Genomic DNA, 53,490 nt, shown 5'->3' with positions numbered 1-53,490 from the left:
CAGTTTTTGTTGACCGCTACATTGGTAAGTATGTCAAGATTCATGAAGTCATATCGTCTCTCTCTAACAATCTTTTGCCTGTACACTCAATCGGCATCGTATTGTGCTCTGGATGCACGAAAATAGCCGGCGGATGTGATAATCCATGACCATAAAGGTAGCATCCGCAGAAGCATTTCTTTTCCCATATCTGTAATTGCATAAACCACCCGGGGCAACTTTTCCTCATAATCATAGCGGGATATAAGCCCGTCCCGCTCCAGATGTCGCAGTGTTCGCGTCAGCATTCTTTGAGTGACACTCGTAAGGTAGCGGCGTAACTCTCCGTAGCGAAGAGGTCCGTTAGTACCAAGAATATGCAGCACGCCCAGCGACCAGCGATTACCTGCATGGGCCAGGATCTCACGTTTTAGGCCCTCATCATCGTTGCTTAATTCCTCACAAAATTCCTTGGAAAATTGCAACAGTGCTTCCCGCTCAGACTCCATATCACCTCCGGTATCATGCGTGTGCCTAATTGAACCAGGCCATGTCAGCTGTCAGGATGACGTTTTAATACAACAGGAAGCAACAATGAATACTGAAAAAAAACCTAAAGATACTGTTCTAGTACTCGGTGCAGGCGAGCTTGGTATTCAGGTATTGAGAGCGATGAGCAATAAAGTGCAGGAACATACCGCTGTAAAAATTAGTGTGTTACTCAGAAGCGAAGCCGCTTATGCCGTTTCTGGCTCGCGCAAGGCACGGCTGGATGAACTTACGAAGCTTGGAATCGCTGTAGTAGAGGGCGATCTGCAGGAAAACAGTGTTGATGAACTGAGTGAACTATTTGCTGCTTTCGACGCCGTCATCAACTGCAGTGGTTTTGTCGGCGGGCCGGGAACACAGATAAAAATTACGCAGGCGGTATTCAAAGCGGCTGTAGCCCTCTACTTCCCATGGCAGTTTGGCGTAGATTATGACGTAGTGGGTAAAGGCAGCGGGCAACAAGTGTGGGATGAACAGCTCGAAGTTCGCCACCTTTTACGTCAGCAAAACGCAACAGCGTGGGTCATTGTATCTACAGGCATTTTTACCAGCTATCTGTTTGAGCCCGGTTTTGGTGTGATTGACGCGCAAAGTAAAACCGTCTGTGCCCTGGGAGACTGGAAGCACGCGGTAACGCTAACCACACCAGAAGATATTGGCAAGCTGACTGCGGACATTTTCTTCCGTCAGCCCACTTTCAAAAACGAGATTGTCTATATTGCAGGTGATACGCTGACTTATAGCGAGCTTGCGGATTTAATGAGTGCTCACTGGGGCACCGAAGTAAACAGAAAATTACTGGACGGGCAAAAGCTTCAGGATGATGCGCAGCACAATCCGCAAGATGTTGGTGCAAATTACCGGCTTGCTTTCGCACGGCCAGACGGCGTAGCCTGGAGTAAGCGAAATTCTTACAATTACCGTCAGGGAATTTCAACTACGACGGCCAGTCAATGGCTGGCAAAACAACACGGTATTTAGCATTCAGGTAGTGTTAAGCACTATTTTAAGCGGTGCAGAGCAAATTCAGATGCCGACGTGCTCTTGTCTTCAGAGCAAAAAAGCCACTGCAATTTTGCTGGAATTGCGGTTTACCCACCTATACATAGATCCTGAGCTTAAAATGATAGGTCGAATATATTAAGGGCCCGCCTTCGCCCTAAATCAATATTTGGATGTCCGCTTCACGAACCCGCCGGAGTTGTGCCCACCGCTGGAGTAGCGATGGGCAAAAATACATATCCTCCAACTCCATTTGCAATCGACGCCGGGTCTGCAGTCCAGAGTTATGAATGACATTATTTGCAGGAGCGCTGCCGCACTCCATCTTACTGCTTTATCGCAATGCAATATCAGCAGTTGCCATATTCAGCGCAGCGTCAAAAGGCGCTTTTCCCGCTCCCGTAAGCCATTCTTTCAATGTCAACATCGGACCGAACTCTCGCTCTAAGGCTGGGATATCTGCAATACCTGCAACCACGCCGTTGTCCACTAGTTCCGTCAGCTTTTTCAGGAACACGTTACTCTCCAGCAACGCTTCTGAAAACCGCTGATAGCGAATAGGTCGAGCGGCTGCAAGCGAGAAAGCATGCTCCAAATCTTCGCCAGTGAGACTCTGCCCCGAAAGCTCCAACGCCTGTCACGCGTAACGTTCCGGGTGGCATAGGATCTCGGCATTAATTCGGCCAAGGTCGTCAAGCGCTATCATTTGCATAGGCTGGTTCCGATGCATGAAGAAGGTGAACACGCCCGTATTCAAGCCCATACCTGGCAGCAGCATCATCTCCATAAAACTGGCCGGACGCGTTATCGTAGCGGCGATCGGCAGGCTGCGAATGTGCTCCTCTATCTCAGACTTGCTGTCGAAATGTCCCATGCCGGTCAGGCCTTTTCCCGCCGCTCCGCCCGAAGAATACACAATGAATTCAACGTTTGCTGCAACCGCACTATCGGCAATTGCCTTGCCCTGCATCACCTCCTGTTCATCTGACACCAGGCCGGATGGCGAGCTGGTCTGCACGCTGAACACACGGTTGACGCCCTGCATCGCCCGATCAATCGAGGCACGGTCAAACAGATCGCCAACAACCAGTTTGATGCCCTGCTTAGCAAGCGCTCTTGCTTTATCGCTCTGGGCATCCCTGACGAAGGCACGTACCGTTTCTCCCCTGGCTTTCAACGCTCTTGCCACAGCACCGCCCTGTTGCCCTGTAGCACCAAAAACCAAAAACTCCAAAGACTGTTGCATATCAGTAACCTATAGTAACTATCGAAGGTTCTTATTTTGAACTATCATGATTTTTCCGCAAGACGGCACTTTTTTGATACTAAGTTACAGAGAGATAACTAATGAAGAGCATTCCTAAAGATGCACAGACCCTGATACCCGATGAGATCAATGGTCGACCTGTTCTGCATACGCCCAGAGGCCCGGTACTAACGCCTTGTGCACCCGGGAGTGTATTAGCCCGACTGGGAGACAAGTGGACAATTTTGGTTATTTCGTTCTTATCTCTTTATCCTGATACACCGATGCGTTTTGGGGTGCTTCGACGGGGTATCCCGGACATCTCGCAACGCATGCTGACGTTGACCTTACGCAACCTTGAACGCGATGGTCTGGTCACGCGCTACTACTACCCTGAACTGCCGCCTCGCGTTGAATATGAGTTGACTGAAAGAGGGAAATCCATGCTAGAACCGCTGGCGGGCTTTACCCGCTGGATTCGTGACACATGGCAGGATATAGAAGCTTCACGACGCGCTTACGATGAGGCTGAAGACAGGTCTACTGAAATTGGGGAGAAAACATCCAGGGAGTAATATATTGAAGGTTAAAAAATACTTTAATGATGCGTATATCCACGTTAATCCATTTTTTATGTCCGTATCGTTGGCCGTATTACTTTTAGCGAAACCCGCGATAATGATTTCGTCTTAATTAGTCGCAATCGCAAGTGATTTAAATATTGAACGGCGTCACTACAATTACCCGAGACGATGCCGTTTCCTCTTCTGCTTCTGGCAAAAAACCATGAAAACGCAGGATGGCGCCAAATGCCGATCGCGCATCTTCGTGCAAATCATGGTCAATCACTGCATCCATCTCTTCAGCAGTCAGTAGCTTGCGATTCTCTTCATCAAGGTCGTGTCCGATAAAGACTTTTATGTTTCGTTGCATCGCTGTAAAAGCCTGCAAAACGGCACTATTACCTCCGCCCACGCTATAAACAGAATGAATCGAATGATCCTGTTCCAGCGCGGTACACATCTGCTTAAAAGTCAGTGTATCGATACCGTAACCTTCACTAACAGCTTTAACCTGCAGATATGGGGCTCGTTGATTCAACGCCTGAATGAATCCCTCCATTCGCTGCTCTTCTCCACGAAAACCCGTGCTGCTGATCACTACGGCGACCGTCTGCACTTCAGCTGGTAACCACCGCGACATCAGCCAGGCCGCAGTTCGACCGGCACCTTCATTATCCATCCCGACATAGCGGATGCGCTTGCTGCGTGGCAAGTCAGTCACCAGCGTCACCACCGGCACGTTGAGCGCTGCCAGCTCCGCAATCGTGCTCTCCAGCAAAGGATGATCACTGGCTTTGAGCAGGACACCGTAGCTGTCATTGCCACAGCGGCGCAGCTCACGTTGCAGCTCTTCAGGCGAGATTTCTTCAAAAATGTGGCAGCGCAGCGTGAGTCGGAACGGCGCGAAGCTTTGAATTTGACTGAGTAACGCCGCCACCGTCAGCGAACTGAATCGTTCTGGTGCATGCATCACCAGATCGATCGGTAGCGTGCGACCGCTTGCCAGGCTGGCGCGCTGCTGTAATTCCAGATCGCGGATCGCCTGAGCAATGCGTCGGGCAGTGCGCGGGCTAACGCTACCGCGCTGATGCAATGCTCTGTCGACCGTGGCTTTGCTGACGCCAGACTGAGCCGCGATTTGCTTAATGGAGAATGACCTTGCCATGAGTTGAGGTCTTTTTGAGGTTATGTCGCCGTATTGTTAATCGAATGTAATTGCTAAGGTCATTGTGAGCAAGCAGACAGACCTTACCTCACCCAAAATAACAAAGGACAACGAATGAGCCTGAGTGAAAGCAGCAGATTTAAAAACAAAGTGTTCGTCGTGACCGGCGGAACACAGGGATTAGGCGCAGCCGTAGCCAGTCTTCTGGCAATTCGCGGAGCCCGGGGCATTGTGATTTGCGGACGCAACGTTAAAGCAGGACACGAACAGGTGGATATCCTCAGCCAAACCGGTTGTGAAGTGATATTTGTTGAAGCGGATATCAGCTCGCCAGAAGCCTGCGAAAACGTGGTGGCGACCGCAGAAACGGCGTTTGGAACCCTGCATGGGCTGGTGAATTGCGCAGGCATGTCCGATCGCGGCACCATCCTCAACACTTCTCCGGAATTATTTGACGCGATTATGGCCGTCAACGTTCGCGCGCCTTTTTTCCTGATGCAGGCAGCGATCAAACTGATGATTGCCAAAGGCATTGAAGGCAGCATCGTCAACATCATCACCATGACTTCCCACGGCGGCCAGAGCTTCTTAACGGCATATGCCGCATCAAAAGGAGCGCTGGTCACGCTGACCAAAAATGTGGCCTTCAGCGCCATGCGCAATCGCATCCGGGTAAATGGTCTGAATATTGGCTGGATGGATACGCCACACGAGCACGACATCCAGCGGCAATATCATGACGCTGATGAAAACTGGCTTAGCAAAGCTGAGCAGGCGCAGCCTTTTGGTCGCCTGCTGAAACCAGCCGAAGTCGCGCGTGGCGTAGCATTTCTCCTTTCTGAGGAATCAGGAATGATGACGGGTGCGGTGATCGATTTCGATCAAAGTGTGGTTGGTTGTGGTGATAACGGTGGCTTCCAGCCATCACATGCTCTGACTCTGTGAGGCAAAAAAATGAAGAATATCTACATTAATGACAGCCACATTTCTCTCGATGATTTCGCCACGATTTGCGCGCAAACGCTGCGTAAAGATGATTTCCCGCTGGCACGTTCGGCCGATAAAAATGTGCTGATTTATCATCGTGACGACCTGCTGGCGGCCGCAACTGCAGACCGTCAAAACATGCTGGGTGAACTGCATCGTGCATTGTCCAGCGGGCCCGGTGTCCTGGTGGTTCAGGGCTTATATGGCGATGTATCCGCCGTTGATCGCAGCAGTAAAGTCTTTGAGGATATCCTGGCCAGTGAAGCGGCAAATGGCGGCGGTGGCGACCACTTTGCCAAAGCGGGCAGCAATGGCCGCATCTGGAATGCGCTGCAAAAAGTGGCGGAGCGGGATGCGGATGCCTTTATCGATTACTACAGCAATCCTTTGCTGGCGCTGATTTGTGAAGCCTGGGTTGGGCCCGGATATGAAATTACGGCTCAGGTGAATCAGGTGCGTCCGGGCGGCAAAGCGCAGCAGCCGCATCGGGATTATCATCTCGGTTTCCAGGTAAATGATGTGGTCGCTCGCTTCCCGCTGCCGTTGCAGATTCTGTCGCAATATCTGACGCTTCAGGGCGCGGTGGCTCACAGTGATATGCCGATTGAATCTGGTCCGACGCAACTTTTGCCCTGGTCGCAGCAGTATGCTGAGGGATATCTGGCGTGGCGCGATCCGCGCTTTATTGAATTCTTCCAGCAGCATGCCATTCAGTTGCCGCTGAAAAAAGGTGATGGGCTGTTCTTCAATCCTGCTCTGTTCCATGCCGCCGGCAATAACGTTACGCAGGATCATGTACGTACGGCCAATTTGCTGCAGGTCTCATCCGCTTTTGGCAAAACCATGGAGAAAGTGAATCACGTTAAAGTGATGGAAGCGATTTATCCAACCCTGCTGAGTAAGCATCTGAGCGATGAACAGTTACAGGCAATTGTGGCGGCGAGTGGTGAAGGCTACTCCTTCCCGACCAATCTGGATACCGATCCACCGCTGGGTGGCCTGGTACCCAAAACGCAACAGCAGCTGTTACTGGAGGCGTTGCAGCAACGTTGTTCAGCGGAAGAGTTTATTCAGCAACTCGCACATCACGAGATTAAGAGAAAAGCTTAGCTGTACCTACGAGACAAGCATGACGTAACGCCAGGACATGGGGCGTTACGTCATGTCGATGGAATTAGAATTCGCTTCAGGAACGCTATCACTGGATTTTTACCTGGATCCGTTGGCTACTTCAAATCGTTCAGATTTCCTTTAAGTTAACGCTACTTTCGGAAAATCCAATAAATTAAAACCACCGAAAACCCAGCATAATCAATTCTGCTACAGTTATTATTCAAACGCGAAAAATCAATAAAATCACATACACTTCCCTCTACAAGCTGAGTACAAAATCATGGTTTTTCGTGATTAAATTTTAATTTCAATAAGGAAAGTGCATACAACACTATTTTGAGCGTGTCATATGCACTACTGCATAGAATCATTTATCAAAATTGATATGTTAACCCAACGCCAAACGTATCGTCTGTTGAAATGCCAAACGGTGTCGTATCGCTAAGTCGGTTTATTCTATAGTCCGCATAGGTAAACATGTTTTTATTGAGGAAGTAAGAAATATTGACATCAATATATTTCACTAAATAAACGTCACCATATCCTTCAATGTCTTTACCCTGAGACTGGAACCAACCAATACCTGGAACGAACCCATTTAGCGCAACATATCTTAGATACATCTCCATATTTTCAGTTTTATTTGCATAACCATAACCACGGATCGGGGTGATATTACTTCCCTGAGAATATTTGACCGCCGCATAGAACTGATTCGGATTGTACTTGAAACCAACGGCCCACATTTCAGCACGATCACCGTCACCGTAAGCAAGCGCCTGCTGGGCCTGGGTGCGTTTTGAATTACTGTAAGCGGCCAGCATGGTGCCGCCCCAATCGAACGCATAGCTTACAGAAGCACCCGCGCCATCTCCGTTTGAAGCGTAGACTGTTCGGCTGCTGTTATTACTATCCTCACCATTTTTACCCTGATATTGCAGAGCAAACTTCAGATTGTCATCAAGCCCGAATAAGTTATTGTTGCGGTAGGTAAGAAGACCACTCGAGCGACCTGTCATAAAGCCATCAGTATAGATATCGGTCATGATGTCAAAGATAGGTGCATAGTCCGTGATACTTCCAACATCAAACATGATTCCGTTGTTGCGGCCATAATCCAGTGAACCCAAAGCACTGTGCTTTATTCCCGCAAATCCATAGCGGGTTTTACTGCCCAGTGTTCCATCAGCTTCAGAATTATTAGCCTGAATATTATATTCCCACTGACCATACCCGGTCAGTTTATCATTGATTTGAGTTTGGCCTTTGAAACCTAACCGGACATAAGTTGCATCACCGTCTACAGTTGTATCATCACTAAAATAATGACGCGCACGTACACTACCAAATAAATCCAATTTATTGCTGTCTTTATTATATATTTCAGCGGCACTCGCAAACTCCGCCAATAGCAATGCCGCCATCAGAATGGATAAATTTAATACTTTCATCATCAATCTCTTTAATTAGCAGGTGTTGATTAATTACTGAGTGGAGAGAGCCTCCACTCAGTGTCTTTATATTAGCGATTTAATGGGCGAGGCTGTGCTTCTTCAGGCAGAAGAGAAATATACGTTTCTCCTTCCAGCTGAGTAATATGCTCTTCTTTGGCCGCAGAAATTAATGCAGGATTGGTCAATGCGCGAACAGCAGAAGCCGCGATGACACTCCCGGCCAGCAGCATGCCTTTATGAGCATATGATGATTTTCCCTGGGTAACCATCTGCCAGGAATGAGGAGCAGTACCCCAGGCGCAGGTTGCGATATAGACCTGTCCTACCGGAACCAGCCAGCTTACGTCGCCCACATCTGTAGAGCCATTGAGAAAATCAGGTTCTTTGCGGAAGGCCGTTAAATCTTCTGAAAGAATTTTCCCACTTTTCTCAACCCGGCGCTTCTCTTCATCCGAGAAGGTTGCCTGAATGGACTGTGCAAAGGCTTTTTCTTCATCGGTAAAGGTAACAGGCCCAAACTTACTGAGTTCCTCATCCATCATGCTGGCCAGCGTCACGTTAGGAATAAGGTCAGCGGAGGCCGCATCAAATTCCATTGTGACCTGAGTGCCGGTCATGAGTGCCGCGCCGCGAGCGATATCTTTGACTCTTTCAGTAATTTCACGCACCTGATGCATTTTGGGCGAGCGCACCTTGTAAAGTACGTGCGCGTCAGATTGCACGACGTTTGGCGCATTTCCGCCGGCATTGGTAATTGCATAATGGAGACGGGCTTCAGGAATAATATGCTCACGAAGGAAGTTCGCACCCACGTTCATCAACTCAACACCATCCAGCGCACTTCGGCCCATGTGAGGACTGAAGGCTGCATGAGTGCTCTTACCTTTAAAGAGGTACTTGATCTGGTTTGTTGCCAGCATACGGGCATTGTATGCGAGGTTCTCATCCCAGGGATGCCAGGTGAACGCGACATCAACATCTTCAAACAGCCCAGCGCGCGCCATAAAGGCCTTTCCGCCGCCGCCTTCTTCAGCAGGGCAACCGTAGTATTTTATTGTCCCACTCAGGCCCAGTTTCTCTATGCATGCTTTGGTGGCCAATGCAGCAGCCAGCGCTCCTGTTCCAAGAAGGTTGTGACCGCAGCCATGGCCATTGCCCGCATTTTCTACAGGGGCATAACAGTTGGTATTCGCTTCCTGACTCAGAGCGGGCAAAGCGTCATATTCGCCCAGAAATGCAACAACAGGTTCTCCCGTTCCGAAGGTCGCAACAAACGCGGTTTCAATGCCTCCGGCATTTCTTACAACCTCAAACCCGCAATCTTCAAGCGTCTGTGCCATCAGCGCTGCTGATTGCTTTTCTTCATAGCGCACCTCAGCGAAATCCCAGATTTTGTCACTGACAGAAATAAGTCGTGTCGCTTCTTCACTCAGGGTTTGTTTAATAATTTCTAAATAGTCCATATATAACTCTCATTAATGCGTAGGGGTTGGATGAGGCTCCGCATTTGCAGAAGCACTGGAATGTCTGATTGTCAGCGCGATGAGGCAGGTAATAACTGCACAGGCCACGATCATCATGAAGGCACTTGAATAGTTCTGATTTGTTGCTTTAAGCATGTAACCAATGACGATGGGTGAAAGCAGTGAGCCAATCTGTGCGAAAGAATTTATTAAGCCTGTTGCGGTGCCAACCGAATCTTTAGGGAACTGTTTGATGATGGTGACGAACACGCTGATGCTGATCGCATTAAGGAAAATGTTCGAAAGTGATAGCCATGCAAAAGCAACAGGAATGGATGTCGCATTGAACATCAGCCAGATAAACACTGCTGATACGGCTGCGCCGATGGCAATAAGATACTTTTCGCGGCCGTTAAAGAAGCGGTCCAAAAGCCAGCCGCAGGTTAAGAAGGAGATAAACCCAAGGGTAGGAGGTAGCATTGACCATGCTCCCATGGAGATCATGCTCATTCCTTTCACTTTGACCCAATAGGAAGGAAGCCATGACTGCAATCCCCAAAATACGATATTGGTGAAGAAGTAACATGTCGCAATTTGCCAGGTAAGACGTCGTGCGATGATGTTTTTTAGCCGCTGCTTCTCATAGCCCTTGGGACGCTGAATTTTCGTTGTCTCAGACGTATCTTGCGGATTATTGGCTGTTTTTAATACTTTCCACAGTGCTAAAGCAAGCAACAGTCCTGTTACACCCAAAACAATAAACATGATGCGCCAGCTTAAAAACGCAATCAGTGTTGAGACAACTAAAGCACCCAGTGCAAATCCAACAGAAGCACCCGACTGTAAAAATGATTTTGCCCGGCCCATTTTGGATTTATCAAACTGCTGAGCAATAACCACTGAACTCCCTGAAGGGAATACAGCTTCCCCCATGCCGGTAAAAAAGCGTGCGATCACGAGGCTAACAATACCTCCGGCCATCCCCGTGCAGGCGGTTGCAAGCGACCAGAAACCGACTGCGCCAGTAAGTATCACCTTGCTACCAAATCGGTCGACCAGATAACCACCTACAAGCTGAGTCAGCGAGTAAGCCAGAAAAAAACCGCTGATAATCAGACCGGTTTCTTCACTCCCCAGATTGAAATCCGCGCTGATAGGAATAATTGCAATATTTATTGCTGTTTTATCGATGAATCCCACAACCCAACATAAAAACAAGATGAAGATAATCAGCTTATTTCTGGTACCCGCTTTCAAGCTGCCCATAGCACTTTCTCCGGAAGGAATGATGATGTGTCGCGTAACTGTCTTGCTAACCTTGCAAAAAAAATGCTACATATCTATGTGTGAATACACATGAATAAAGTTTATTTTGTGGATTAAAACACATAGGAATATATGAGCGAACATTTTGAGGCACTAAAAAACATTCTGGCGAAAAAAAACCCTCACTTAACGTTAAGTATTTTTGACTCACCAATACGTTACGATGATCTTATCCGTGATGCTTCCAATAGATTAAAATTCTATAATGATTATTTTATTATCAACCTTCGCAGCACTGATAGCCCTGTAATATTGGATGCAATCTGTTTATATATTCCGTCTTTGACAATAAAAATTGAATCACCCGAAGAACTCATTGAACCGATACTAATAGAATCGATTACTTCCGATGTTAAAAATTACCTTTATGCAAAAATCCTCCAGCAGCAAACCTGGCTTTTTCAACGTATCAGCGAAAATACATGGCATCTGGCTTCAGGACTTTCTCATGAGCGTATCACTCAACATGTTGTGGATGGCGCATTAAAAACCATCCCTTTCAGCGACGCTGTTATTTTCAGAATATATGACGAAGGCCAGAATAAACTCTGCCCTGTAGCCGTATCCGGATTCAAAGATAACTATTATGAATACTCCGTCTCACCTCAGGAATCGATATCTGGTAAAGTATTTGAGAGTAGGAAGCCAATTATATTAAATTCAAGAGATGATATTCTCGCCTCATTTGAGAGTTACTCAGCAATCCGAGCATCTGTTATGGAAAATAACCCAATAGCAAATGCACTAATATGTGTTCCGGTATTGGATCAGCAATATTGCTATGGAACGTTAACCATTCTTTCACTTGGGCGCCGTTCTGTTTTTAATTCTCTGGCAGTTTCATTGCTGGAGACATTTGCTTCACAGGTTGCACTGGCGTGGCGAAACGCAAAACAATATGACGAAAAGGTTGAAAGTTTCAATCAAGTAAACTCTCTCAGGCAGCAGCTAGAACAACAGAACGAAATGCTAAGAAGTAGCCTGAACTTCCATAATGAAATGATAAAATTATCCATAAAAAACAATGATATATCATCATTCATAAAGGCGATGTCTGATAAGATGAATTTGGAGATAGGTTATGTTGATATATCAGGAGCGATTCACGGTAAGTTGCGGGATATTGATAAACTTTGGGTCACATTGACTACTAATAAAAGTAATGAGGAAATTGAAGAAGCAGGTTTTATCAGAAATGAACTCTATATCCAGCCTATGATGCAAAATCAACAGGCTGTAGGATTCGTCATCGTTAATAAAGCCGACGCCAGTGATTACATCCGTGTGACGCTATCCCGATTGAGCGATTTTTTGATTATGGACATCATGAAAAAGGTCAATAACTTGCTCATTGAGAATAAAAGAAAATCATCAGTAATGGATAAGGTACTACTTGAGGGGATTAATGAAGATACTACTACCACACTGTCTGAAAATGGCTTTCTTATCCAGGAATGGATTGGATGCATAGTTTTATCTTTAGCGAACACCACCAATAGAAGCGAAGATGTCAAATTGCTAGACATGCACAACAAACTAAAATATTTGTTAGCGCGAAGCAACGCATTCATCTACTCTGACGAAATTAACTTTATGATTTACTTATCGGATAATTCGCCAGAAAGAATAAACTCATCCTTTATAAAACTAGAAAAAGAAGTTGTTAATATTGGGTTTTATCAGGCAGGGGTAAGTAATGTTACTTCTGCCATCAGGATAAAACAATCTCTGGATCAGGCATTAACGACTCTGGCTGTCATTAAGAAAAGAAACAAGCAGGGGGTTTTGCGTTTTAATCAGACTGGTATAGAGAGGCTATTTGTTAATCATGAAAAAGAAGAAATAAAACAGTTTATTAATGACGTGCTTTCGCCAATACTGGATGACAGTGAAAAAAGTCAGGTTCTGCTGAAAACATTAAATGAATATATTGGCAATAGTTGCTCCGTGAATAACACAGCAAGATCGTTAGACATACACACAAATACGCTTTACCAGAGAATTAAAAAAATCGAACTCCTCACGAAAATGGACTTATCAAGTTCAGACGATTTTCTTATTATCAGCGTGGCGTGTCATATGCTGAGCTTATCAAGAGGTGTTACGTAATATCAGTTTATTGGTCTCAAATACGGCCCCTCATTGTATGGCAAAAAATGCGCTCCAGGATAAGGGAATGATAGTGCTCTACGAAGAACAGGCCTCCTTGAGGAGAGCGGATTGACGTAATTTACTGAATAATTATGTCAATCCGTGCGCGTTAAGCCCCTCAATTGTTCATTTGGTTACTTTCATGACTCCGGATTCAACTACGTGCTGATGTCTGGCTTACGCTTTTTCCAGTTGTGCTGGTCTTGGCTTTACTGCTGGAATAAATGAAAAAGAGCGCGATTCCCAGGCAAATAACAGCACCAAGCCGTGTTGGAGAGAAGTGAATTGCTTCATTTCCCAACCAACCGAAGTTATCGATCAGCATGCTCATTGCCAGTTGCCCAAAGATCACTGCAACAGTGGCAACAGCAGCCCCAATACGCTGCACTGCCAGTACCATAATGACGATGTAAGGAACACCACACAGAGCGCCAAGCAACTGCCATTTAGGCACATCCAGCAGGGTTAATGCATGTTTAGGTTCGAAGAAGAAAATAAGCAGCGCGGTCACCAAAGCGCCAACTGAGAAAGTCAGAAATGCACTGCGGAAAACGCCTACGTTACTCCCTAACTTTCCTCCAATCGCAGCCTGCATACTCAAAAACGCGCCACCCACTACAGCCAGCATAATCATCAAAATATTCACAAATTCACCTCAGCCTTTTGCCACGAGAAACAAGGCAGCAATAATAAAAATCAGAGCAATAATACGTTTGCTGTCAATTTTACGGTGGTCAGTGCCGAACAGACCGTAGTGGTCAATCACCAGGCTTTTAAACACCTGCCCTGCCAGGATGCCTATCATCGTCATCGCGATCCCAATACTGGGAACGGCAACGGTCAGAATGACAACATACACCGGCCCCAGGATGCCTCCCAGCAGAGTCCATGATGGCTGAGTAAAGAATGATGGACTATTACGCGGACTGAAGAAAAGCATCAGCATGAATGTCAGCGCTGCGCCGACCCCAAAAATACTGAAGGTGGCCCATAAGTCACCCACCTCACTTCCCAATGGCCCTAATAATCCGGCTTCAACGGATAATCCCATCCCGCCTGCAACGACGAGCAATATAAATAAAAGCTGCATAAAACAGTCTCCGACTTGGTTTAGGAGGCTGATGATAAAGACGCTCAAAGTAATGAAAAACAGTATAATCCGTGAAACACCTTTGCAGGAATCGAGACAATGTATGATGCCAGTTCAATAAACTTCCGTAGTCTATTGTTTTTTATTGGAGTTTTTGACTCGCAAAGTTTTTCAGCGGTTGCCAGGCGAGAAGGTGTTTCAGCGTCGATGGTGTCGCGAGTGATTCTGCAGCTGGAAGATACTCTCGGACAACAGCTGTTCTATCGTAATACCCGCGCTGTCATTCCAACCGAAGCTGGACGATTGTTCGTAGAATATGCCCGAATAATGAGTGAGCAGCTCAGCGAGGCAAGAAAGGAACTACAGGACAGATCACTTGAGCCTTCAGGGTTAATAAGAATTAATGCGCCGGTTTTTTTTGGTCAGCGGCACATTGCGCCCTGGCTGACTGGCCTATGCGAGCGCTACCCTAAGCTGTTGATTGAGTTGGCGCAGACAGATGACTACATCGATCCCCACCGCGATGCTTCAGACATTATTTTTCGCATTGGGACACTTACCGACTCATCATTTCATGCTCGCGTATTCTGCACCCAGCGCTACCACCTTGTTGCGTCTCCTAAATACGTTCAAAAGTGGGGAATGCCAGATATGCCTTCAGATTTAGCGCAGCATAAATGTCTGGTGTATGCGGGCTCATCCGGCCCTAATCGATGGCTATTCAGAGAAAAGAATGACAACTGGGTTCACTACCCGGTATCTGCATTGCTGATTTCAAATAATGCGGAGACGCTTCTTACCGCCGCGTTAGGTGGAATGGGGATGGTGCTCTTCCCAGACTGGCTGATTGGAGACAGCATTCATAAAGGGAAACTGGTCAGAATTATGTCCAATCTTGAAGCTGCCATAAAAACAGAGCCGCAACATATTGCCGCTATTTATCCGAATACCCGTCATCCACCTCTGAATGTCAGAGCGGTTATTGATTACTTTCTGGAGGTTTATGGCCCCAAACCTTACTGGCAATTCGACTGACGAATGTCACCGATGACATTGAATGGGGCCAAGCTGTATTATCAGGGACTGCGAGAAAAAGGAAAATCTCATCAGTCTGCAATCCGTGCTCTTGCCTTCAAATGGATAAGAATCATTTACCGCTGCTGGAAGACCAGAACCCAGTACGATGAAGCGAAGTATTTGCTGGCTCTCGAAGCGCGACACTCGCCCTTACTGAAGCCATAAAAGCTTGTCGAATGTCTCAGGGCGTGAAGCGGAAGTTTTTTTTTGGCAACTAAAAATTTTCATACCATCAAATCTAACACCTTCGTTATGGACCGACCTTTGAGTCTCGCCTCATGAGCGCTGTTGCTCCTGCCATTCTTTAATAATTACTGACTATATGGTGTCACCCGTTTTAAAGAGCATGGCTGTCAGTTAATTCTCCCAGCAGAGCTAGTCTCTCTACTGAGTTGAAAATTTAAGGAAAGCCTTTTGTTCTGATAACTGCTGATATAAAAATAGCTGTTGAAACATTCTAATTCAGGGGCTTAGCATCATGGTCAAAAAGACCACTCAGGAGCAGCGTCGCGAGCTGGGTGCATTTCTTCTCAGCCGCCGGGCGAGACTGGATCCAGAAGAGTTCGGCATGCCAAAGGGCACCCGCCGCACGCCGGGATTACGCCGTGAGGAAGTAGCAATGCTGGCTGGTGTGAGCGTCAGCTGGTACACCTGGCTGGAACAGGGTCGTGAAATCAAGCCTTCCTCTGAAGCGTTGCAGCGCATTGCAAAGGTGCTCAGACTAAACCGCGTTGAGTCATCTCATCTTTTTGCCCTTTCACCACGTGAGGAGCCGGAACCGCGTCAGGTGGATATGGGCGTCAGCGATGGGCTCGACATGCTGGTTCGCGCCATCAATCCAATCCCTGCATACGTGCGCAATGCGCGTCTGGATATTCTCGCGTGGAATGACGCCATCGCTGACCTTTTCATTGATTACAGTTCACTGCAACCGCACGAACGAAATACACTCCGCCTGCTGTTTCTCTACCAGCCTTACCGTACGCTGATTCTGGATTGGGAGCAGATGGCGCGCGGAATGATTTCCGTATTCCGTGCATCGCGGGCGCGGGCGCATGATAAAGCGCTATTCGACGCGCTGATCGATGAACTCAGCGGGCAGTCACCTGAATTTCGGGAGTGGTGGCAGGATACTGACGTGCTGGGCATGAGTGAGGGAAATAAAAGGCTGGCACATCCCACCTCAGGACACATTGAGTTCACCTATGTCGCCCTGACGCCAGAGGGCCGACCCGATCTTTCACTGGTAACCTACATCCCCAGACATGTTGCCAGTGACCATCAGTAATAGGATAACAACACGCCTTCCTGAGATTTTTGGGCACGCTTAAGATGGATTCAAGGCAGCACAATCATGCTGCATCAATCACTCAGGAGGCTTCAAAATGACAACTCACTCTGCTAATCCAGCTTCATCTGACATCACCTTTGCGGTATCACGCAATCCGGCGTCCGATGAACTCATTGCTAATTATGCCTACCAGACCACAGAAGAAGTGGAAGCGCTGCTGGAACAGAATGCGGCCGCGTTTCGCCTCTGGCGCGCCACCCCTTTACGCGAACGCGTTACGGCTTACCGCCGTCTGTCGCAGATTCTGCGCGAACGCGCTGATTTACTGGCAGGGCTGATCACCTCTGAGATGGGCAAAACCTTCTCAGCAGCCCGTGCGGAAGTCGAGAAATGCGCGGCCACTTTAGACTGGATTGCAGACAACGGCCCGTCAGTGCTGGCTGACGAACCGGTGTCCGTCGATAACGGCGACCAGGTGTATGTCTCCTATTTGCCGGTGGGATCAATCCTGGCGGTGATGCCTTGGAACTTCCCACTATGGCAGGTTATCCGCGCATCCGGCCCCATCATGCTCTCCGGCAACGGCTTTATTCTCAAGCATGCTCCTAATGTCATGGGATCGGCCTATGCCCTGCAGGATGCTTATGAAAGCGCAGGTTTTCCTGCAGGCCTGTTTGCCAACCTGGTGACGGACAATGATACGGTGGCCCGCGTCATTGAAGATGACCGTGTCGCCGCAGTAACCCTGACGGGAAGCATGCGAGCAGGATCTGCCGTAGCGGCTATTGCGGGCAGAGCGCTGAAAAAGAGTCTGCTTGAGCTGGGCGGTTCAGATGCTTTTATTGTTCTTGCTGATGCGGATATCGATCAGGCAGTGCGTGCCGCCGTTGAAGCCCGCTTCCAGAACGCAGGTCAGGTCTGCCTGGCGGCAAAACGGTTTATCCTGGAAGCGCCCATCGCGGAGGCGTTTACGCAAAAATTTATCGCTGCAGTCAGCCAACTGAAAGTCGGTGATCCGATGGATCCCCAAACCCGAGTTGGCCCAATGGCCAGAAAGGACCTGCGCGATGAGCTTCATCATCAGGTTGAGCGTACGCTTGAAGCCGGGGCAACGCTCCTGCTGGGCGGACACAAACTGGAAGGAAGCGGTAATTTTTACGCGCCTACGGTGCTGGGTAACGTGGTACCGGGTATGGCCGCTTTTGACGAGGAAACCTTTGGTCCCGTTGCGGCTATCACGGTGGCGGATAATGCTGAGCACGCCATAGAACTTGCAAACAACAGCGATTATGGTCTGGGTGGTAACCTCTGGACGGCGGATATCCAGCGTGGACAGCGGATGGCCCGGCGTCTTGAAACGGGCGGCGTGTTCATTAACGGTTTTTCTGCCACTAATGCCCGCATTCCTGTCGGCGGCGTGAAAAAAAGTGGTTATGGCCGTGAGCTGTCCCACTTCGGGCTGCGCGAATTCACGAATGCGCAGGCTGTCTGGGCAAAAGAGCTGGACTAAATACGCGACAATGAGGTTTCGTCTGTAGAACGCAGCTTGCGTAATGTTCTGATGCAAATATGAAAATACCTAAGCCGTTCTGCGTCAGAATTGTATTAAAAAGAAATTTGAACATAACATACAACCACTGTAGACGACCGGTCTAATTGATGTTAGTTTGGTTTCACAGCAACTGTCAGGTCTGACGGGATGTTTAAAATCGGGGCAGTTGCATAGCCGTCAGGTTTAAGCAAAGCAACCGTCAACACCAAGACAGGCAGTGCAACAAGTTCATAGACGACTGGTCTAATTTAATTTCACATATCGACATACCGGAGAATGACAATGAAAGTTTTAATGGTACTGACCTCACACGACACGCTGGGCAACACCGGCCGTAAAACCGGCTTCTGGCTCGAAGAGCTGGCCGCTCCTTACTACGCCTTTAAGGACGCCGGTGCAGAAATCGTGCTGGCCTCACCAAAGGGTGGTAACCCACCGCTGGATCCTAAAAGCAACGAGCCGGACTTCCAGACCGAGCTTACGCACCGCTTTGAAGCCGATACTGACGCCATGGCGCAGCTGGCAACCACCGTCCGCCTCGACAGTGTGTCTCAGGCCGATTTTGACACCGTGTTTTATCCTGGCGGCCACGGTCCGCTGTGGGACCTGGCGGAAGATAAGGACTCCATCGCGCTGATTGAATCTTTCTTTGCCGCCTCTAAAAACGTGGCGTTCGTCTGCCATGCCCCTGGCGTACTGCGTCACGTGAAAACGCCGGAAGGCAGACCGCTGGTCGAAGGACGCAAGGTCACCGGCTTCACTAACACTGAAGAAGAGGCGGTAGGCCTGACCCACGTGGTGCCGTTCCTGGTCGAGGATGAACTGATTGCGAAAGGCGGTATTTATTCCAAAGGCGCGGACTGGAGCTCTTATGTGGTTACGGATGGTCTTTTGATCACCGGTCAGAACCCGACCTCATCAGCAGCAACCGCAGCGCAGCTGATCAAACAGCTGGCACAGTGATATGACTCCGGACGGCTGAGGGAGGTTGCCCGGCAACTCTCTCAGCTACCGGTACAGCAAACTAAACCTGTTTAAGAAAGTGAGATAAAAAATGTTCAAGAAAACTGTCGCTTCTGCAGCTTTAAGCCTGATTCTCTCTGTCTATGCTCAGTCATCGCTGGCCGAGCCGGTAAAAAATATCGTTCTGGTACACGGGGCTTTCGTTGATGGCTCTGGCTGGAACCCGATCGCCCGCATCCTGCATAAAAAGGGCTACAAGGTGTCGATTGTTCAGGAGCCGCAGACCTCCCTGGCAGATGACGTGGCCGCGACAAAACGCGTACTGAAAATGCAGAGCGGCAAAACGCTGCTGGTCGGACACAGTTACGGCGGCATGATTATCAGCGATGCGGGTAATGACCCGTCGGTGGCAGGGCTTGTCTACATCGCGGCGATGCAGCCGGAAAAAGGGGACTCGCTGCTGAGCCTTGCAAAAAAATACCCGCCCGCCGCGCATTCGATTGCTGAAACGGACGATCATTTTCTCTACCTGAAACCTGAGTCGTTCCACGCCGATTTTGCCGCCGATCTGCCGGAAAAAGAGACCGCGCTGCTGGCACAGTCTCAGGTCATGCCAGCGGTGGCGGCCTTCAGTGCGACGGCTGGCGAACCGGCGTGGAAGCATAAACCGAGCTGGGCTGTGGTAGCGACCGAAGACCGCGCCATCAACCCGCAGCTGGAACGTTTTATGGCCGAGCGTGCCGGCAGCAAGATGACCGAACTGAAAGGTAACCACGCAATTTATGCCTCACAGCCCGGTAAGATTGCGGCCGTGATTGAAGAGGCAGCACAGAGTTTGTCGCACTAAATGTTCGTAACTGAACGCCGGAGCCTATAAGAGGTCCCGGCCAAAAAAATCTCTCTACTACGCAAATTTATTTAACTGACTGAAAGGAAAATAGCATGAAAAACATGACTAAAGCTGTTGCACTGTTCGCCCTCTCTGCCGCTGCATTACCTGCATTTGCCGCTAATCAGGTTCAGGATCAGCCGGCTGGCGAGCAACGTATCGGCGTCATCTCAGCCTCGGCTGCCGGAAGCAATCTGAGTGAACTGATAAACCGACTTGATGCTAAAGCGACAGCCGAAGGTGCCGGATCCTATCGCGTGGTTTCTGCCGGTGGTCGCAATTATCTTTACGGCACGGCAGAAATTTACAAGTAAGCATGAGGTATCAGTGCCGGAATCGAGCGAGTGGGCGATATCACCTGAGCTGGAAAGTGTCATCGGGACTCACCCGTATGAAGGGTTCGGAAAGGCATGCCCGGAATAACTCCCCGGAATTACCCTGCGGGCTGGCTGAAAATCTCCATCACGGGAAAATTACCGGATGTTTAATAGTCGACTGGTTAAATTGCTGATCGATTGAAGAGATGAAAATAGCCGATCGCCTATGTTTACGTCTTCAATAGCCGACCGGTCTAATATAATTTCGACAGAGATACTGGAGAATAGAAATGCAATACGAAGCGCTGTTTCATCCGATAAACCTGGGTCCATATACCCTGAAAAACCGGATTGTTTTCCCTCCACTGACCCGCCAGCGCAGCGCCCAGCCTGGCGATCTGCCAACCGGCCTGATGGCTGAATATTATCAGCAACGCGCCGGCGCGGGATTTATGGTCAGCGAAGGGACCCAGATTGAACCGCGCGGTCAGGGTTATGCCTGGACACCGGGCATTTACAGCGAAGCGCAGATTCAGGGATGGCAAAAAGTCACGGATGCCGTGCACGCCAGCGGAGGTGTGATATTCGCCCAGCTCTGGCACGTTGGCCGCGTTTCTCATTCGTCCCTACAGCCTGAAAATGGCGCACCACTGGCACCGTCGGCCATTCAGGCTGAAAAAGTTAAAGCATTTATTGAAACTGGGCCAGGGACCGGGACCCTCGTTTCACCCTCCGCGCCGCGTGAACTGGGAATCGCGGACATTCAGGAACTGGTGGAGCTTTACGTCCAGGCTGCCAGAAACGCGATTCGTGCGGGCTTTGATGGTGTGGAAATCCATGCGGCCAACGGCTACCTGGTGAACCAGTTTATTTCTGAACATGCCAATCATCGCCAGGATGCTTACGGTGGCTCACTCGAAAACCGGCTGCGGTTCCTGCGCGAAATTGTGCGCGCTGTCAGTGCGGCTGTAGGTGCCAATCGCCTCGGTGTGCGATTCACCCCGTTATTTACCAGTACCGACGAAGATCGCGTTTATATCGGTCTGGTGGAGAGTGATCCGCATACCACCTACGTGGAAGCGGTGAAAGTCCTCGAAAGCGCAGGCGTTGCCTACGTTTCAATTGCTGAAGCGGACTGGGACAACGCACCGGATATGCCAGAGGCCTTCCGTCGTGAGATACGCCGTGTGTTCAGTGGCCGCATCATTTATGCCGGACGTTACACGGCAGAGCGTGCAGAAAAAATGATCCGCAACAATTATGCCGATCTGATTGCGTTTGGCAGACCCTTTGTGGCGAACCCTGACTTACCGGCACGTATTGCCAATGGCTGGCCGCTTAACGCGCTAAACGCCGCTCGTCTCTACGGTGGTTCAGAGGAAGGTTTTACTGATTATCCATTTTACCAACCCGCAACGTCAGCAATTAAGGAAAATACACATGAATAACGGTATCGAAGGCAAAGTCATTCTAATCACCGGCGGTAATTCGGGTATTGGTGCTGAAGTTGCTCGACTACTGGCGATGCGGGGCGCAAAAATCGCCGTTGCGGCACGCAGACAGTCAAAGACGGATGCGGTTGTACAGGAAATTACCGGCGGCGGTCATGTCGCCCGCGGCTATCAGCTGGATGTTACCGATAGGCATCAGTTTGAAGCCGTAGTCGCAGAGGTCGTTAGCGATTTCGGCCAGCTGGACGTTCTGATTAATAACGCCGGTCTAATGCCGATTCGCCCTATGTCAGAAGTGAATACTGACGAATGGGATGCCATGATCGACGTCAACCTGAAAGGTACACTTTATGGTATTGCCGCCGCGCTCCCGCGCTTTCAGGCTCAGGAGAGTGGACATATCATTAACCTGAGTTCAGTGGCGGGCATCAAAGTCTTTGCGCCTGGAGGCACGGTTTACTCCGGAACGAAATTTGCAGTTAGAGCCATATCAGAGGGTCTACGTCAGGAGATAGGCGGCAACATCCGCGTCACCTGTATTGAACCTGGTGCGGTGGAGAGTGATTTAAAGTACTCAACGACCGGCACGGCCGCCGAAAATGTCCTGGCGTTCTACAAACAGGCTATCCCGGCCTCGTCGGTAGCGCGGGCCATTGCCTTTGCGATTGAACAGCCTGCGGACGTAGACATTAATGAAATCGTGCTTCGCCCGACTCGCCAGGAGTTTTGACCACTTCACGATGGCTGCCGCTGCAGCTGAATTGTTCAGCCGGCCCAGCACCCGGGCCGCAGCGTATATAGTTGGAATTGACAAAATCTGAGGTTTTGCTGACTGGTGTCGTAATGATTGCAATTATTTACGCCAACGAAAAAAGGGCACCAGCAGCAACTGGTACCCTTTCTTGAAGATTTTTATGTTCAATCTTGGATGATGCATCTACACCTGCAGTCACCGTTGCTTTGAACACCATCTTCGTTTAGACACCCGTTAGAGATCTCACTTCTAACCAGTGTGCTTCGATGTATGGTGCCCGGACGCGGAATCGAACCACGGACACGGGGATTTTCAATCCCCTGCTCTACCGACTGAGCTATCCGGGCAACGGGGCGCATTAAACCCTACTCGCGCGGCACCGTCAAACGCTTTTCGGCAAAAATCAGCTGACTGATGCCTTTTAAAGCAACCTCCAGACCAACCGGTAAAAATTTATTCGCCTATTGCTGTTATAGGTGAATTTTTAATCGCTTGTGCCGATAACCGTGCTGACATCCTATACCAATAATAAGGTTCTCCCATGTTCAGCACTATTACATCAGGAATACTGTCACGCCTTGCGTGGCAAAAACGCGGTCGCAGCATGGCAACACTCAGATCGTTGCAGGACGCCATCGCCATGGTCGAATTCACCCCAGAAGGGAAGATTCTTACTGCCAACGAGCTGTTTCTCGAGCGCATGGGTTATACGCTTAAAGAGATCGTCGGCCAACATCACAGCATGTTCTGCACCGCAGATTTGCTCAACTCGCCGCAATACCGCGACTTCTGGCGACGCCTGAATCGCGGCGAAGGCTTCAGCGATAAATTCCTGCGCGTGGCAAAACACAGCCGTCCCATCTGGCTCGAGGCGAATTACGTGCCGGTGCAGGATCGCAGCGGTCGCGTGATTAAAATCGTCAAGCTGGCGAGCGATATCACCGCACGCATCATGGACGCACAAGAGCAGCGCGCCATGACCACCGCAATTGAGCGTTCGATGGCGGTGATTGCCTTCAATCTCAAGGGCGAAGTGTTGATGACCAACGACAACTTCCTCAAAACCATGGGCTACAACTCGTCTGAAGTGATCGGCGTGCATCACAGCCAGTTCTGCCCGCCGGAGATGCGCAACAGCGACGAATATCGCCGCTTCTGGCACAAACTGAATCAGGGCGAATTTATCTCTGGCCAGTTCCAGCGCGTGAACAAACGTGGCCAAACGGTGTGGCTGCGCGCCACTTACAACCCGGTGTTTAACGAAACCGGCGAGCTGTACAAAGTGGTGAAGTTCGCCACCGATGTCACCGCGCAGGTGGAGAAGAACCAGCAAGAGCGCGAAGCGGCGCAGCAGGCGTATCAAACAGCGCTGCAAACCAGCGAAAGCACGCGCCTCGGCGCGACAGTGATTGAGAACAGCGTGCAGACCATGAATGATTTGGCGGGCGAGCTGCACGGCATTTCCGGTGATATCAACGATCTGAGCGAATCGTCGGATCGTATCGGCGCGATTGTCGAGAGCATTCGCCGCATTGCCGATCAAACCAACCTGCTGGCGCTGAACGCGGCGGTGGAAGCGGCACGCGCCGGTCAGCATGGTCGCAGCTTTGCCGTGGTAGCCAATGAAGTGCGCACGCTGGCGGCCAACATTAACCACGCCACCACCGAGATTGAGAACATGGTACAGCAGAACCATACGCTGGCGGAGAAAGCGCTGAAAGGTATCGCATCGAACCTAAAACGCGCCGATCAGGGCGTGGTGTTGGCGAAAGAAGCTGGCGGCATGATGGCGGATATTCGCGGCAGTTCCAGCGAAGTAGTGCGCGCGATTGGGCATGTTACGGCGGCGTTGAAGGAAGAGTGATTGGTGAGAAGGTCGCCATGAATGGCGACCCTACGGAACCGTGCGAGTTTTGGCGCGGCCATGACATAAAAGTGTCACAACCGCGCAGTAATCTAAGATAATTCCTAACCAACGTCAGATTCTCCTATGCAGCTGCCTGATTTACGCGCAGGCCTTGCCTCCCTGTCGAGTCGTTCTCGTGCGCGTTCGCTGTGCATGGCGGTGCCGTTTGTCAGTCCCGCGATGGACAACACGGCGGTGATGGCGTTGTTTACCGAGCACAAAGATCTGATTGGTTTGCCGGTGATCGAAAACGGCACGCCGTTTGGCATGATCAACCGCCACATCTTCCTGTCACAAATGTCGCGCCCGTTTTTCCGCGAACTCTTCGATCGCAAAAGCTGCATCGCCTTTATGGATAAAGAGCCGCTGGTGATTGATGCCGATACCGAGCTCGATCAGGTGGCGCAGCAAGTGGTCGCCACCGGCGATAAATCGGTCACCGACGGCTTTATCCTCACCGAACAAGGGCGCTACATCGGCATCGGACTGGGCATCGACCTGATCCGCACCGTGTCAGATTTGCAGCATCAACAGCATCAGCAAATTTTGCAGAGCATCGATTACGCGCGCGTGATTCAGGACGCGATGCTCGATCGCTCAACGCAGCAGATGGCGCAGCAGCTCAACGATTGGTGCCTGCACTGGCAACCGCGCGATGGCGTCGGCGGCGACTATTACGCCTTTCATCAGGATCAACACGGCTGGCTGGCGCTGATTGCCGACTGCACCGGCCACGGCATTCCCGGCGCATTTATGACGGTGATCCTGCAATCGGCGCTGGAAAATGCGCTGCAGCAGAATCGGCGCGCGCCGTCCGATGTACTGCAATCGCTTAATCGCCATATCAAACAAACGCTGGGGCAGCTCAATGCCTCGCAGCAAACCTCGCTGTCGAACGACGGCTGCGATGCCATCGCGCTGCGCCTCGATAGCGAAAATCATCAGCTGTGCTGGTCAAGCGCGCGCATGCACGCGCTGCTGCATACCGCTGGCGGCGAAGCCGAATCGCTAAAGGCCGACCGCGTTGGCGTTGGCTATACCGATACGCCGCAGGATTACGTCTGGCCGCAGCAGCAGCGCACGCTCAATCCCGGTGACATGCTGCTGGTGATGACCGATGGCGTCACCGATCAGCCCGGCGGTGAACGTCAGATTATGTTTGGCAAAAAGCGCATTCAGACGCTGCTGAATCACTATCAAACGCTGCCGATGCCGGCGCTTTCCACGGCATTCGAGCAGGAATTTCTTCGTTGGCAAGGCAACCAGCCGCGACGCGATGACGTCACCTGGTTTGGCTTCCGCTATTAGAGTCACGTTATGAATCCAGGTTCGAATCTCAGCCGCGTCCCGCCCGACGGCGTGGCGCTGCACTACACCGGCCTATTTTCGCCGCAGAACATCACCGCGATGGGCGAAGTGATCAAAGTGTTTCTGGAGAATCAGCAGGCGCCGGTCAAAGTGCGGCGTCGGCTGTTCTCCAGCTTTGTCGAGATCGTACAGAACATCCTGCGCTATTCGCAGGATAGCCGCAGCACCAGCCACGCCGAGCAGGATTTCCGCTTCGGCACGGTGACGCTGCACGTTGAAGGCGATAACTACGTGCTGGAGAGCAGCAATCAGGTGGATCAAGTGGCCTGCGAGCAGCTGCGCTACTGGCTCGATTTGCTGCGCACCATGAGCAACGAAGAGATCAAACAGGCGTATCGCGTGGGTTTGCGCGCCGAGAGCCCCGCCACCAGCAAAGGGGCCAACATTGGATTATTAACGCTGGCGCGCGACGTCAGCGAACCGCTGGAGTATGAACTGCGTCCGTTGGCTTCCAACGGTTACGCCACGTTTTGGCTGAAAGCCACCATTCACCAGGATTGATCAATAGATGCAAAACCTTGTTATTGCTGCCACAGAGAGCACGCCCGAAGTGAGTTTTGATTTTGCCGCCGGTCAGTTTGCCCTGCGCGGTGAATCCTGGCCGGAGAACGCCGCGGCGTTTTATCGTCCGCTGCTGGATGCGTTAGAGAACTGGCGGCCGCAGCCGGGCGGCGACGTTGAAGTGAATATCGCGCTGCGCTACTTCAACAGCTCCAGCACCAAAATGCTGTTCAGCCTGTTTGATCTGTTTAACCAGCGCGCGCAGAGCGGCCAGAACGTGGCGCTCAACTGGTTCTTTGACGCCGAAGATGATGTCTCGGAAGAGTTTGGTCAGGAGCTGGCGCTGGACTTCACCGATCTGCAGGTGAAACTGCAGGCGGAAATGGCATCGTGATGGACCTCAACGAGCTGTTCCGCGAAGAGAGCGATGTGCTTAATCGCTCGCAGGATGTGGCGGCTCAAACCACGCTCAGCGCTGAGGATTATCGCGATGCGCTGCTGATGGTGAATCGCCATTATCAGCGCCTGATGCGTGAAACCTATCGCATGATTTCGCGCAGCGACCGCGCCGAGCGTGAGCTTAATCGCGTCAACGAACAGCTGCATCAGCTGGCGCAGGAGCTGGAGTATAAAGCCAGCCACGATCCGCTGACGGCGGTGTGGAATCGCGGGGCGATTATTCAGCGCATCAGCCAGACGCTGAGCCACGGCGCTGCGGCGCTGATCATTCTGGATATCGACCACTTCAAACGCATTAACGACGAGTTCGGTCATCCAATGGGCGATAAGGTGATTTGTGCGCTGGTGTCGCGTATTCAGGCGCACTGCCCGGCGGAAGCCAGCATTGGGCGTATTGGTGGCGAAGAGTTTACCGTGCTGCTGCCGCACTATCGCTTATCCGATGCGGTGATTGTGGCGGGCGCGATTCACGCCTCGCTGAATGCTTCGCCGCTGGCGGTGTTGCCCGGCCAACTGGTGACCGCCAGCCTTGGCGTCAGCTACGGCAAGCCGGGTTCCGATTTCGAGACGCTGTATAACAATGCTGATGTGGCGCTGTACGACGCTAAAAATCACGGCCGCAATCGGGTGTTCTTCCGCTGATTACTGCGCGGCGGTCACCACCGGCGGCGGTGTGGCTTCCGGCACAAAGATGTGGTCGAGAATATTGCGCATCAGCGGCGCGGCCGTGACGCCTTCATTGCCGCCGTTTTCGAGAATTAACGCCACCGCCACTTTGGGATCGTTAAACGGCGCAAACGCGGTGTAGAAGATGTGGTCACGCAGGCGCATCGGCGTCATTTTGGCGTTATACACCTGATTCTGCTTCAGGCTGAACACCTGCGAGGTGCCCGATTTCGCCGCAATGCCGTAAGGCGCGGTGTGGAAGTATTTGTAGCCGGTGCCGTTCGGCGCATTCGCCATGCCGAACATGGCGTGGCGCACCAGCGACCAATACGGCGATTTGGCATCACCAATCTGTGGCTGCGGTAATTTTGCCTGATACGGCTGCACCACCGTGCCGCGCTGCGATTTCTCCAGCAGATGCGGATTAATCACGCGGCCATTATTCAACAGCGCCACTAGCGCTTTCACCATCTGAATCGGCGTCGCCACCCAGTAACCTTGCCCAATGCCGACTGAAACGGTATCGCCCTGATACCACATCTTTTTGTGCACTTTTTGCTTCCATTCACGGCTTGGCAATAATCCGGCGTACTCTTCGTTGAGATCGATGCCGGTCGATTTGCCGTAGCCAAACTGGCTCAGCATGGTGTGGATACGATCGATGCCCATCATAAACGCCACCTGATAGAAGAAGCTATCCGCCGACTCTTCGATGGCTTTCGTCACGTCCAGCATGCCGTGACCGGTTTTTTTCCAGTCGCGATATTTACGATCGGTACCCGGCAGCGTCCAGGTGGGCGCGCCAAATATCGTGAAACTCGGCGTGATGACTTTGGTCAGCAGCGCCGACATCGCCATATAAGGCTTCACCGTGGAAGCCGGCGGATACAAGCCTTGCGTGACGCGGTTGATCAGCGGCAGATCTTTATCCTGCAGCAGGGTTTTATAGGCTTTGTAGCTGATGCCTTTGACGAACGGATTGGGATCGTAGCTCGGCGCGGAAACCATCGCCAGCACGCTGCCGTCGTGCGGATCTTCAATCAGCGCCGCCGCGCGTTGCCCGGCTAACTGGCTCTCGACGTACTGCTGCAGATGCAGATCGAGCGTCAGCGTGATGTTCTGACCGGCCACCGGCGGCACCTCTTTCAGCACGCGCACGATGCGGCCATGGTTATCCACTTCCACTTCCTGATAGCCGGTTTTGCCGTGCAGCAGCGATTCGTAATAGCCTTCAATGCCCTGCTTACCGATGTTGTGGTCCGCCGCGTAGTTCTCGCCAACGCCTTGCGCATTCAGGCGTTTGTAGTCGTTATCGTTGATTTTCGAGACGTAGCCGAGCACGTGCGCCAGATCGGCGCCGTAAGGATATTCACGGTCCTGATAGGTATCGACGGTGACGCCGCTAAAGCGGAATTGATTGACGGCGAAGCGCGCCACTTCTTCGTCAGTCAGTTCCGCTTTCAGTTCAACCGGCTTGTAGCGGCTGTTCTGTTTGAGCTCGTGCTCGAAGGTTTCAATCTCTTCCGGCGTGAGATCGACAATCGGCGTCAGCTCTTTCAGCGTTTCCTGCATGTTGTCGATTTTGTACGGCGTGATGTGAATGTCGTACCAGCTGACGTTACGCACCAGCGGAATGCCGTTGCGATCGAAGATCAATCCACGCGTGGGCGCGATGGGGATCATTTTGATGTCGTTTTCGTTGGAACGCGTCTGGTAATAGCTGTGCTGATCGACCTGCAAGCGATACAGGTTGATGCCTAAAATGGTAAAGCAGATGACAACCAGGGCAAAAGCGACAATCGCACGGCGGGCAAACAGCTTTTCTTCTGCTTCGAAATTACGGAAATTCATCAGGTGGGCTTAGTCTCTTTGTTATCACGCTAATGATAAGCAGAGATTGTTTCAGAGCCAGCACGAAGATGCACAAGCCTGGGTAAAAGTGTGTCAGATGTTTACGGTGGGAAGCCAGGTCGCCATTAATGGCGCCCCTACGACGAATGTAGGGTCGGCATTTATGCCGACCTGGTTTAACGCAGTGATTAATCGCCCAGCAACACTGACTCCAGCGCGATCTTAATCATATCGTTGAAGGTGGTCTGACGCTCAGCCGCCGTGGTCTGCTCGTGGGTGCGAATGTGATCCGACACGGTACAGATAGTCAGCGCTTTGGCACCAAACTCTGCTGCCACGCCGTAAATGCCCGCCGCTTCCATCTCCACGCCCAGAATGCCGTACTTCTCCATCACGTCGAACATCTGCGGATCTGGCGTATAGAACAGATCGGCGGAGAAGATGTTACCCACGCGCGCATCAACGCCCAGCGCTTTCGCGGCATCAACGGCGTTACGCACCATGTCGAAGTCCGCAATCGCCGCGAAGTCGTGATCCTTGAAGCGCATGCGGTTCACTTTGGAATCGGTGCAGGCACCCATACCAATCACCACGTCGCGCAGTTTCACGTCTGCGCGCACTGCGCCACAAGAACCAACACGGATGATCTTCTTCACGCCGAAATCGGTGATCAGCTCTTTGGTGTAGATCGAGCAGGATGGAATGCCCATGCCGTGACCCATCACCGAAATCTTGCGGCCTTTATACGTACCGGTGTAACCCAGCATGCCGCGCACGTTGTTCACTTCCACCACATCTTCGAGGAAGGTTTCCGCAATGTGCTTAGCGCGCAGCGGATCGCCCGGCATCAGCACGACGTCCGCGAAATCACCCATTTCTGCATTAATATGAGGCGTTGCCATGATTATTTTCCTTATTAAATTTGGGGCGCTGTTTTACAGCATGCTCTTGCCGTAGTCCATGCTGGACAGGCCGAAATATTTTGCGATGGTCTGGCCGATATCAGCGAAGGTATCGCGGTATCCCAGCGATCCTGGCTTCACATTCGGGCCGTAGATCAGAATCGGAATGTGCTCACGCGTGTGTTCGGTGCCTTTCCAGCTTGGATCGCAGCCGTGATCGGCGGTGAGGATCAGAATGTCGCCCTCTTTCACCAACGCCATCAGTTCTGGCAAGCGACGATCGAACAACTCCAGTCCGCCCGCATAACCGGCGATATCGCGACGATGTCCCCACGTTGAGTCAAAATCAACGAAGTTAGTGAAGACAATCGAAGTATCTGGCGCTTTCTTCATCTGCTCAATGGTGGCGTTGAATAGCGCGTCTAAGCCGGTGGCTTTGACCTTCTGCGTGATGCCCTGCTCGGCGTAGATATCGGCGATTTTACCCACCGAAATCACTTCACCGCCCTTCTCGTCGACCAGCTTTTTCAGCATGGTCGGCGCTGGCGGTTCCACGGCCAGATCGTGACGGTTGCCGGTACGCTCGAAATTACCCGCTTTGTCGCCCACGAACGGACGCGCAATCACGCGGCCGATGTTGTAGCCGCCATTGGTCAGCTCCTCACGGGCGATTTCGCACAGTTCGTACAGGCGATCGAGGCCAAAGGTCTCTTCGTGGCAGGCAATTTGGAACACCGAATCCGCCGAGGTGTAGAAAATCGGCTTGCCGGTTTTCATGTGCTCTTCGCCGAGCTGGTCGAGGATCACCGTGCCCGATGAGTGACAATTACCGAGATAACCCGGCAGATCGGCACGTTTCACCAGAACATCCAGCAGCTCCTGCGGGAAGCTGTTCTCTTTGTCGCTGAAGTAGCCCCAATCAAACAGCACCGGCACGCCGGCGATTTCCCAGTGGCCCGACGGCGTATCTTTACCGGACGACAATTCGCTGGCGTAAGCGTACGCACCGATGATTTCCGCGTTGGGATCGAGGCCTGGCGGGAAACGACCGGTGGAGAGCTCAGCCGCTTTGCCGAGGCCCAGTTTGGTCAGGTTAGGTAAGTGCAGCGGGCCTTCACGACCTTCATTGGCGCGGCCTTCGAAACAGGCTTCGGCGATATGGCCGAGCGTGTCCGATCCTTCATCACCGAATTTATCGGCGTCTTTGCTGGAGCCGATCCCGAAGGAGTCGAGAACCATAATAAAAGCACGTTTCATGCAAGTCTCCTGCGCAATGCGCGATGACAAGTCAAAAAAAAGCGATCAGATCAGTATACCCGAACGGCCGCTGCCTGGCACGAAGAAGCGCCAGTTATTCGCTGACGCGACGATAAACTACCGGCGTAATCGCTGGCGCAGTATCGCTCAGCGTGATGGCTGCTTTAACGGCGACGGCGGCCTGCTGCCACTGCGCTTCCGATGCGGCGTGGATAATCGCCAGCGGACGCTGCGCGTCAATCTGCGTGCCGAGCGTGATCATGTCGCTCAGGCCCACGCTGTAATCAATGCTGTCGCTGGCGCGCTGGCGGCCACCGCCGAGCGCAACTACCGCCATGCCGAGCGCACGCGTATCCATCGCGCTGACGATACCCGCGCCATCGGCGTATACCGCTTTGCTCAGGGTTGGCGCTGGCAGATAGCTGTCCATGCGCTCGATGAAATCCACCGGACCCTTTTGTGCCGCCACCATGCGGGCAAAGACTTCAGCGGCTTTGCCGTTATCCAGCACCTGCTGCAGCTTTTGGCGCGCATCGGCGTCATTCTCAGCCAGTTTGCCGGAGATCAGCATTTCCGAGCACAACGCCATCGTCACTTCCAGCAGACGCGGATTGCGCGCCTCACCGGTCAGGAACTGCACCGCTTCACGCACTTCCAGCGCATTACCGGCGGTGGAAGCCAGCACCTGATTCATGTCGGTGAGCAGCGCGGTGGTTTTACAACCTGCGCCATTGGCGACGCCGACAATCGCCTGCGCCAGATTTTCTGAGGCTTCGAAGGTCGGCATAAAGGCACCGGAGCCCACTTTCACGTCCATCACCAGCGCATCCAATCCTTCTGCCAGTTTTTTGGCGAGGATCGATGCGGTGATCAGCGGAATGGAGTCCACGGTGGCAGTGATATCGCGCGTGGCGTAGAAACGTTTGTCGGCCGGCGCCAGCGAGTTGGTCTGGCCAATAATCGCGATGCCGACGTCTTTAATAATCTGGCGGAAACGATCGTCGCTCGGGAAGATATCGAAGCCCGGAATCGCTTCCAGTTTATCCAGCGTGCCGCCGGTGTGGCCAAGGCCGCGCCCGGAGATCATCGGCACATAACCGCCGCACGCCGCTACCATCGGGCCGAGCATCAGCGAAGTGACATCGCCAACGCCGCCGGTGGAGTGTTTATCAACAATCGGGCCGTTGAGATTCAGCGATTTCCAGTTCAGCACCGTGCCGGAGTCGCGCATCGCCATGGTCAGCGCCACGCGCTCGTTGAGCGTCATATCATGAAAATAGATGGTCATCGCCAATGCGGCAATTTGACCTTCCGAAACGCTGTTGTCGCGCACGCCGTTGATAAAGAAGCGGATTTCCGCTTCGCTCAGCGCCTGGCCGTCGCGTTTTTTACGAATAATTTCTTGTGGCAGGAACACGGTTGCCTCCCTGGAGGGGTAGAAATTGAAATGATACGGCAGCTTGCACCTGCCGTAGCGGCGCGATTTATCGCGCGATGTTAAGTCGGGGCTGAAGCGTAAAAACCAGCGCGATAAATCGCGCCGCTACGAATCGCAGAACCATCAACGAAAGAGATTAATAACCGGCTTTGCTGGTCGCTGTTTCATGGCCCAGCGTATTCAGCAGGCTTGCCAGCAGGCTGGAGGCACCGAAGCGGAAATGACGCGCATCCGCCCAGCCTTCACCCAGAATGTCGTCCGCCAGCTGCAGATAAAGCGCCGCGTCTTCCGCAGTGCGCACGCCGCCCGCCGGTTTGAAACCAACCTGCTGCTTCACGCCTTTGTCGCGGATCACTTGCATCATGATCGCCGCCACTTCTGGCGTCGCGTTGACTGGCACTTTACCGGTGGAGGTTTTAATGAAGTCGGCGCCCGCATCGATAGCGATTTCCGAAGCGGCACGAATCAGCGCTTCGTCTTTCAGCTCGCCGCTTTCGATGATCACTTTCAGCAGCACGTCCGCCGCCGCGCAGGCTTCTTTACAGGCTTTCACCAGCTCGAAACCGATATCACGGTTGCCAGCAATCAGCGCACGATACGGGAACACCACGTCCACTTCGTCAGCGCCGTAGGCGATTGCCGCGCGGGTTTCGGCCAGCGCGATCTCAACGTCATCATTGCCGTGCGGGAAGTTGGTGACGGTGGCGATGCGGATTTCCGGCGTGCCCTGCTCGCGCAGCGCTTTACGTGCTGCCGGGATGAAACGTGGATAGATGCAGATGGCAGCGGTGTTACCGGCTGGGGATTTCGCCTGACGGCACAGCGCGATCACTTTCTCGTCGGTGTCGTCTTCGTTCAGGGTGGTTAAATCCATCAGTTGCAATGCGCGCTGTGCTGCTGCTTTTAGGTCGGTCATGATGCTCTCCAAAATTCAGATCGGCGGGCACAACCCACCGGGGGATGTGATAATTCTAACAACTACCGTGACGATGAATTGCGCTTCACGTCACACGAAAAAGAAAACCTGTCATTTAAATACAATTATTTAGTGACATTCATCACAAATAACCGCGAACCGAGCGGGAATGTGCCGTGATGGTCATTGTTATTATTATCACAAAAATGGGCGCAAAAGTGTACTCTCAGCTTTATCAATGTAGCTAATCAGGCGTAAGGCAGCGTAAATGCAGAATCTGTCGGGGGAGAATCAGGCGGGCAAGGCGAACAGCTGCTGGCTGTTATGCCACAGCGCGTCGGCGATCGTTTCGGGGGATTCGCTGCGCAGCTGACACAGCACGTCAAACACGTTGCGCGCCCGCTCCGGGCGATTGGGCTGGCCCTGAAAACCGTGTAGCGGCATATCGGGCGCGTCGGTTTCCAGTAATAACGCCTTGAGCGGCAGGTTGGCGATAGTGTTGCGGGTTTTACTGGCGCGTTCATAGGTGATGGTGCCGCCAACGCCAATCGCATAGCCAAGCTGAATAAAGCGCTCCGCCTGCTGCTGGCTGCCAGCAAAACCGTGTACCACGCCACGACGCGGCAGATCGTGACGACGTAAATGCAACGCCAGCTGATCGTGGGTGCGGCGCGAGTGCAGGATCACCGGCAGATCGTACTGCTTCGCCAGCTTGAGCTGCTTATCGAGCAGGCGCGTCTGTTTGGCGAATTGCGCATCGTCCATATAGAGATCGAGACCGATCTCGCCGATCGCCACTCGCTTGCTATCCGGCTTTTTCAGCCAGCGCTCTAACTCATCAAGATGCGCATCTTCCTGATGCTCAGCAATATTGATTGGATGCAGGCCCAGCGCGGCATACAGCGCCGGATGCTGCTGCGCCAGTTGCGTCACAAGCGCGAAACGGCTGGCATCCACGCTCGGTACAATGATGCGTTCCACGCCGGCCTGCGCAGCACGCGCGATGCTAGCGTGCGCATCAGCAACGAACGGCGGGAAATCGAAGTGGCAATGCGTGTCGATAAACTTCATGCCAGCGAGCCTTTATCAAAATCGGCATCGTTTTCCGCCAGCGCGGGCGTAATCAGCGGGCGATTGTCGGGCGCATTCGCCACGGCGGCCGGCGGCGTAACCGTGGTTGAACGCACCAGCGGCTCAGCATCACTCAGCCATTGACCAAGCGTGGCGAGGAAATAGCGCCCGCTGCGGCGGCCTAAATGATAATCCTGATTCAGTGATGACAAGCGGCTGCCAAGCGCCATACTCGCCAGCGGTTTCGGCGGACAGATTTCGATGATGCGCAGGTTATCCGGCGGCTGCTCGATGAACTGCTGAATCTCGCGATAGCTCTCTTCATGCTGATGCAGGATGTTGATCATCGGCTGCAAGGCGCTATCGGACAAGAAGCGCTCCATGCGTTTGAACCACTTCGGCGTGTAGGACACCTGCGATGGCACGGTGCGGATCACCACAATGGTATCCGCGCCACGACGCGCGGCTTCGCGCACCGGAATCGCATCGCTGATGCCGCCGTCGAGATAGCTCACGCCGTCCATCTGCACGCCGCTGCGGTAAAAACCGGGGATCGCGCTGGAAGCTTTTAGGATGTCGTGCCAGTTGGTGCTGATTGGGTTGAAGTACTCGGCGCGGTAATCGTCGCTGCGGCAGGCGCACATATAGAATTCGCTGCCTTTGGCAAACAGCCCTTCGGCGGTGGTGAGCGCCAGCGGAAATTCCTGTTTGGTGATGTCGATCAGCCAGTCGAGATCGATAAGATGTCCGCCGCGCACAAATCGTAGCGGGTCGAAAAACAGTTTGCTGGTGGTGTAACGGGAGATCACGCGTCGCGCGTAGCCAGGCTGGCCACAGACAAATGCCGACAGGTTTTGCGCCCCGGCCGAGGTGCCGAGTAACAGTTGAAAGGGATTGAAGCCTGCGCGTTGAAACTCATCCAGCACGCCAGCGGTAAAGATACCGCGTTGACCGCCGCCTTCGCACACAAGGGCGATTTTACTGGATTTGAAAGGGGTTAAAGCCAGCGGTTCAAGTGAACCTAACGTCAACGGAATACGTGTTCCCAATGGATGTCCCTCAGTGTTGCTTGCTCTGAGGGAGTCGCCGAAGCAGCATCCCGGAGAACCAGTCATTGTCGTTCCCTGACCAATTGCCTCAGCAATCGTTGCGGCTTCATAGTATGCCGCAAATGACCGGTCTCCGCTTTAGGTGACTCGCGGGTTAGCGTCGATCACGACGCAAGTAGTCAGGGTCGTTTGCGCCCGGTAAACAGGCTCACGAGGAACAGAATAATACCGACAATGAAGACAATTTTAGCTGCCCATGCTGCCGTACCCGCCAGACCGCCGAAACCTAATGCTGCAGCAATCAGAGCGATGACCAGAAAGATAATACCCCAACGAAACATAAGCCTCTCCTTTACCATTGTGAAAATCGAACTGCTTATTTACACCTTTGTTTTTATTACGAAACGGCACCAACGGGTGCCGAGTCGCTCGCGTTAAGATTTCACCTTCAGGTCATTCTTCACGCTTTTCACGCCTTCAATGGCTTTGGCGATCTTCTCAGCACGATCGGACTGTGCCTGGTTCGCCACTTCCCCTGATAACTGCACCACGCCGTCGGTGGTTTCCACCTTAACGTTGCGTGATGGCACGATGTCATCTGCTAAAAGCTTAGCTTTAATTTCGCTGGTGGTTGCGGTATCGCCCGCATAACCTTTCAGAGAAGCATTTTTGCTGTCTTTAACGTGTAGTTTGTCGCTGACGGATTTCACACCTTCGACTTTCTGCACCAGCGCGACGGCTTTTTCAGCCTGATCCTGAGAAGCCACGAAGCCGCTCAGTGTCACCACGCCATCGTGCGTTTTGACGGAGATATCCGTGCTTTTAATCGCGTCATCATCCACCAGCGCCGCTTTGGCTTTAGCAGTGATGCCGCTGTCATCCATATAACCATCGACTTTTTTCATAGAGCTATCGATCTTCGCACCCGCGCTGTCGGAGGTTTGCTGTGCTTTCTGCGACAGTGATTCATCTGCGAACGCCGCACCGCTCAGCAGAGCAGAACCGGCCAGGGCAGCAATCAGGGTTTTGGCAATCTTAGTCTTATTCATCGATATCATCCTTCTATCAGTTAACTCATCCGTTATCGCGGATGCGCCAGCAACGAACGGCGTTGCTGAGTTACTGGACGTAATGAAACCTGAAAGGTCTCTTTTCTCGTCCGACAGGATAATAGTAGTAGGGATTACAGCTTTTGCTGGCTCTTGTGGTTGATATATCGCCAAAAAGAGAAAAAAACAGCGGAATTAGGAGGAGTCTGTAACAAATAAAACAGGGCCAGTGAAAATCACAGGCCCTGCGGGCAACGCCGATTAGTGCTCGCGCGTTTTGCGGAATCTCACGTCAGGATAGCGTTCCTGGGTGATGTTGAGGTTCACCATGGTCGGCGCGATATACGTGAGGTTATCTCCGCCATCGAGCGCCAGGTTCACTTCGTTTTTACGCTGGAAATCGTCGAATTTCTTCGCGTCATCACACTCAACCCAGCGAGCGGTTGAGACGTTAATGGCTTCATAGATCGCTTCAACGTTGTATTCGCTTTTCAGGCGCGCCACCACTACTTCAAACTGCAGCACACCGACCGCGCCAACGATCAGATCGTTGTTGTGCACCGGGCGGAACACCTGCACCGCGCCCTCTTCCGACAGCTGAACCAGCCCTTTAAGCAGCTGTTTCTGCTTCAGCGGATCGCGCAGACGAATACGACGGAACAGCTCTGGCGCGAAGTTCGGAATGCCGGTGAACTTCATGTTTTCACCCTGAGTAAAGGTGTCGCCGATCTGAATGGTGCCGTGGTTGTGCAGGCCAATGATGTCGCCCGGATAGGCTTCTTCCACATGCGAACGGTCACCGGCCATAAAGGTCAGTGCATCGGAAATCACCACGTCTTTACCGGTACGCACCTGACGCAGCTTCATGCCTTTTTCGTACTTGCCGGATACCACACGCATAAAGGCCACGCGGTCGCGGTGTTTCGGGTCCATGTTTGCCTGGATCTTAAACACGAAGCCGCTGAATTTCTCTTCTTTCGCTTCCACCAGACGCGTGTCGGTGTTGCGCGGCATTGGACGCGGCGCCCAGGAAACCAGGCCATCCAGCATGTGATCAACACCGAAGTTACCCAGCGCGGTGCCGAAGAACACCGGCGTGAGTTCGCCGCTCAGGAACAGCTCCTGATCGAACTCGTGCGAAGCGCCCTGCACCAGCTCCAGCTCATCGCGCAGCTGCTGTGCCAGATCTTCACCCACCGCTGCGTCCAAATCGGGATTAGCCAAACCTTTAACGATGCGCACTTCCTGAATGGTGTGGCCTTTACCGGTTTGATACAGGTAAGTTTCGTCGTTGTAGAGGTGATAAACCCCTTTGAAATACTTGCCGCAGCCAATCGGCCAGGTAATAGGCGCGCAGGCGATCTTCAGCTCGCTCTCCACTTCATCCAGCAGCTCCATGGGATCGCGGATGTCACGGTCGAGTTTGTTCATAAAGGTGATGATTGGCGTATCGCGCAGGCGCGTGACTTCCATCAGCTTACGGGTACGATCTTCAACACCTTTCGCGGCGTCAATCACCATCAAACAGCAGTCAACCGCCGTCAACGTACGGTAAGTATCTTCGGAGAAGTCTTCGTGTCCTGGCGTATCCAGCAGGTTCACGAGGCTGTCGCGATACGGGAACTGCATCACCGAGGTGGTGATGGAGATACCACGTTGTTTCTCCATCTCCATCCAGTCCGATTTCGCGTGCTGGTTGGAGCCGCGGCCTTTGACGGTACCGGCGGTTTGGATCGCCTGTCCGAACAGCAGCACTTTTTCGGTGATTGTGGTTTTACCGGCATCCGGGTGCGAGATGATCGCAAAGGTACGGCGGCGCGCCACTTCTTCTAAAAAGGAGGCAATAGACATGAGTGAATTCTTCTTCAAGGGCAGCACGCGGGCGGCGCGCTGCGAATAAATCGTTTCGGGGTCATTCCACGGGAAAACGCTGCCAATGGCGACGCAGTGGCGTCGGTTCACAGCAAGAGGTGCGCGATCTACATTGGCGGCAGTCCTGAATCCCGTCAGCATTGAGGCGGCATAGCATACAATATTTCGCCGAGGGGGGAAATCGTCGCATGGTAGTGCCCTTGCAGGGTCGCCATTCATGGCGACCGACTCACATTTCAGCCCAACACCCGCACCACCGCCGCCTTAAAGATCTTCACCCCAATCTCCAGCGAACTCAGCTCAAAGCGCATCTCAGGATGATGCAAACCCGGCACCAGATTGGTTCCCAATCCCCAGAAACCGGCTTTCACCTGCGGATTTTTCACTGGGTAATAGAAGAAATCTTCGCTGCCCGGCGTGGTTTTGGTATCCAGCAAACCCTGTTCGCCCAGCACATCGACAATTGCCGCGCGAATCACCGCCGTGGCTTCCTCATGAATTTCTGCTGCTGGCATCTCTTTCAGCACCACCACGTCCGCCGTGGCACCCAGCGCCGCCACGCTGTGCTGAATCGCCAGCGTCACTTTCTCTTTCAGCACCTCCATGGGCGCGTTTTCCTGCGAACGCAGATCCCACACCACGCGCGCCTCATCCGGCACCGAGTTGGTCACGCCCGCATCGCACAGAAAACGTGTAGCTTTCACGCTCCAGGTCAAACCCGGCGGCAGATGGATGGCGTTGACGGCCTGCACCGCTTGTACTGCGGCATCCAGCGCGTTGACGCCCAAATGCGGACGCGCCGCATGCGCCGGTGCACCTTTGATGGTGGCTTCCAGCGTGCTGCAGGCGGAGTAGATCACCGCTGGCGTCGCTTGCCCCACCTGACACTCTTCCAGCGGACGCACATGGAAGCCGAGAATCATCTCCACATCCTCCAGCGCGCCGCCCTCAATCATCGCCAGCGCACCGGCACCGAGTTCTTCCGCCGGCTGGAACAGCAGCTTGAGCCGCCCTTTCTTGATCGCGCCCTCTTTCAGCAGCTCTTGCGCTGCTGTCAGCACCACCGACGAATGACCATCGTGGCCGCAGGTGTGGCGCGCACAGGCTACGCCATCAATGATATGACCGAGCGCATCCATATCCGCACGCAGCGCCAGCACCGGACCGGGCACGCCGCTGTCGATTTCCGCCACCATGCCGGTGGTGTTATTGATGCCGCGCGTCACCTTAATTCCGGCGCTTTCCAGCTGATCGGCAATATAAGCAGAGGTTTTGAATTCCTGAAAACCCAGCTCGGGAATTTCATGCAGAAAATGGTAATGCTCTAAGACGTTCGACACCGCTAAGCTCCTGACAAGTAAAGGCAAGCCTCAGCATCGCCCGATGTGCAGCTATAATCAATCCAGCGTGAATGAAAATTAGTCAAACATGAGAACTCTTCGCATTCAACATGTGGAATAATTCCATTTACAATCAATAAGATAAATTCAACCTTTTTGCGAAAAACCCTTCACAAAAAAGTATAGATTGATGCATAATTCGCCGTACTTCACCTGACAAATTAAAAAGGACTCAGCCATGTTAACTGCTGAAATGACCTCACGTTTAAACGACCAACTGAACCTCGAATTCTTCTCTGCCAACCTGTATCTGCAGATGAGCGCCTGGTGCAGCGATAAAGGCTATGAAGGCGCCTCTTCATTCCTGAAAATGCATTCTCGCGAAGAGATGCAGCACATGCAGAAGCTTTTCGACTACGTCAGCGATGCCGGCGCTTTGCCGGTGCTGGGCAGCATTGCGGCGCCGGCGATTAGCTGGACTTCACTAAACGACGTGCTGGAAGAAGCGCTGAAGCATGAGCAGCTGATCACCAAAAAAATCAACGAGCTGGTGCACACCGCATTAACCACTCAGGATTACTCCACCTTCAACTTCCTGCAGTGGTACGTTGCCGAGCAGCACGAAGAAGAGAAACTGTTCAAAACCGTGCTGGATAAACTGGCGCTGGTGGGCAACAAAGGCGAAGGCCTGTTCCTGGTGGACAAAGATCTCGGCCACATGTCCGTCGACGGCCACGGCGCATAATAATAAAGATTACACACAGCAAAATAGAGAACGCCCGACATGTCGGGCGTTTTTTTTGGCTGTGTTTCTCATTGCGCAATGAATTGCGCCGCTACGATATGTGCACGTATTTGTAGCGGCGCGATTTATCGCGCGAATTTACTCCAACTCTTTCAACCGCAATTCCGACGGCTGCGGACGGCCAAAGAAATACCCCTGGAACAGCGTACAACCCTCTTCACGCAGCTTGGCAAACTGCTCGCCGTTCTCCACGCCTTCAGCGGTGATTTGAATATCGAGGCTGCGGCTCATGCCGGTAATGGCGCGTATTATCGCCAACGCCTCGCGGCTGTCGCCCATATCGTTGATGAATGACTTATCGATTTTGATTTTGTCGAACGGGAACGAGCGCAGATAGCTAAGCGACGAGTAGCCGGTGCCGAAATCATCCAGCGCAATCTGCACGCCGAGAGCTTTCAGGCTTTGCAGCGTGCGGATATTACCGAGCGTGTCGTCCAGCAGCACCGACTCCGTGATCTCCACTTCCAGCCGATGCGGCGCCAGCCCGGATTCACGCAGCGCACCTTCCACCACCGACACCAGCGAGCTGTTCTTAAACTGCAGCGGCGACAGGTTCACCGACACCGATTGTTCGGTATTCCAGCTCTGCGCTTCGCGGCAGGCCTCATACAGCGCATAAGCGCCGAGCATATGAATCAAGCCGGTCTCTTCAGCGATCGGGATGAAATCGTTCGGCATAATCAGCCCTTTAATCGGGTGATGCCAGCGCATCAGCGCTTCATAGCCGATGATGCCCTTTTCGTTGGTAATCGGTTGATAATAAAGCTTAAGCTGACGACCAGAAATCGCATCACGCAAATCGTTCTCAATCACGCGACGGCTGCGCGCCTGATTGTCCATTTCAATGGTGAAGTGTTCGAGGCGATTGCGGCCATTCCGTTTGGCTTCGTACAGCGCCATATCGGCGCAGCGCAGCATATGCTCCGGCGTGTTGGTGGCTTGCGAGGTGAGCGCGATACCAACGCTCAAGCCCACCGACAGATTATGCCCTTCAACGTTAATCGGCGGACGGATCGCCTCGATCAGCCGCTGCGCCACCACCGCCGCTTCATCGGCAGCACGCACATTGGGCAGCACGATGGCAAACTCATCACCACCAATGCGCGCCAGCGTATCGTGATCGCGCAGCGCGCTGCGCAGGCGTTTCGCCACCACGCGCAGCAGTTCATCACCAATCTGGTGCCCGAGCGCATCGTTAACGTTTTTGAAGTTATCGAGATCGAGACACAGCGTGGCGCTGATCTGGTGGTTCAGATTATCCACGCGCAGCGCTTCACTCAGCTTTTGGCGGAACAGCACGCGGTTAGGCAGGCTGGTGAGATTGTCGTGATGCGCCATATGACGAATGCGCGCATCGGCTTCACGCTGGTCAGTCACATCCTCAACAATCAGCATCACGTAGTTCTGACGCATATCTTTGCCGCTGATGGTGGTGGCGCGCGTATGCAGAATGCGCTCACCGCCCGCCGTCAGCAGTAACTGCTCACGCGAGTGAATGCCTTCGCTACGCAGCGCCACATCCGCCAGGCTGTTGAAGTAATCCCCCAGCTCCGCCGACATACATTCGTGTGGGCGTTTGTGCATGATCAGCGCTTTGTTGATGCCAAACAGCTGCTCGGCTTTGTCGTTCACCATCAGGATTTCACGGCTGATGGCGTCTTCAACGATCACGCACGAGGGAATATTGCTGATGATGGTGTCGAGAAAGCCCGACAGCTCCGACATTTTCGCGCTCTGCGACTGCGCCAGATCCCGCGCGCGCAACAGCTGCTGCTCGTTCTCACGCCGTTCGGTGATATCGCGGGTGATTTTGGCGAAACCGATCAGTTTGCCGCTTTCATCATTAATCGCTTCGATAACAACGTGGGCCCAAAACGCCGAGCCATCTTTGCGGTAGCGCCAGCCTTCATCTTCGAAACGCCCGGTTTTCAACGCAATGCCGAGGTTGGCTTCGGGCGCGTTGGCATTACGTTCCGCCGAACTGTAAAACACCGAGAAGTGCTGGCCGACAATCTCATCAGCCAGATAACCTTTGGCGCGCTGCGCACCGTTGTTCCAGTTCACCACGCGGCCGTGCACATCCAGCATATAGATGGCGTAATCGCGCACGCCTTCCACCAGCAGACGGAAATTCTTCTCCTGCTCGTGTTGTTTACGCAGCAGCGCCTGCTGTTCGGTGCAGTCGCGGGTGATTTTGGCGTAGCCGATCAGCTTGCCCGCGTCGTCGCGAATCGCATCAATGATCACATGTGCCCAAAACGCGCTGCCATCTTTACGGTAACGGTAGCCTTCGTCTTCGAAACGACCGGTTTTGAACGCGGTGGTGAGATTTTTTTCCGGGATATGGTTTTTACGATCTTGCGCGCTGTAGAAGCGTGAGAAGTGTTGTCCAACGATCTCTTCGGCAACGTAGCCTTTCGCGCGCTGTGCGCCTACGTTCCAATTTTCAACGTTGCCGTCCAAATCGAGCATGTAGATGGCGTAATCGCTGACGCCTTCCACCAGCATGCGGAAGCGCTGTTCCTGCTCGCGCTGTTTGCGCTGCTGCTCCTGCTGCTCGGTGCAGTCGCGGGTGATTTTGGCAAAGCCCAGCAGCTCACCAAACTCATCGCGAATGGCGTCAATCACCACATGCGCCCAAAACGCGCTGCCATCTTTCCGGTAACGCCAGCCTTCGGTTTCAAAGCGGCCGGTCGCCGTCGCAGCCGCCAGCCCGCGTTGCGGCGCGCCGTTTTTACGATCCTCTTCGCTGTAGAACAGCGCAAAATTCTTCCCCACGATCTCATCGGGCGTGTAGCCTTTGGCGCGCTGAGCGCCGGCATTCCAGTTCGCCACCGTGCCATCGGGTTTGAGCATGTAAATGGCGTAATCCACCACGCTCTGTACCAAAAGTCGGTACATGACGTCAGAGTTATTATTCATTGTTATTCGCCTATTGCTGGCCTGGTATCGTCGAGAAATTTAAGAAAATTCTTAATCATCATGCAGACTTAAGCGCAAATACGCAGCGCTGACAAGCGCTATTCATCCGCAGACAAATGTTGGTAGGTAAGTTATCGGCAGTGGCGAGAAAATGTTCAGCGGGATACTTCACTAATCATCATGCGTTGACGGCAGGCTGGCGTTACGCTTGCCACGGCAAAATGCCGTGCGGCAGGCGTCGCGTCAGGCGTGTGGCGAGCGCCATTAATAAGCAAACCACCACAATCATCAGGCAGCCGACCGCCGCCGCCAGCGAGGCGGATCCGCCTTCATCAAGGAACACGATGGTCGGTCCGATGGTTTGCGTTTGCGAGGTGACTAGCAGCACCGACACCTGAATTTCGTTCAGCGCGGTGAGAAACACCAGCACACTGCCCGCCAGCGCCGACGGTGCCGCCAGCGGCAATAAGATGTCGCGCATGCGGCGCAGAAAACCAGCACCGCACAAGCGTGCCGCTTCATCTAATGCCGGTTCCAACTGGGCGAATCCGGCCAGCGTTGGGCGCAGCACCAGCGCGAGGAAGTTCGCCAGATAGGCGGCAAGGATGATCCACACCGTGCCGTACAGCGAAACATTAACGATCGGCAGCGGACGCAGAAAGAACAACATCGCCGCCACGCCGGTGACAATGCCCGGCAGCGCGTAAGTCAGTTCACTCGCCAGCCACAAACCGCGCACTAATTTGGTTCGCCGCCAGCTGAGGAAGTAGGCAAGAAACAGCGCGCAAACCGTCAAAATCAGCGCCGCCAGCGTGGTCAATCCGAGGCTGGTGAGAAATGCCTGCCGCACCGCCGGATAACCCCACAACGCCGCGCGGAAGTTCTCCAGCGTCAACGTTTGCCAGCTGAGCGCCTGGCCAAAACCGCTGGTAAGCGCGGTGATCAGCAGCGCGCTGAGCGGCAACAGCAAAGTCAGCGCCATCCACAGCCAGGCGACGCCCTCAATCGCCACACGCCCACGCCCCAGCGATTGCTGCCACAGGCGCACCGCACCGTTGACGCGCACATCATGGCGTCCGCCCAACCAGGCGCTGGCCGCCATGCCCGCCAGCGTAATCACCGCAATCAATAATGCATACACCGCGGTGTTTGGCAGCGCGCTCGGACCAATGCCATTCAACTGCTGATACACCAGCGTGATCAGCGTTGGCACGCGTGCCGGAATCCCCAGCATTGCCTGAATGCCGAAGTTGCCCGCCGCCGCGACAAAGGTCAGCGCGGCACCGGCAAAAATCGCCGGGCGCGCCAGCGGCAGCACAATGGTGAACAGAATACGCGCGCGTGACGCACCGCTGGCCTGCGCCGCTTCCACCAAATCGGCGGGCAAACGGCGCAAACCGGCGCGCACGGTGAGAAACACCAACGGCGCATTGTGCGTGCCGAGCAGCAGCACAATGCCGATTAAGGAATAAAGCGGCTGCTCGCCGGGCGCAAACCACGGCAATCCAAGTGTGGCGAACAGCAGCGCCAGCGGACTGCTCGGTGCCAGCGCCTGCAGCCAGGCCAGCGCCGTCACCTGCGGCGGAATCATCAGCGGCAGGATAAACGCAAACACCCACGCGGTTTTGGCACGCAGATCGCTAAGCGCCACCAGCCATGCGGCGGCGGTGCCGAGCACCACGGAAATCAGGGTAGAACTGAGCGCGATGAGCAAAGTATTGCCGCTGGCGATCAACACGCGATCGCTCGCCAGCAGACGCGTTAAGCGCGCGATATCCGGCACGCCGTTGGGCGCAATGGCGGTCCACACCAGCCGCATCAGCGGTGCCACCGACAGCAAACCAATCAGCAGCACCAGCAGTGCCAGAATCAGCCGCTCGCTGTTAAAGCGTGGCGCTTTGCGCACCGCACTACGCCATTCGTTGCTCAACACGCTCATGCTTAGCCGCCAAACAGCGCGGTGAACTGATCGCGCACTGCCGCATCTTCTTTGATTGCTTTCGCCACGTCCGGCGACAGCAGCTTGATTTTATTGATCGGCGTGAAGCCTGCAGGTGCTGAGACGCGATCATCCACCGGACGGTTGCCCTGCTCGACCACCAATTTCTGGCCCGGCTCGGAGAGCATAAAGTTGACGAAGGCTTTGGCGGCCGGCAGGTTGTGCGCGGTTTTCATGATAGCAACCGGTTCGGTGACGTACGACACGCCCTCTTTGGGATAGACCAGATCCACCGGCGAACCCTTTTTCTTCGCCAGAATTACGTCGGCGTCGGTGATGATGCCGTACTTATCCAGCCCGCTGGCGACCGCCTTCAGCGCCGGACCGTTGCCGCCCTGCGGCGCGATGCCGATGGCCGCCAGCTTCTTGTAGAAGCTCCAGCCAATCGACGGCGTGTTGATATCGGTGTGCAGCTTGTAGAGCGCCGCGCCGGAGTAGAGCGGGCTTGGTACCGCAATCTGCCCTTTGTTGGCTTCCACCGCCAGCGCGTTCCAGCTATCAATCGGCTGCGCGTGCTGGGTGTTATAGGCAATCACCGTGGCGATGATTTTGGTGCCGAAGAAGGTTTTGTCTTTGTCGTAGAACGACGGATTGATGTGGCTGAGCGGCGCATCGCTGTAGCTGTAGAGATGGTTTTCGTTTTTCAGCGCGCCGAGGTTGATGGCGTCGGCAATCAGCAGCACATCCGGCTTGGCTTCGCCGCTCATCATTTCGGTACGCAGCACGTTCATTAACTGCGTGGTGCCGTTGCGCGTCCACTCGACCTGCACATTGGGATAGGCGGCTTTAAACGCATCCATGGTTTGCTGGGCAATTTCGGGTGCCTGCGAGGTATAAACCACCAATTTTCCCGCTGGCGCCTCGTCGGCAAAGCTGGCGGCAGAGATCACTAATCCACTGGCTAACATCAACACGTTGAACGACGTACGCATAGCATTTCCCTGAAGGTTGAAGAGGTTAAGAAGGAAGAATCCAGCCGTCGCGCAGCGCCACACCCACGGTGGCGTCGACAACGGGTAAAGGTTGATCGGCCAGCAGCAACGTGATGCTGCATTCGGGCGCGGCCAGCGGCGTCACGTTGAGTTGATGGTGGCCGCCACGATAGATCACCCGCTGCACGCGCGCGGCAAACTGCGGTTCGCCCGGCGCGGCTAAGTGGAAATCCACCGCGTGAAAACTGGCTTGCGCCTGTAGCTGCGGGCGCTGATCCAGTGCGCAGCGTAACGGCACGCGTAGGCCGCACAGCGTGGCAAAGGCGCGGCCCTCGCCGAGCGGTTCGATATCGCTGATTGGCAGCACTTTGCCGTCGTCAATAAAGCGCGCGACCATGGCGTTTGCCGGTTCGCGCCACAGCGTTTGCGGCGTGGCGAACTGCATCACGCGGCCGGCATCCATCACCACGATGCGATCGGCCAGCGCCATCGCTTCATGCTGATCGTGGGTGATATAGAGCAAGGTGGCGTGACTGTGATGATGGAAGCGGCGGAACTCCTCTTCCATGGTGGCGCGCAGATGGACATCAAGGTTGGCGAGCGGCTCATCGAGCAAAACCAGCGTTGGCTGCGCCACTAAACAGCGCGCCAGCGCCACGCGCTGACGCTGGCCGCCGGAGAGATCGGCGGGACGACGTGCGGCGAACGCTTCCAATCCCACCAGCTCCAGCGCCTGCTGCGTGCGGCGATCGCGCTCGGCACGCGCCACGCCGTTTACTTTCAGGCTGTAGGAAACATTTTCCGCCACCGTCATATGCGGCCACAGCGCGTAGCTCTGGAACACCACGCCCAGCTGACGATCTTCCGGCGGCAGATGCACGCCCGGCGCGGCGAAGCAGCGGTCGCCAACATGGATTTCTCCGGCATCGGCGGTTTCAAAACCCGCCAGCAGGCGCAGTAAGGTAGTTTTGCCGCAGCCCGACGGGCCCAATACGGCGATGAATTCTCCCTGCGCAATCTGCAGCGAGATGTCTTGCAATACCGGCTGCGCCGCAAAGGATTTGCGCAGCCCGCGCAGTGTGATTGATGCCATGTTTCTGGCCTTTCGCTAACAGTCCGGCTAAGACCCTACGACACTGTGATGACGATTCCATGACATTGAAGCGGGTCGCCATAAATGGCGTAATGCTTGTCTGATAAGACATGAAAAACCCTCATTACCGAGAGCACACATTGTAGCGGCGCAATTCATTGCGCGATAAATCGCGCCGCTACGGAAGGTGCGGTGATTTGATACGGCGCTTAACTGATCGGCATTACGCCATTCATGGCGACCAGTTCACAGATGCATACCGATATAACGCTCATAACGCGCGGGCTTCACCCGCGTCAGATCCACCAACACCAAACCATCGATACAATTGTTGAAATCGGGATCGCTGCCGAAATCGATAAACTGCACGCCGCCCGGCTCGCACACCTCGGAATATTGCTTGTAGAGCGTGGGAATGGCGGTGCCGAGATTTGCCAGCAGATGTTTCAGACGCCGCAAATCTTCGCTGTAGTTATCGCCGGTGAACTGCGCCAGCACTTCCGGCAGCGAGGCGGGATAAGGGCGGCGTGAGGTCGCCAGCGGCAATTCGGTAGGGAAATACATGCGATAAAACGCCACCAGCAGATCGCGCGCCGCCAGCGGCATGCCGCCCGAGATCGAGACCGGACCAAACAGGTAGCGGGTTTCGGGATACTTAGCGATGTAAGCACCAATGCCCATCCACAGATAATCGAGGCCGCGCTTACCCCAATAGGCGGGCTGAATAAAACTGCGACCCAGCTCCAGACCCTGATTAATAATCGGCAACATGCGCTCGTCGTAGTGGAACAGGCTGTCGCTGTAGATGCCTTCCAGCCCGCGCCGCTCCAATTGCTCGGCGCCCGGAATAAAGCGATAGGCACCGACGATCTCCAGTGCATCGTCATCCCACAGAATCAGGTGATAGTAATCGTCATCGTATTTGTCGAGGTCGCGACGCCGCCCGCTGCCCTCGCCTACCGCGCGGAACGCCACTTCACGCAAGCGCCCGAGTTCGCGCAGCAGCGGCACCCAACTGGCACCGTTGCGTCGCCACAGGTAGATCTGCTTGCCATCCGGCAGCGTGCCGAGTCGCTCGCTCTCCATCAGCGCTTTCTTCAGCTCAGCGCGATCTTCCGGGCGCGCAATCGCCGCTTCGGTCTGGAACAGGCCGCGTCGTCCCTGACCAATGCGATACAGATGTTTGCGCAGCCGCTTCGCCAGCTCTTTGCCCGGCGTGTGGCCATCATGCCAGTTGGCAAACGGGATCTGCTCGCCGATGTGCAACTTGATGCGCGAGCCGCGCTGGCGAAACATTTCGCGCACCAGCATCAGTAACGCCAGCGGTGAGGCAATTTTGGCGGCGGCGTAGAACGCCAGGCTGTTGCGCCCCACCACATGCACCGGCACGATTGGCGCACGAGCGCGGGCGGCGAGGCGTAAGAAGCTGTGATGCCAGTGACGATCGCGCACGCCACGGCTGGAAAGGCGTGATACTTCGCCCGCCGGGAAGATGATCAGCACGCCCTGATTATCGAGATGCTGCTGCATGTGCGTCAGCTGTTCACGGCTGGTGCGGTTGCCCATGTTATCCACCGGCAACATCATGTTGTTGATCGGCTCCAGCATCATCAACATGCGGTTAGCGACAATTTTCACATCGCGTCGCACCTGCGAAACCGCCGCCAGCAGCGCTAAGCCATCCAGCGCCCCGAGCGGATGGTTGGCAACAATCACCACCGGCCCGCGCGTGGGAATCTGCTCCAAATCGCGCTCGCTCAGTTCACAACGCACGTCGAGATGCTCCAGCACCTGCTCCACCATATCCACGCCTTTCAGGTGGCGATAGCGGGCGGCAAAGGCCTGGAATTCATGTTCGCGAACCGCCCATTTCAGGGCGCTTTTCTGCCAGTTCGCCGGTTGATGACCTGGCCAGTAAGTATCGAGAAGCTGATCAACTGAAAACATCATTCACCTTTTATACGCAGCGGTTTATCGCCTCGACGTTAAAACGGCTTGTTTTCAGATTTATGACTGCGGTGTCGCGAGAGCCTAAAAAGCAGCAGCTTGCTATGTTCTTGCGCATAAAAACCAAAAACTGACCTTAAAACCCCAAATTCAAGACATGGCTTAATGCTAATTGTTAAGCCGCGTGAATTAATCTGGTCACACCAGTTTTATTGTTTGTTAAAGGGTGTTTTAACTTTGCGTTTATTTTTTATTTTTTCCTCTGGGCTACACATATGATTCATTCGGTATTTATTGTTGATGACCATCCGTTAATCTGTGCGGGTATTCAGGCATTGCTACAGTCATATCACTACGCCATCGCCGGTACCGCGAATAAAAGCGATCTGTTAATTACCGAGCTGCATAGGTCACGTCCGGACGTTTTGCTGCTCGATCTCACCATGCCTGGACGCGCCGGCATTCCGTTGATTACGGACATCAAGCGCGCATTGCCAGATCTCAAAATCATTGTTTATACCGCTTCAGAAAGCCTTTTTTATCAACGTTGCTGCTTGCAATTAGGCGTGGAAGGCTATGTGTGTAAACGCGGCAATTTAGAAACTCTGCTCACCGCAATAAAAGAGGTGGAACGTGGCAAACGTTTTTATCCGGTAACGCAAGAAGCGGCCGAGGTGAGCGATTTAATTGAGAGTGAAAAATTGATGAGCCTGACGCGGCGGGAACTGATGGTATTGGTGAAACTGGCGTCGGGGATGACCAATAAAGAGATCGCCTCACAATTGCAGCTAAGTAGTAAAACCGTGAGTACCTATAAAATAAAAATCCTGCGTAAGTTAGGTTTAAAAGGGATTAGTGGGATTAATATGACGGCGAAGATCAACGAACTGGTGTAATCGCTCGGTGCTCTTTTGAGCCTTGCCATTAAAGTTTTTTCACGGCGTGTCGCCTATGCTGTTTTTACCACTCTGGAGACACGAAGTGATTGTTTATACCTATTGGGTTGACCTGCCAGGGAAAACCAAACCGGCCTACCTTAACTTGTGTATGAAGAGTTGGGAAAACAACATCCCTAACCTCGAAATAAAAATAATTAATCATGAAAATATTTATGATTTCATACCTAAAAAGATACTGCCGCCGATTTTCTTCCAGTTCTCTTTAGCAATGCAATCAGACATGGTTTCTGCATGGGTATTAACCATGTTAGGCGGTATTTTCATTGATACCGATACTATCATTACAAAAAACATCAGCGATATGACCTCTCTTAAAGGGGATAAACTCTACGCGTTTGGTTATCAAGCATCGCAGGCCATTCATCTTGCCGTGCTATCGGCCAATAAAAGAAACAAACTGACCGCCGCATGGTTCATGGGGATCATTGAGCGTCTAAATAATATTCCAGGCGAAGTTTCATGGGATTACGTCGGCAACGGCATTTTAGGTCCACTGATCAAAAGCGGTGAATATGATGATTGCCTGCATATCCTTGATGCCGTTGAAGAGGGAAATATTTTAGAGGCAAGGCAACCTGAGCAAGAGCCATGGGAACGCTATCTGTCATACTATTTCATGCCAAAATCGCGTAAAGATTTTTCACGCGAACTGGAAAAGTGCAAATGTGGCATTATTTCACTGCATAATTCATGGACGCCAGAAGTCTTCAGGGATTTCTCTGAGGAGAAAATCAAAAGCATGAAAAATGACTATTTGCTTCCTTATATTCTGATGGAAGCGAATAGCTAGATATTACGTAATAATATCCAGCTTCTGTTTTATGACGCTCAGCTTACAGCTTCAACGGCGGCAGCTGCGAAAACACGCTTAACAATCCTTTGCTCCACAACTGACGAATTTGTGAAAAATAGGGATGCTGTTCGGTGATGTGATATTGCTCGCTGTCGCTGAAACTGTCGGTGCGATACACCATCACATCCAGCGGTAATCCCACCGAAATATTACTCGCCAGCGTGGAATCCATTGAAATCAGCGCGCACTGCATCGCCTGGCTGAGCGGTGTTTCGTAGCGCAGCACGCGGTCGATAATCGGTTTACCGTACTTGCTCTCACCAATCTGGAAATAAGGCGTATCGACGCTGGCTTCGATGAAGTTGCCCTGTGGATAGATCTGGAACAGACGCGGCTCCTCGCCACGAATCTGCCCGCCCAGCAGCAGCGTGCCGCCAAACTCCTCGCCATCGCGCTTGATCACCTCGCGCAGCGTTTCGCCCACCATCAGCGCAATGTCATACAACGATCGCCCATTCAGCAAATTAGGTTGATCGTTATCGCCGTTGTTGCGTCGCAGCAGGCTCAGCACGCTCTGCGTGGTGGCCAGATTGCCGGCGCTTTGCAGCACCAGCGTGCGTTCATCATCGACCTGAAACACATGCAATTTACGGAACGAGGAAATATGATCAACGCCCGCATTGGTCCGCGAATCGGATACAAAAATCATCCCTGACGATAAACGCATTGCCACACAATAAGTCATAGTTACGCCTGTTCTGATTACTGCTGCGCATGCACCTGTAGCACCGCAGCCACCGCCAGCATATCTTCACCGCCGCCGCCCAGCCGCATACCGCGCACCGGACACGCATCGAGATAATCCACGCCGACCGCCAACCGTAAATGCTGGCGCGTGCTGCGGGTATTATTGGTGATATCAAAGCTGTGCCAACTGCCATCCAGCCAGGCTTCAACCCAGGCGTGAGTGGCAACGTGCTCAACATTTTCAGTATAGAGATAGCCGCTAACATAGCGCGCCGGAATTCCCAGGCTGCGACAACAGGCGAGGAACACGTGACTGTGATCCTGGCAAACGCCGCTGCCGGCGGCAAATACTTTCGTGGCGGCATCAGTCACTAACGTGCTGCCGGGACGATACGGCATCTTTAGCAGCAGTTCGTCCATCAGTTTTTCCAGGCTGGCCAGCGGCTTTTCCGGCCGCCAGTAGCGCTGGGCAAAGTCGCGGATCTCAGCATCCGGCTGGGTCAGCGGCGTCGAGCGCAGAAACACCAGCGGCGATAACGCGCATTCCGGATCGGGCGCCCATTCACCTTCATCTAAAATTTCCACCACGCCGCGCGCCGCGATATCCAGTTGCTGATGCGGCGTATCCAGCGTTAAGACATGCATCACATTGCCGTAAGCATCCTCGGTGCGCGTGGCTTCACACGGCAGCTCCAAATCCCACGAAATAATCTGCTGATGCACCGAATTTTGCGGCGTCAGGCGTAGATATTGGGTGCTGAGTGTCACCTGATTTTCGTAGGCGTAACGGGTTTTGTGCTCAATGTTCAGTCTCATTTCGCCTCCAGATAGGTGTGATTGATGCTGTCTGCCAGCGCGTTCAGGCGCGTCAGGAATTCATTGAGCCAGTGCGTTAACCCTTCCTGCGTCAGGCTTTCCCAGGTGCTGAAACGCATCTCGGCCAGCAGCACGGTGATCAAATAACGCGGACGATCTTCGCCGCTGCTGCCGATCTGTTCGAGCTGGGTGGCGATCTCATCAATACAGGAGTGCAGCGATCGCGGACTTTCGCTACGCAGGATCAGCATCTCATTCACCAGATGCGGCAACAGCTGCTGCTTGAAAATGGCGTTGTAGGCTTCACGCGCCGATACCGCACGCAGCAAGGTGTCGAGGCGATAATATTCGCGCACCGAATCGGACTGCTGCTCCAGCAGTTGCTGATTGACGCTCAGCAAACGCGCGGTGCCGTCGCTGCGCTCCATCAGCGTGCCGATGCGGATAAAA

General features: G+C 53.1%; 47 protein-coding genes, 1 tRNA gene and 2 pseudogenes (1 of these 50 running past the window's edge). 22 read left to right on the top strand and 28 right to left on the bottom strand.

The features are described from left to right. Positions 1-86: 86 nt before the first annotated feature. Positions 87-488, bottom strand: a complete 402-nt coding sequence (locus HX773_RS13020) for a helix-turn-helix domain-containing protein (RefSeq protein ID WP_176971843.1) — start codon at positions 486-488, stop codon at positions 87-89. A gap of 85 nt (positions 489-573) precedes the next feature. Between HX773_RS13020 and HX773_RS13015 the strand changes: the two genes are divergently transcribed. Then, positions 574-1,509, top strand: a complete 936-nt coding sequence (locus HX773_RS13015) for an aromatic alcohol reductase (RefSeq protein ID WP_176971842.1) — start codon at positions 574-576, stop codon at positions 1,507-1,509. Between the two features lie 355 nt (positions 1,510-1,864). On the opposite strand, the pseudogene HX773_RS13010 reads toward HX773_RS13015, so the two are convergent. Then, positions 1,865-2,776 (bottom strand): annotated as a pseudogene (locus tag HX773_RS13010) (NmrA/HSCARG family protein). 101 nt (positions 2,777-2,877) lie between these two features. Between HX773_RS13010 and HX773_RS13005 the strand changes: the two are divergent. Next, the gene (locus HX773_RS13005) at positions 2,878-3,351 is read left to right on the top strand and encodes a helix-turn-helix domain-containing protein (RefSeq protein WP_255433217.1); all 474 of its coding nucleotides are present in this window, start codon (positions 2,878-2,880) and stop codon (positions 3,349-3,351) included. A 139-nt stretch (positions 3,352-3,490) separates the two neighbouring features. On the opposite strand, the gene HX773_RS13000 is transcribed toward HX773_RS13005, so the two are convergent. Next, a complete protein-coding gene (locus HX773_RS13000) occupies positions 3,491-4,504 on the bottom strand; it encodes a LacI family DNA-binding transcriptional regulator (RefSeq protein ID WP_176971841.1) in 1,014 nt (337 codons plus the stop codon). 114 nt (positions 4,505-4,618) lie between these two features. Here HX773_RS13000 and HX773_RS12995 point away from each other — a divergent pair, with 114 nt between their 5' ends. After that, on the top strand, positions 4,619-5,449 hold the full coding sequence (locus HX773_RS12995) for an SDR family oxidoreductase (RefSeq protein ID WP_176971840.1): 831 nt from the start codon (positions 4,619-4,621) through the stop codon (positions 5,447-5,449). A 9-nt stretch (positions 5,450-5,458) separates the two neighbouring features. Continuing rightward, entirely contained in the window at positions 5,459-6,601 is a 1,143-nt protein-coding gene (locus HX773_RS12990; RefSeq protein WP_176971839.1) for a phytanoyl-CoA dioxygenase family protein, read from the top strand. A 377-nt stretch (positions 6,602-6,978) separates the two neighbouring features. Here HX773_RS12990 and HX773_RS12985 read toward each other — a convergent pair whose 3' ends face one another. The 3 genes from HX773_RS12985 to HX773_RS12975 all read right to left on the bottom strand — a co-directional run bounded on the left by HX773_RS12985 (position 6,979) and on the right by HX773_RS12975 (position 10,787). Next, the gene (locus HX773_RS12985) at positions 6,979-8,055 is read right to left on the bottom strand and encodes a porin (RefSeq protein WP_176971850.1); all 1,077 of its coding nucleotides are present in this window, start codon (positions 8,053-8,055) and stop codon (positions 6,979-6,981) included. A 71-nt stretch (positions 8,056-8,126) separates the two neighbouring features. After that, on the bottom strand, positions 8,127-9,521 hold the full coding sequence (locus tag HX773_RS12980; protein ID WP_176971838.1) for an amidohydrolase: 1,395 nt from the start codon (positions 9,519-9,521) through the stop codon (positions 8,127-8,129). A 12-nt stretch (positions 9,522-9,533) separates the two neighbouring features. Continuing rightward, positions 9,534-10,787 carry an MFS transporter gene (locus tag HX773_RS12975; protein WP_176971837.1) on the bottom strand — a complete coding sequence of 418 codons (1,254 nt, stop codon included), beginning with the start codon at positions 10,785-10,787 and terminating at the stop codon, positions 9,534-9,536. A 132-nt stretch (positions 10,788-10,919) separates the two neighbouring features. On the opposite strand from HX773_RS12975, the gene HX773_RS12970 reads away from it, so the two are divergent. After that, on the top strand, positions 10,920-12,956 hold the full coding sequence (locus HX773_RS12970; RefSeq protein WP_176971836.1) for a helix-turn-helix domain-containing protein: 2,037 nt from the start codon (positions 10,920-10,922) through the stop codon (positions 12,954-12,956). A 196-nt stretch (positions 12,957-13,152) separates the two neighbouring features. On the opposite strand, the gene HX773_RS12965 is transcribed toward HX773_RS12970, so the two are convergent. Both HX773_RS12965 and HX773_RS12960 read right to left on the bottom strand, forming a co-directional pair. Further along, complete coding sequence (locus HX773_RS12965; RefSeq protein WP_176971835.1) at positions 13,153-13,644, bottom strand: DMT family transporter; 492 nt, start codon at positions 13,642-13,644, stop codon at positions 13,153-13,155. Between the two features lie 9 nt (positions 13,645-13,653). Then, on the bottom strand, positions 13,654-14,088 hold the full coding sequence (locus HX773_RS12960) for a DMT family transporter (RefSeq protein ID WP_176971834.1): 435 nt from the start codon (positions 14,086-14,088) through the stop codon (positions 13,654-13,656). 99 nt (positions 14,089-14,187) lie between these two features. On the opposite strand from HX773_RS12960, the gene HX773_RS12955 reads away from it, so the two are divergent. The 9 genes and pseudogenes from HX773_RS12955 to HX773_RS12915 all read left to right on the top strand — a co-directional run bounded on the left by HX773_RS12955 (position 14,188) and on the right by HX773_RS12915 (position 22,358). Continuing rightward, a complete protein-coding gene (locus HX773_RS12955; RefSeq protein ID WP_176971833.1) occupies positions 14,188-15,123 on the top strand; it encodes a LysR family transcriptional regulator in 936 nt (311 codons plus the stop codon). A gap of 27 nt (positions 15,124-15,150) precedes the next feature. Then, positions 15,151-15,330, top strand: a pseudogene (locus HX773_RS12950) (IS110 family transposase); the annotation flags it as partial. A 313-nt stretch (positions 15,331-15,643) separates the two neighbouring features. Then, on the top strand, positions 15,644-16,453 hold the full coding sequence (locus HX773_RS12945) for a helix-turn-helix transcriptional regulator (RefSeq protein WP_176971832.1): 810 nt from the start codon (positions 15,644-15,646) through the stop codon (positions 16,451-16,453). Positions 16,454-16,550: 97 nt separating this feature from the next. Further along, entirely contained in the window at positions 16,551-17,966 is a 1,416-nt protein-coding gene (locus tag HX773_RS12940; RefSeq protein ID WP_176971831.1) for an NAD-dependent succinate-semialdehyde dehydrogenase, read from the top strand. Positions 17,967-18,290: 324 nt separating this feature from the next. Continuing rightward, a complete protein-coding gene (locus HX773_RS12935; protein ID WP_176971830.1) occupies positions 18,291-18,971 on the top strand; it encodes a type 1 glutamine amidotransferase domain-containing protein in 681 nt (226 codons plus the stop codon). A 91-nt stretch (positions 18,972-19,062) separates the two neighbouring features. Further along, positions 19,063-19,818, top strand: a complete 756-nt coding sequence (locus HX773_RS12930; RefSeq protein ID WP_176971829.1) for an alpha/beta hydrolase — start codon at positions 19,063-19,065, stop codon at positions 19,816-19,818. Positions 19,819-19,913: 95 nt separating this feature from the next. Further along, positions 19,914-20,174, top strand: coding sequence for a DUF1471 domain-containing protein (locus HX773_RS12925; protein WP_176971828.1), 261 nt, complete (start codon positions 19,914-19,916; stop codon positions 20,172-20,174). 293 nt (positions 20,175-20,467) lie between these two features. Next, positions 20,468-21,625 carry an alkene reductase gene (locus HX773_RS12920; protein WP_176971827.1) on the top strand — a complete coding sequence of 386 codons (1,158 nt, stop codon included), beginning with the start codon at positions 20,468-20,470 and terminating at the stop codon, positions 21,623-21,625. Beyond that, on the top strand, positions 21,618-22,358 hold the full coding sequence (locus tag HX773_RS12915; RefSeq protein WP_176971826.1) for an SDR family oxidoreductase: 741 nt from the start codon (positions 21,618-21,620) through the stop codon (positions 22,356-22,358). Before HX773_RS12920 ends, HX773_RS12915 begins: the two co-directional genes overlap by 8 nt. Positions 22,359-22,653: 295 nt before the next feature. Here HX773_RS12915 and HX773_RS12910 read toward each other — a convergent pair. After that, positions 22,654-22,729 (bottom strand) — tRNA-Phe (locus HX773_RS12910). Between the two features lie 194 nt (positions 22,730-22,923). Between HX773_RS12910 and HX773_RS26090 the strand changes: the two genes are divergently transcribed. The 5 genes from HX773_RS26090 to HX773_RS12885 all read left to right on the top strand — a co-directional run bounded on the left by HX773_RS26090 (position 22,924) and on the right by HX773_RS12885 (position 27,258). Further along, entirely contained in the window at positions 22,924-24,246 is a 1,323-nt protein-coding gene (locus HX773_RS26090; protein ID WP_176971825.1) for a PAS domain-containing methyl-accepting chemotaxis protein, read from the top strand. Between the two features lie 126 nt (positions 24,247-24,372). Further along, complete coding sequence (locus HX773_RS12900; protein WP_176971824.1) at positions 24,373-25,596, top strand: SpoIIE family protein phosphatase; 1,224 nt, start codon at positions 24,373-24,375, stop codon at positions 25,594-25,596. Between the two features lie 9 nt (positions 25,597-25,605). Beyond that, positions 25,606-26,157: a SiaB family protein kinase gene (locus tag HX773_RS12895; RefSeq protein WP_176971823.1), complete on the top strand. Its 552-nt coding sequence runs from the start codon at positions 25,606-25,608 to the stop codon at positions 26,155-26,157. A 7-nt stretch (positions 26,158-26,164) separates the two neighbouring features. Beyond that, positions 26,165-26,551, top strand: coding sequence for a DUF1987 domain-containing protein (locus tag HX773_RS12890; protein WP_176971822.1), 387 nt, complete (start codon positions 26,165-26,167; stop codon positions 26,549-26,551). Continuing rightward, a complete protein-coding gene (locus HX773_RS12885) occupies positions 26,548-27,258 on the top strand; it encodes a GGDEF domain-containing protein (protein WP_370463604.1) in 711 nt (236 codons plus the stop codon). Before HX773_RS12890 ends, HX773_RS12885 begins: the two co-directional genes overlap by 4 nt. On the opposite strand, the gene mrdA is transcribed toward HX773_RS12885, so the two are convergent. From mrdA to HX773_RS12830, 11 genes are all read right to left on the bottom strand, one after another. Further along, positions 27,259-29,133, bottom strand: coding sequence for a penicillin-binding protein 2 (mrdA, locus tag HX773_RS12880; protein ID WP_176971821.1), 1,875 nt, complete (start codon positions 29,131-29,133; stop codon positions 27,259-27,261). It lies immediately after the preceding gene. Positions 29,134-29,321: 188 nt separating this feature from the next. Continuing rightward, positions 29,322-30,035 carry a purine-nucleoside phosphorylase gene (gene deoD / locus HX773_RS12875; RefSeq protein ID WP_008103284.1) on the bottom strand — a complete coding sequence of 238 codons (714 nt, stop codon included), beginning with the start codon at positions 30,033-30,035 and terminating at the stop codon, positions 29,322-29,324. 33 nt (positions 30,036-30,068) lie between these two features. After that, positions 30,069-31,292, bottom strand: coding sequence for a phosphopentomutase (gene deoB / locus HX773_RS12870; RefSeq protein ID WP_176971820.1), 1,224 nt, complete (start codon positions 31,290-31,292; stop codon positions 30,069-30,071). Positions 31,293-31,386: 94 nt separating this feature from the next. Further along, complete coding sequence (gene deoA / locus HX773_RS12865; protein WP_176971819.1) at positions 31,387-32,709, bottom strand: thymidine phosphorylase; 1,323 nt, start codon at positions 32,707-32,709, stop codon at positions 31,387-31,389. 157 nt (positions 32,710-32,866) lie between these two features. Then, the gene (deoC, locus tag HX773_RS12860; RefSeq protein WP_176971818.1) at positions 32,867-33,646 is read right to left on the bottom strand and encodes a deoxyribose-phosphate aldolase; all 780 of its coding nucleotides are present in this window, start codon (positions 33,644-33,646) and stop codon (positions 32,867-32,869) included. A 291-nt stretch (positions 33,647-33,937) separates the two neighbouring features. Beyond that, positions 33,938-34,717 carry a TatD family hydrolase gene (locus HX773_RS12855; RefSeq protein WP_176971817.1) on the bottom strand — a complete coding sequence of 260 codons (780 nt, stop codon included), beginning with the start codon at positions 34,715-34,717 and terminating at the stop codon, positions 33,938-33,940. Next, positions 34,714-35,766 (bottom strand): patatin family protein, encoded by a 1,053-nt coding sequence (locus HX773_RS12850; RefSeq protein WP_176971816.1) that lies wholly within the window; start codon positions 35,764-35,766, stop codon positions 34,714-34,716. Before HX773_RS12850 ends, HX773_RS12855 begins: the two co-directional genes overlap by 4 nt. 179 nt (positions 35,767-35,945) lie before the next feature. Beyond that, entirely contained in the window at positions 35,946-36,107 is a 162-nt protein-coding gene (locus tag HX773_RS12845) for a DUF1328 domain-containing protein (RefSeq protein WP_007893192.1), read from the bottom strand. 93 nt (positions 36,108-36,200) lie between these two features. After that, positions 36,201-36,815, bottom strand: coding sequence for a molecular chaperone OsmY (gene osmY, locus HX773_RS12840; RefSeq protein WP_101761824.1), 615 nt, complete (start codon positions 36,813-36,815; stop codon positions 36,201-36,203). A gap of 261 nt (positions 36,816-37,076) precedes the next feature. Continuing rightward, positions 37,077-38,666, bottom strand: coding sequence for a peptide chain release factor 3 (prfC, locus tag HX773_RS12835; protein WP_176971815.1), 1,590 nt, complete (start codon positions 38,664-38,666; stop codon positions 37,077-37,079). 257 nt (positions 38,667-38,923) lie between these two features. Then, positions 38,924-40,027 (bottom strand): M20 peptidase aminoacylase family protein, encoded by a 1,104-nt coding sequence (locus HX773_RS12830; RefSeq protein WP_176971814.1) that lies wholly within the window; start codon positions 40,025-40,027, stop codon positions 38,924-38,926. 238 nt (positions 40,028-40,265) lie between these two features. On the opposite strand from HX773_RS12830, the gene ftnA reads away from it, so the two are divergent. After that, positions 40,266-40,772, top strand: a complete 507-nt coding sequence (gene ftnA / locus HX773_RS12825) for a non-heme ferritin (protein WP_176971813.1) — start codon at positions 40,266-40,268, stop codon at positions 40,770-40,772. A gap of 138 nt (positions 40,773-40,910) precedes the next feature. On the opposite strand, the gene HX773_RS12820 is transcribed toward ftnA, so the two are convergent. The 5 genes from HX773_RS12820 to HX773_RS12800 all read right to left on the bottom strand — a co-directional run bounded on the left by HX773_RS12820 (position 40,911) and on the right by HX773_RS12800 (position 49,725). Beyond that, a complete protein-coding gene (locus HX773_RS12820; protein WP_176971812.1) occupies positions 40,911-43,754 on the bottom strand; it encodes a bifunctional diguanylate cyclase/phosphodiesterase in 2,844 nt (947 codons plus the stop codon). Positions 43,755-43,956: 202 nt separating this feature from the next. Beyond that, the gene (locus tag HX773_RS12815; protein WP_176971811.1) at positions 43,957-45,693 is read right to left on the bottom strand and encodes an iron ABC transporter permease; all 1,737 of its coding nucleotides are present in this window, start codon (positions 45,691-45,693) and stop codon (positions 43,957-43,959) included. A gap of 2 nt (positions 45,694-45,695) precedes the next feature. Then, positions 45,696-46,685: an ABC transporter substrate-binding protein gene (locus HX773_RS12810; RefSeq protein ID WP_176971810.1), complete on the bottom strand. Its 990-nt coding sequence runs from the start codon at positions 46,683-46,685 to the stop codon at positions 45,696-45,698. 25 nt (positions 46,686-46,710) lie between these two features. Next, positions 46,711-47,778 (bottom strand): ABC transporter ATP-binding protein, encoded by a 1,068-nt coding sequence (locus tag HX773_RS12805; protein WP_176971809.1) that lies wholly within the window; start codon positions 47,776-47,778, stop codon positions 46,711-46,713. Between the two features lie 246 nt (positions 47,779-48,024). Then, the gene (locus HX773_RS12800) at positions 48,025-49,725 is read right to left on the bottom strand and encodes a lysophospholipid acyltransferase family protein (protein WP_176971808.1); all 1,701 of its coding nucleotides are present in this window, start codon (positions 49,723-49,725) and stop codon (positions 48,025-48,027) included. A gap of 212 nt (positions 49,726-49,937) precedes the next feature. Here HX773_RS12800 and HX773_RS12795 point away from each other — a divergent pair, with 212 nt between their 5' ends. Both HX773_RS12795 and HX773_RS12790 read left to right on the top strand, forming a co-directional pair. After that, the gene (locus HX773_RS12795; RefSeq protein ID WP_255433216.1) at positions 49,938-50,621 is read left to right on the top strand and encodes a response regulator transcription factor; all 684 of its coding nucleotides are present in this window, start codon (positions 49,938-49,940) and stop codon (positions 50,619-50,621) included. Between the two features lie 85 nt (positions 50,622-50,706). Further along, the gene (locus tag HX773_RS12790; RefSeq protein ID WP_176971807.1) at positions 50,707-51,474 is read left to right on the top strand and encodes a capsular polysaccharide synthesis protein; all 768 of its coding nucleotides are present in this window, start codon (positions 50,707-50,709) and stop codon (positions 51,472-51,474) included. Between the two features lie 43 nt (positions 51,475-51,517). Here the strand turns inward: HX773_RS12790 and HX773_RS12785 are convergent, their stop codons facing one another. The 3 genes in view from HX773_RS12785 to HX773_RS12775 are tightly spaced (at most 17 nt apart) and all read right to left on the bottom strand, a layout consistent with a single transcriptional unit that may run on beyond the window. Then, positions 51,518-52,222, bottom strand: coding sequence for a proteasome-type protease (locus tag HX773_RS12785; protein WP_176971806.1), 705 nt, complete (start codon positions 52,220-52,222; stop codon positions 51,518-51,520). A 17-nt stretch (positions 52,223-52,239) separates the two neighbouring features. Continuing rightward, positions 52,240-53,040, bottom strand: a complete 801-nt coding sequence (locus tag HX773_RS12780) for a transglutaminase family protein (RefSeq protein WP_176971805.1) — start codon at positions 53,038-53,040, stop codon at positions 52,240-52,242. Continuing rightward, positions 53,037-53,490: the 3' end of an alpha-E domain-containing protein gene (locus tag HX773_RS12775; protein ID WP_176971804.1), read on the bottom strand. It continues 476 nt past the right edge of the window; 454 of the gene's 930 nt are visible here — the last part of the coding sequence; the start codon falls outside the window, past its right edge; the stop codon is at positions 53,037-53,039. Before HX773_RS12775 ends, HX773_RS12780 begins: the two co-directional genes overlap by 4 nt.

The organism is Pantoea sp. B9002 (assembly GCF_013385945.1).
Lineage (GTDB): Bacteria > Pseudomonadota > Gammaproteobacteria > Enterobacterales > Enterobacteriaceae > Pantoea.
This window is presented reverse-complemented; position numbering and strand designations above follow the sequence as displayed.

Coding starts and splice junctions, on each gene's coding strand:
- HX773_RS13020 (WP_176971843.1), bottom strand. CDS start 488: ATGGAGTCTGAGCGGGAAGCACTGTTGCAATTTTCCAAGGAATTTTGT.
- HX773_RS13015 (WP_176971842.1), top strand. CDS start 574: ATGAATACTGAAAAAAAACCTAAAGATACTGTTCTAGTACTCGGTGCA.
- HX773_RS13005 (WP_255433217.1), top strand. CDS start 2,878: ATGAAGAGCATTCCTAAAGATGCACAGACCCTGATACCCGATGAGATC.
- HX773_RS13000 (WP_176971841.1), bottom strand. CDS start 4,504: ATGGCAAGGTCATTCTCCATTAAGCAAATCGCGGCTCAGTCTGGCGTC.
- HX773_RS12995 (WP_176971840.1), top strand. CDS start 4,619: ATGAGCCTGAGTGAAAGCAGCAGATTTAAAAACAAAGTGTTCGTCGTG.
- HX773_RS12990 (WP_176971839.1), top strand. CDS start 5,459: ATGAAGAATATCTACATTAATGACAGCCACATTTCTCTCGATGATTTC.
- HX773_RS12985 (WP_176971850.1), bottom strand. CDS start 8,055: ATGAAAGTATTAAATTTATCCATTCTGATGGCGGCATTGCTATTGGCG.
- HX773_RS12980 (WP_176971838.1), bottom strand. CDS start 9,521: ATGGACTATTTAGAAATTATTAAACAAACCCTGAGTGAAGAAGCGACA.
- HX773_RS12975 (WP_176971837.1), bottom strand. CDS start 10,787: ATGGGCAGCTTGAAAGCGGGTACCAGAAATAAGCTGATTATCTTCATC.
- HX773_RS12970 (WP_176971836.1), top strand. CDS start 10,920: ATGAGCGAACATTTTGAGGCACTAAAAAACATTCTGGCGAAAAAAAAC.
- HX773_RS12960 (WP_176971834.1), bottom strand. CDS start 14,088: ATGCAGCTTTTATTTATATTGCTCGTCGTTGCAGGCGGGATGGGATTA.
- HX773_RS12955 (WP_176971833.1), top strand. CDS start 14,188: ATGTATGATGCCAGTTCAATAAACTTCCGTAGTCTATTGTTTTTTATT.
- HX773_RS12945 (WP_176971832.1), top strand. CDS start 15,644: ATGGTCAAAAAGACCACTCAGGAGCAGCGTCGCGAGCTGGGTGCATTT.
- HX773_RS12940 (WP_176971831.1), top strand. CDS start 16,551: ATGACAACTCACTCTGCTAATCCAGCTTCATCTGACATCACCTTTGCG.
- HX773_RS12935 (WP_176971830.1), top strand. CDS start 18,291: ATGAAAGTTTTAATGGTACTGACCTCACACGACACGCTGGGCAACACC.
- HX773_RS12930 (WP_176971829.1), top strand. CDS start 19,063: ATGTTCAAGAAAACTGTCGCTTCTGCAGCTTTAAGCCTGATTCTCTCT.
- HX773_RS12925 (WP_176971828.1), top strand. CDS start 19,914: ATGAAAAACATGACTAAAGCTGTTGCACTGTTCGCCCTCTCTGCCGCT.
- HX773_RS12920 (WP_176971827.1), top strand. CDS start 20,468: ATGCAATACGAAGCGCTGTTTCATCCGATAAACCTGGGTCCATATACC.
- HX773_RS12915 (WP_176971826.1), top strand. CDS start 21,618: ATGAATAACGGTATCGAAGGCAAAGTCATTCTAATCACCGGCGGTAAT.
- HX773_RS26090 (WP_176971825.1), top strand. CDS start 22,924: ATGTTCAGCACTATTACATCAGGAATACTGTCACGCCTTGCGTGGCAA.
- HX773_RS12900 (WP_176971824.1), top strand. CDS start 24,373: ATGCAGCTGCCTGATTTACGCGCAGGCCTTGCCTCCCTGTCGAGTCGT.
- HX773_RS12895 (WP_176971823.1), top strand. CDS start 25,606: ATGAATCCAGGTTCGAATCTCAGCCGCGTCCCGCCCGACGGCGTGGCG.
- HX773_RS12890 (WP_176971822.1), top strand. CDS start 26,165: ATGCAAAACCTTGTTATTGCTGCCACAGAGAGCACGCCCGAAGTGAGT.
- mrdA (WP_176971821.1), bottom strand. CDS start 29,133: ATGAATTTCCGTAATTTCGAAGCAGAAGAAAAGCTGTTTGCCCGCCGT.
- deoD (WP_008103284.1), bottom strand. CDS start 30,035: ATGGCAACGCCTCATATTAATGCAGAAATGGGTGATTTCGCGGACGTC.
- deoB (WP_176971820.1), bottom strand. CDS start 31,292: ATGAAACGTGCTTTTATTATGGTTCTCGACTCCTTCGGGATCGGCTCC.
- deoC (WP_176971818.1), bottom strand. CDS start 33,646: ATGACCGACCTAAAAGCAGCAGCACAGCGCGCATTGCAACTGATGGAT.
- HX773_RS12855 (WP_176971817.1), bottom strand. CDS start 34,717: ATGAAGTTTATCGACACGCATTGCCACTTCGATTTCCCGCCGTTCGTT.
- HX773_RS12845 (WP_007893192.1), bottom strand. CDS start 36,107: ATGTTTCGTTGGGGTATTATCTTTCTGGTCATCGCTCTGATTGCTGCA.
- osmY (WP_101761824.1), bottom strand. CDS start 36,815: ATGAATAAGACTAAGATTGCCAAAACCCTGATTGCTGCCCTGGCCGGT.
- prfC (WP_176971815.1), bottom strand. CDS start 38,666: ATGTCTATTGCCTCCTTTTTAGAAGAAGTGGCGCGCCGCCGTACCTTT.
- ftnA (WP_176971813.1), top strand. CDS start 40,266: ATGTTAACTGCTGAAATGACCTCACGTTTAAACGACCAACTGAACCTC.
- HX773_RS12820 (WP_176971812.1), bottom strand. CDS start 43,754: ATGAATAATAACTCTGACGTCATGTACCGACTTTTGGTACAGAGCGTG.
- HX773_RS12815 (WP_176971811.1), bottom strand. CDS start 45,693: ATGAGCGTGTTGAGCAACGAATGGCGTAGTGCGGTGCGCAAAGCGCCA.
- HX773_RS12810 (WP_176971810.1), bottom strand. CDS start 46,685: ATGCGTACGTCGTTCAACGTGTTGATGTTAGCCAGTGGATTAGTGATC.
- HX773_RS12805 (WP_176971809.1), bottom strand. CDS start 47,778: ATGGCATCAATCACACTGCGCGGGCTGCGCAAATCCTTTGCGGCGCAG.
- HX773_RS12800 (WP_176971808.1), bottom strand. CDS start 49,725: ATGTTTTCAGTTGATCAGCTTCTCGATACTTACTGGCCAGGTCATCAA.
- HX773_RS12785 (WP_176971806.1), bottom strand. CDS start 52,222: ATGACTTATTGTGTGGCAATGCGTTTATCGTCAGGGATGATTTTTGTA.
- HX773_RS12780 (WP_176971805.1), bottom strand. CDS start 53,040: ATGAGACTGAACATTGAGCACAAAACCCGTTACGCCTACGAAAATCAG.